Source organism: Janthinobacterium fluminis, assembly GCF_028595325.1.
In the GTDB taxonomy this organism is placed as follows: Bacteria; Pseudomonadota; Gammaproteobacteria; order Burkholderiales; family Burkholderiaceae_D; genus Janthinobacterium; species Janthinobacterium fluminis.
The window spans coordinates 111,466-168,846 of sequence record NZ_JAQQXR010000001.1 but is presented as its reverse complement, the minus strand read 5'-3'; the positions used below and the strand labels follow the sequence as shown (position 1 = coordinate 168,846).

Genomic DNA, 57,381 nt, shown 5'->3' with positions numbered 1-57,381 from the left:
GTGATGTCGCGGTCGAAGTACCAGTCCTTGGTGATCGACTCATAGGTCGAGTCGAAGTTCAGGCCGATCAATTCGCCGCGCCGGTTCATCACCGCCGAGCCGGAGTTGCCGCCCGTGGTGTCGGCGCTGGTCAGGAAGTTGACCGGCACGGTGCCCAGCGCCGGGTCGCGGAACTGGCCGTAGCGCTTGGCCTTGACGGCCGCCGTCAACGCTTCCGGCACGACGAAGGGCTCCTTGCTCGTGTGCTTCTCGACGATCCCTTCGACGGTCGTGAACGGACCTTTGCTCAGGCCGTCGCGCGGCGAGTACGGCGCCACCGTGCCGTAGGTCACGCGCAGCGTCGAGTTGGCGTCCGGGTAGACCGGCTTGCCCTGCGACTGCTTCCAGGCGATCACGGCCTGCATGTATTGCGGGATCACGCGTTCCAGGTTGCCGTCGACTTCCTTGCGGCGCTCCTCCAGCGATTTCGCCACCGTGTGCAGCTTGACGGCCAGCTTCAGGAAGGCGTCGTCAGACTTGGCGATGGCCGCCGCGTCCTGCTCCAGCAAGGCCAGGCGCTTGGCCGTGTCGCCCAGTTGCGACTGCTGGTACAGCGCGGCGACGGCGTCCGGCGCCGGCAGCAGCGCGTCCAGACCCTGCGGATGGGTCTGCGCCGGCAGCGCCGCGTAGCGTTGCAGGCCCGCGCTGAAGCGGCCCTGGTCTACACCTGCGGAGAACGACTGCTCCAGGCGCGTCAGGCGCGCCTTGATGAAGCTCAGGTCGCGCTGCTGGTAGCCGGACTCGCGCAGCGCGTCTTCCTTCTGCCGCTCCAGCGCCAGGCGGAACACGGTGCGCGCGCTTTTCAGCAGGTCGCTATTGGTGGCCACGGACCAGGCGAATTCCTCGTCGCCCAGGGCCATGTCGGCGGCGATCACCGCGTCCAGGTCGGCCATCAGCGTCGGCGACACGCTCGCCTGCGGATGCTTCACCAGCCAGGCGCGCAGCTCGGCGTCCTGCACGTCCTTGATGGCGGCGACGTCCTTGCGGGCGAAGCCGTCGAGCAGGCCCTTGGTTTTCTTCAGCACGTTGTTGATGCTTTTCACCACGCTGGCGTAGCGCACGACCAGCGCCTCGTCGCCCTTGGTGGCGGCGGCGATCGCGTCCAGGTCGGCCTGCAGCTCGGCCACGCGGGCCGGGAAGCTGACGTCGCGCGCGGCGCGGATTTCAGCCGGCAGCTTGTAGCGGCTGGTGCGGCCCGGATAGCCGGCCAGCAGGATAGGGTCGCCGTTCTTCAGCCCTTCGGCCGAGACCACCAGGAAGTCCTTCGAGCGGTACGGCACGTTGTCCGGCGACGGGTCGGCCGGGCGGCCGTCCTTGCCGACGTAGGCGCGCAGGAAGGCGTAGTCGCCGGTGTGGCGCGGCCACTCGTAGTTGTCGACGTCGCCGCCGAAGTTGCCGATCTTGTCGGACGGCGCGTACACCAGGCGCACGTCGCGTATCATCATCTGGCGGATGCGGTAGTACTCCATGCCGCGGTGGAAGCTGGGCACCGAGCAGCGGTACATCTTGTCCGTTTCGCATTCGGCGATCAGGGCCTTGATGCGGCTTTCCACTTCCTCGTGGCGGGCGCGCCCGCTCATGGCCGGGTTCAAGCCCTTGAGCACGCGCTCGCTGACGTTTTCCAGCTTGTCGGTGACGTAGACCAGGGCGTTCGGGCCGCCCGGCAGCTCGTCGGCGCGGGTCTTGGCCAGGAAGCCGTTGCTGATGTAGTTGTGCTCCGGCGTGGAGTTGCGCTGCACGGCGCCGTAGGCGCAATGGTGGTTGGTCACCACCAGGCCGGCGTCGGAGACGAAGGACGCCGAGCAGCCGCCCAGCGAGACGATGGCGCTCATCGGGTGCTTGCCCAGGTCGGCCAGTTTGTCGGCCGGGATGGCGATGCCGATGCGTTTCAGTTCGGCTTTCAATTGCGGCAGTTGGTGTGGCTGCCATTGCCCCTCGTCGGCGTGTGCGCCGGCGAAGGCGCCGATCAAGGCGACGGGTAGTACGATTGTTTTTAACAAGATATGCCCCTGATTGTAAAAAAGCAGACGCAGTATAGCCGGCTTGCCCGGCAGTGAACACGCTTTTCTGGCGCGCCCCGGCGGCGCCGCCGCGCGCCGCCTCAGTCGCGCCCGGACAGCGGGATGCGCATCGTCAGCTGGCAGCCCTGCCCGTCGCTGAATTTGCCGATGCTGAAGCGCCCGCCCAGCGCGCTGACGCGCTCGTCGATGCCGATCAGGCCGAAGCACTGGGCTTTCCTGCGCTGCGCCGGCGCGATGCCGACGCCGTCGTCGCGGATCGCCAGCGTCAGCGCGCCGGTGTCGACGCTCAGCTCGATCTCGGCGTGGCGCGCCTGGGCGTGCCGCAGCACATTGCTGAGGGCTTCCTGGACGATGCGGAACACCACGATCTCGATGTCGCCGCCCAGCGCGCCGAAGAGCGCCTCGTCGCGCACCAGCAGCCGGCAGGGAATCCCGCTGCGCTTGGTGAAGTCGCCGATCTGCCATTCCATCGCCGCCTGCAGGCCCAGGTCCAGCACCAGCGGGCGCAGCGCGTTCATGATGCCGCGCACGCTCTTGATGGTCTTGTCGACGTTGCCCAGCACGGCGCCGACGCGCCCGTGCAGGCGCGGGTGGGCGTGCTCGGTGCGCGCGCTGAGCATCGAAATGTCGATGCGCAGCGCCAGCAGGTTCTGCCCCAGCTCGTCGTGGATGTCGCGCGAGATGCGCTTGCGCTCGTCCTCCTTGGCCGTCTCCAGGTGCAGCGCCAGCTGGCGCAACTGGGCGTGCGACTGGCGCAGCGCGCCCTCCATCGCCTTGCGCTCGGTGATGTCGGTGTGCGAGACGACGACGCGCAGCGGCCCGTCCGACAGGAAGCGGCTGACCTTGGCCTGGAACCAGCGCGCCGCGCCGCCCGCGTGGAACGCGTATTCGAGCGCGAAGCCGCCCTGGGTGCCGGCGATGACGCCGCGGATGCCGGCGGCCAGCTCGGCGCCGGCGCCGCGGCCCCAGCGCGCGTCCGTTTCGCAATGCGGCAGGTAGTCGTTGCCGATGCCGCTGTGGCCGGCGAAGTCGAGGCAGGATTTGTTGGCGTGGATGATGGTGCCGCGCTGGTCGAGCACCAGCACGCGGTCCGACAGCGAGTCGATGGTGGCGTGGAAGAAGTGCTCGGCGTCGCGCAGCGCCACCTCGGCGCGCTGGCGCTCGCCTATTTCCTGGTGCAACTGCTGGTTGGCCCGCAGCAGCTCGGCGGTGCGGGCGACGACGCGCTGGTCCAGCTCCAGGTGCAGCTCGCGCAGCGCCGTCTCGGCCAGCTTGCGCTCGGTGATGTCGGAAAACACCCCGACGTAGTTGCCCACGCCGCCGTCGGGCGCCGGCATCTGCGTCAGCGACAGCGACTCGACGAAGCGGCTGCCGTCCTTCTTGCGGCTGAGGATTTCGCCCTGCCAGCTGCCGTGGCGGCTCAGGCTGTCGCGCATGTCGGCGAAAAACTCCGGCGGCTGGGTGCCGCTGGCCAGGAAGTCCGGGCGGCGGCCGATGGCCTCCTCGGCCAGGTAGCCGGTGATGGCCGTGAACGCCGGGTTCACCGAGATGATGTGGTTGCTGGCGTCGGCGATCAGCACGCCCTCCTTGATGGCGTCGAGGACGACGAAGGCGCGCCGCAGCGCCACCTCGCGCGCCACCGGGTCGCCCAGGTCGGTGACGACCATGCGGCAGACGTCGGAGGCCGGGTCGACGTTCGCCTCGATGCGCACCAGCTCGGCCTCGGTGACGCCCTGCAGCAGCGTGATTTCCAGCACCTGCCGGGCGCCGCTGGCGAAGACGGCGTCGAGGAAGCGGCGGAAGCGGCGCTGCGCCTCGGGGGCGACGAATTGCTCGAAGTTGCGCCCCAGCAGCTGCGACTTGGCGCGCCTGAGCAGGGCGGCGGCGGCCTCGTTGACGCGGGCGATGCGGCCGCCGCGCTGCAGCGAAAAATAACTGACGGGCGCCTGCTCGTACAGCTCCGAGTAGTGGTTCAAGCCCGTTTCGAACTCGTCCTTGAGCAGTTGCAGCTCGGCCAGCGCGGCGCTCTGCATCTCCAGCTCCAGCTGGCTGACATGCAGCGCGTGCAACTGCCGGCGCATTGCCTCGTTCGACTGGCCGGGCGCGCCGCCCTGCTCGGCGGGCGCGGGCGCGCCCGACGGCCGGTCGAACGGCTCGCTCATGCCGCCCTCTCCGCCGCGTTGGCGGCGCCCAGGTCCTGCATCAGCCGCAACTGCGCCTCCAGCAGTTTCGACTCCGTGATGTTGATGAAGGTGACGACGACGCCGTCGATGACGTTCTCGATGGTCCGGTAAGGCATGATGCGCACGTTGTACCAGCGCCCGTTCTTGGTCGGCACCTGGCGCTCGGAGAACACCAGGCTGCGTATCACTTCCTGGGCCTCGGCTTCCAGGTCAGGATAGTCGAGGTCGTTGACGATGTCGCTCAGCGGGCGCCGCAGGTCGGTGGCGATCAGCTTGTAGATCTGCGTGGCCGGCGCCGTGAAGCGGCGGATGCGCAGGCCGCTGTCGAGGAAGATGGTGGCGATGTCGGTGCTGTTGAGCAGATTTTTCATGTCGCTGTTGACCAGCGACAGGTCGTCGACCTTCGATTGCAGTTCCGCATTGACGGTGTATAACTCCTCATTGAGCGACTGCATCTCCTCCTTCGAGGTGGTCAACTCCTCATTGGTCGACTGCAATTCCTCATTGGTCGACTGCAACTCCTCGTTGGCCGACTTCAACTCCTCGCGCGAGGTTTGCATCTCGTCGCGCACGGCGCGGATCTCGTTGCGCGCCTGCACCAGTTGCTGCTCCAGCTCCAGCACCTTCGGGTTCGGCGAGCGGCCGCGCCGGGTTTCCGGCAGCAGCGGCGCGCTGGAGAAGGTCAGGAACACCATGCCCTGCAGCGACTCGGGCTGGGTCAGCGCCTCGGCGCTCAGGTCGACGCCCTGGGCCTGGCCCAAATTATCCTTGACCACCAGCCCCTTCAGTCGCACCACGCCGTCCGTGTCCACGGCCTGCTTGATCAGGCCGGCCAACTCGTAGCGCAAGCCCTCGCGGGCCATGGCGTGGATGTTCCAGTTGGCCTTGCCGGCGGCCGGTTCGAGGAAGGCGCCGGTGCGGCCGTTGATGTAGAGGATGTCGCCATCCTGGTTCAGCAGGGCCGCGGCCGGCGAATATTTCTGGAGCAGCAACTGCTCGACGTGGGACTGGATCTTGCCTGGCATGCTGACTTCTCTCGATTCATGGGCTACGGGTGGGGGGGTGGCCGACAGCTTGGTCGGGAAATACGTCGGCAAGCGCTGGCGCGCCAGATTGTCCAGACGCCGGTACAGCCGGGTCGACGTCGTCAGCGGCGAAAACAGGTCGGAAAAATGGCCGGGCGTGTCGGCGCTGCCCAGCAGCAGGATGCCGTCGCGGTTCAGCGCGTAATGAAATAGCGGAATCAGGCGCTGCTGCAGCTTGGCGTTCAGGTAGATCAGCAGGTTGCGGCAGCACAGGATGTCGAGCTTGGTGAACGGCGGGTCCGAAATGATGTTTTGCTGGGCGAAGATGATCATGTTGCGGATCTCTTTTTTGACGTGGTAGCCGTTCTTCTCGGCCACGAAGAAGTGCTGCAGGCGCTCGGCCGAGACGTCGCCGCCTATGTTCAAGGAAAAGCGGCCCTGGCAGGCCAGGTCGATGGCGTCGCCGGACAGGTCGGTGGCGAAGATTTGCAGCGTGTACTTGCCCGGCAGCTTGCTCTGCGCCACCACCTCGTGGAACACCATCGCCAGCGAATACGCCTCCTCGCCCGTCGAGCAGGCGGGAATCCATGCCTTGAAGGCGCGCCCCTCGGGATTGGCCGCCAGCAATTGAGGCAGCGCCACCAGTTTCAGGTATTCCCACACCTTCGGGTCGCGGAAAAAGCTGGTGACGCCGATCAGCAACTCCTTGAACAGCAGGTCGATCTCGGCCGGGTTGTCGCGCAGATAGGGAACGTAGTGCTCCATCGACGTGATTTGGTACAAGCTCATGCGCCGCTCTATGCGCCGCAGCACGGTATTGATCTTGTAGTCGGTGAAGCTGCTGCCGGTGTGCTCGTTGAGCAGGTGCACAATTTCCTGCAGCGAATTCTTGCTGCTCGGTTCCTCGCCGGGCAGGTTCAGGAAACGGCTGCGGAACAGGTAGGAGACGATTTTCTCCGGCATCTTCTCCGGCATCTCGATCAGGTCGACGACCTCGGCGCTGATGGCGCTCAGCGGCATGTTCTCGAAACGGGCCGAGTCGGGGAACTGCGCCAGCGTCAGGCCGTTGCGTTCCTTGATCGCCTGCAGGCCGCGGGTGCCGTCCGAACCCATGCCGGAAAACACCACGCCGACGGCCAGCTCGCCGCGCTCCGCCGCCAGCGAGGCGAAAAACAGATTGATCGGCAGCCGGTGGCCGCGCTGTTCGGCCGGCTCGGCCAGCAACAGGCGGCCGTCGGCGATGCTCAGGTCGGCGTTCGGCGGAATCACATACACGCGGTTCGGCCGCACCTCCATCTGGTGGGTGACTTCCGCCACGGGCAGGCTGGTGGCGCGCTGCAGCAGCTCGGGCAGCATGGCCTTGTGGCTGGGGTCGAGGTGCTGGATGACGACATAGGCGATGCCGCTTTCCGGCTGCACATGCGAAAAAAAGGCGACGATCGGGTCCAGGCCGCCGGCGGAGGCGCCCATCGCGACGATGGGAAACAAGGGGCGCGGCGGCGCCTTGGCCGCCTTCAATGCGGTCGGTTCGGCCGGTTTCGAGCGGCTTCGGGTGCGCTTGGTGGTCATTGCTGAAAGAATTGTTTGGGCAAGCATCGTGGACTCAACAAGGTGCATTTTTACATTCTAGCACCCGCTTGATTATACGAATAACTTGTTTTAATGGCAAGCATGGGAAGGGCGCCGGCGCCCGCCCCCTACTCCGGTGCGCGCCAGCCGCCCCCCAGCGCCTGGATCAGCGCCACCGCCGTGCTCTGGCGCTCGGCCTGGACCTGCACCAGCGCGCGCCGCGCCGCCAGCGCCGTCGCCTGCGCCGTCACCACCTCCGTGTAGCCGGCCTGGCCGGCGCGGTAGCGGTTCAGCATCTGCGCCTCGACCTGGTCGGCCGCCGCCGACGCCTGGCGCCGCAAGTCCTGCTGCTGCGCCAGCGCGCGCGTGGCCGCCAGCTGGTCCTCGACGCTGGCGAAAGCCTCCAGCACGGTCTGGCGGTAGCGCGCCACGGCCGCCGCGTGGCCGGCGCGGGCGGCGTCGACGTCGGCCGTCGCGGCGCCGGCGTCGAACAGCTTCTGCGCGGCCGACACGCCCAGCGACCACAGGCTGCTGGAGGCGTTGAACAAGTCGGCGACGCGGCTGGCGCCGCCGCCGTAGGAGGCGCTCAGATTCAGGCTGGGGAAATAGGCGGCGCGGGCGATGCCGATCTGCGCGTTGGCGGCGGCGACGCGGCGCTCGGCCGCGGCGATGTCGGGGCGGCGCTGCAGCAAGGTCGACGGCAGGCCGGCCGGCACCTCCGGCACCGCCACCCGCCACGGCGCCGGCGCCAGCGCGAAGTCGGCCGGGGCCTTGCCCAGCAGGACGGCAATGGCGTGTTCGAGCTGGGCGCGCTGGCGCACCAGCGCCAGTTCGTCGATGCGGGCGTTGGCCAGCTGGGTCTGCGCCTGCAGCACATCGGACTTGGCGGCGATGCCGGCGTCGAAGCGGTTTTGCGTGATGTCCAGCACGCGCCGGTAGCCGTCGATGGTGGCCGCCAGCAGCGCCAGCTGGGCGTCGCTCTGGCGCAGCGAAAAGTAGTTGACGGCCAGTTCGCCCTGGGCCGACAGGCGCGCCGCCGCCAGATCGGCGCCGCTGGCCTGGGCGCCGGCGCCGGCGCTGTCGACGCCGGCGCGCAGGCGGCCCCAGATATCCGGCTCCCAACTGGCGCCCAGCGCGGCGCGGTAACTGCCGGCGGCCGCGGCGTTGCCGCCGCCACCTGCGCGGCTGCCGCTGGCCGTCAGGTTCACGCTGGGGAACAAGCCGGCGCGCTGCTCGCGCACCAGCGCGCGCGCCTGCTCGTAGCCGGCGGCGGCCGCCGCCACGTTCTGGTTCGACACCTCGACGCCGGCCGCCAGTTCGTTCAGCAGCGGGTCGCCGAACAGCGTCCACCACGGCCCGCGCTCCAGCGTGTCGGCCGGCGCCGCCGGCAGCCAGCCGGCCGCCTCCTTGAATGGCGCCGTGTCGGCCACGGCCGGGCGTTCGTAGGCGGGGCCGACGGCGCAGCCGCCGGCCAGGCAGGCGCAGGCGGCCAGCGCCAGCAGGCGCAGGCGGGATGGCTGGGATGGATAAGTTGGGTGCATGGATTTACGCTTCCGGTTTCAAGTGATGCGGCATAGGTTCGGGCTGGACGCGGCTCAGCTGCCGCTCGGCCGCGCCGCGCCGCCGCAGTTTGTCCAGCAGCAGGTAGACCACCGGCGTCGTCAGCAGCGTCAGCAACTGGCTGGCGATCAGGCCGCCGATGATGGCCACGCCCAGCGGACGGCGCAACTCGGAGCCTTCGCCGAAGCCTATCGCCAGCGGCAAGGCGCCCAGCGCGGCCGCCAGCGTCGTCATCAGGATCGGCCGGAAGCGCAGCAGGCAGGCTTCGCGCACGGCCTCCAGCGGGCTCAGGCCGCGCGCGCGCTCCGCCTCCAGCGCGAAGTCGATGATCAGGATGGCGTTCTTCTTGACGATGCCGATCAGCAGGAACACGCCGATCAGGGCGATGATGGAAAACTCCATCTTGAACAGCAGCAGGGCCAGCACGGCGCCCACGCCGGCCGACGGCAGCGTCGACAGCACGGTCAGCGGATGCACCAGGCTTTCGTAGAGGATGCCGAGGACGATATAGATGACGACGATGGCGGCCAGGATCAACAGCGGCTGCTGCCGGTTGCTTTCGTCGGCGCTGCGCGCCGTGCCCTGGAAGCTGCCGCGCACATTGGTCGGCATGCCGATGTCGGCCTCGGCCTGGTGCACGGCCGCCTGGGCCTCGCCCAGGCTGGCGCCGTCGGCCAGGTTGAACGACACCGTGGTGGCCAGTTCGCCGTCCTGGTGGTTGACCGAGCTCGGCGTGGAACTGTCGGCGAACCTGCCGAGGGCCGACAGCGGCACCATCGTCGCCGCCGCCGTGCTCAGCGCGGCGCCGCTGGACGGATCGCGCACGGCCGTGGCGTTGCCCACGACCGCTGCGGCCGCCGCCTTCGCCGGCACGTGGACGTCGCGCAGCGCCTCCGGGCTTTGGGCGAAGCGCGGCGCCACCTCCATGATGACGTGGTACTGGTTCAACTCGTCGTAGATGGTGACGACCTGGCGCTGGCCGAAGCTGTTGTACAGGGCGTTGTCGATGTCGCGCACGGCCACGCCCAGCCGCGCCGCGCTGTCCTTGTCGATCGTGACGAAGGTTTCCACGCCATTCTCGGCCTGGTCGGTGTCGACGTCGGTCAGCGCGCCCTGCCCCTTCATCGCGTCGGCCAGCTTGCCGGCCCACAGCTTCAGGTCGGCGCGGTTGTCGCTCTTCAAGGTGTACTGGTAGGTCGAGCTGCTCTGCCGCCCGCCCATGCGCAAGTCCTGCACCGGGTTCAGGAACAGCGACACGCCGGTGACCTTCGCCAGCTGCGGGCGCAGCCGCGCGATGACGGCCTGGCCGGCCTCGCTGCGCTCGGACGCCGGCTTCAGGTTGATGAACAGGAAGCCGCCGCCGGCCCGTCCGCCGCCGGTGAAGCCGACCACGGTGGCCACGGCCGGGTCGCGCCGGATGATGTCGACCAGCTGGCGCAGCTTCTGCTGCATCGCCTTGAACGAGATGCTCTGGTCGGCGCGCAGGCCGCCGTTGATCTGGCCCGTGTCCTGCTGCGGAAAAAAGCCCTTCGGCGCGGCGCTGAACAGGTAGACGTTCAGGCCGACGACGAAGACCAGCACCAGCATCACCAGCGCCTTGCTGGCCAGCGCCCAGTCGAGGCAGTGCTCGTACATCGTCAGCAGCCAGTCGAAGCCGCGCTCGAAGGCGCGCGCCACCCGCCCCGGCGGGCGGGCCGCGTGGCCCGGCTTGAGCAGCCAGGCGCACATCATCGGCGTCGTCGTCAGCGAAATCAGCAGGGAAATCAGCACGGCCGCCGACAGCGTGACGGCGAACTCGCGGAACAGCCGCCCCACCTGCCCGCCCATGAACAGCAGCGGGATGAAGACGGCCACCAGCGACAGGCTGATCGACAGCACCGTGAAGCCGACCTCGCGCGCGCCCAGCAGCGCCGCCTTGAAGCGGTCCATGCCGGCCTCGATGTGGCGGGCGGTGTTTTCCAGCACGACGATGGCGTCGTCGACGACGAAGCCGGTGGCCACCGTCAGCGCCATCAGGCTCAGGTTGTTCAGGCTGAAGCCGAGCAGATACATGACGCCGAAGGTGCCCAGCAGCGAGACGACGGTGGCCACGGCCGGCACGATGGTGGCGCGCACGCTGCGCAGGAAGGCCGACACCACCAGCACCACCAGCAGGATGGAAATGAGCAGCGTCACCTCGATTTCGTGCAGCGAGGAGCGGATCGAATTGGTGCTGTCGGAGGCGACCCGCAGGCGCACGTCCTGCGGCAGCTGGGCCTGCAGCTGCGGCAGCAGCGCGCGCACGCCGTCGACCGTCTCGATGACGTTGGCGCCGGGCTGGCGGGTGATCAGCACGACCACCGCCGGCTCGCCGTTGAACAGGCCCAGCGTGTTGCTGTTCTCGACGCCGTCGACCACCTCGGCGACGTCGTCGAGGCGGATGGCGGCGCCGTCGCGCCAGGCCACCACCAGGCTGCGGTAGTCGGCCGCGCTGCGCCCGCCGGTCGCCGTGCCGCCGGCGGAATAGATTTGCAGGCGCCGCCCGTCGCCCTCGATCGCCCCTTTCGGGCGGTTCGCGTTGCTGGCCTGGAGCGCCGCGCGCACGTCCTCCATCGACACGCCGTAGCGGTTCAGCGCGAACGGCAGCAGCTCAACGCGCACGGCCGGCAGCGAGCCGCCGCCCAGCTCGACGTCGCCGACGCCCTTGACCTGGGCCAGCTTCTGCTGCACCAGGTTGGCCACCGACTCGTACACCTGTCCCGGCGTGCGGCTGGCCGAGGTCAGCGCCAGGATGATCACCGGCGCGTCGGAGGGATTGGCCTTGCGGTAGGTCGGATTGCTGCGCAAGGTGGCCGGCAGGTCGGCGCGGCTGGCGTTGATGGCGGCCTGCACCTCGCGCGCCGCCGCGTCGATCTTGCGGTTCAGGTCGAACTGCAGGCTGATGCGGGTCGAGCCGCTGCCCGACGACGAGGTCATCTCGTTGACGCCGGCGATGACGCCGAGGCGCCGCTCCAGCGGCGTGGCGACGCTGCTCGACATCGTCTCCGGGCTGGCGCCGGGCAGACTGGCGCTGACCGAGATGGTCGGATAGTCGACCTGCGGCAGCGGCGACACCGGCAGCGCGAAGAAGGCGCCGGCGCCGGCCAGCGCCATGCCTATCGTCAGCAGCACGGTGCCGATGGGGCGGCGCACGAAGGGGGCCGACAGGTTCACGCCGCGCCCCCGCCCTGGGCGGACAGCGCCGCGCGGCCGCGCACGCGCCGCGCCAGGCGCTCGAAGCCGAGGTAGATCACCGGCGTCGTGAACAGCGTCAGCAGCTGGCTGACGATCAGGCCGCCGAAGATGGCCAGGCCGAGCGGCCGGCGCAGTTCGGCGCCCTCGCCCCAGCCCAGCATCAGCGGCACGGCCGCGAACAGGGCCGCCAGCGTCGTCATCAGGATGGGCCGGAAGCGCAGCAGCGCGGCCTGGTGGATCGCCTCGCGCGGGCTCTTGCCCTGCTCGCGCTCGGCCTCGATGGCGAAGTCGATCATCATGATGGCGTTCTTCTTGACGATGCCGATCAGCAGGATGATGCCGATGATGCCGATCACGCCCAGGTCCTGGCCGCTGAGCATCAGCGCCAGCAGCGCGCCGACGCCGGCCGACGGCAGCGTCGACAAGATCGTCAGCGGGTGGATATAGCTTTCGTACAGCACGCCGAGGACGATGTAGACGCACACCACGGCCGCCAGGATCAGCCAGAGCTGGTTCGACAGCGAGTGTTCGTAGGCGCCGGCGGCGCCGAGGAAGCTCATGCTGACGGTGGCCGGCATGCCGATGTCGCGCGCGCCCTGGCGTATCGCGTCGACGGCCTTGCCCAGCGCGACGCCGGGCGCCGTGTCGAAGCCCAGCGTGGTGGCCGGATATTGCGCGACGTGGGTGATTTGCAGCGGCGCCTGGCGTTCCGTGACGGTGGCGATGGCCGCCAGCGGCGTCGCCTTGCCCGAGCCGGTGCGCAGTTGCAGCTGGCCCAGCGACTCCGGCGTCGTCAGCGTGCCGGGCTGCGCCTCCAGGATCACCCGGTACTGGTTGGTTTCGGTGAAGATGGTCGAGACGATGCGCTGGCCGAAGGCGCTGTAGAGCGCGTCGTCGATGGCGGCGGCCGTCACCGACAGCCGCGCGGCGCTGTCGCGGTCGATGTCGATGTGGGCCGCCGCGCCGGTGGCGCCGGCGTCCGAGACGACATTGCGCAGCTGCGCCTGGCCGCGCAGCTGCTGCGCCAGCCGGTTCGCCCACAGCGTCACGGTGGCCGTGTCGGCCGCCTCCAGCGACACGCGGTACTGGGTCGGCCCCGTCTCGGCGTCGATGGTCAGGTCCTGGGTCGGCTGCAGGTACAGCGTCACGCCCGCCACCTCGGCGACGCGGCGGCGCAGCCGCTCCATCGTCTCGGGCTGGCCGCCGCTGCGTTCGCGCTTCAGGTTGATCAGCATGCGCCCCGTGTGCAGCATGGTGTTGTTGGCGGCGTCGACGCCGACCAGGGAGCTGAGCGTGGCGACGTCCGGGTCGGCCAGGATGGCCCGCGCGGCGGCTTGCTGCAGCTCGGCCATGCGCGCGAACGACACCGCCCGCGACGCTTCGACGCGGGCCTGCAACTGGCCCGTGTCCTGAGTCGGGAACAAGCCCTTCGGGATCAGCAGGTACAGCAGCACCGTCAGGCCCAGCGTGGCCAGCGCCACCAGCAGGGTCAGGCCCTGGCGCGCCAGCACCCAGCCCAGCGCGCGGTCGTAGGCGCCGATCACGCGGTCGAAAAACGCCTGCGTGCGGCGCGCCAGCGCGCCCGGCCTTTCCTCGTCATGGCTTTTCAGCCAGCGCGCCGACATCATCGGCACCAGCGTCAGCGACACCAGCGCCGAGATCAGGATCGTGATCGCCAGCGTGACGGCGAATTCGCGGAACAGGCGGCCGACGACGTCGCCCATGAACAGCAGCGGAATCAGCACGGCGATCAGCGACACCGTCAGCGAAATGATGGTGAAGCCGATCTGCGCGGCGCCCTTGATGGCGGCGGCCATCGGCTTTTCGCCCTCCTCGATGTAGCGGGCGATGTTCTCGATCATGACGATGGCGTCGTCGACGACGAAGCCGGTGGCGATGGTCAGCGCCATCAGGCTCAGGTTGTTCAGGCTGTAGCCGAGCAGGTACATGACGCCGCAGGTGCCGATCAGCGAAATCGGCACCGACAGGCTGGCGATGACCGTGGCGCGCAGGCTGTGCAGGAAAGCGAAAATGACCAGCACCACCAGCACCACGGCCAGCAGCAACTCCATCTCGACATGCTCGACCGAGGCGCGGATGCCGGCGGTGCGGTCGCTCAGCACGTCCACGCGCAGCGCGCCCGGCAAGCCGGCCTGCAGCTCGGGCAGGCGCGCCTTGATGGCGTCGACGGTGGCGATGACGTTGGCGCCCGGCTGGCGCTGCACGTTCAGGATGATGGCCGGTTTCAGGCCGGACCAGGCGCCCAGCTTGATGTTTTCGGCGCTGTCGACGACCTTCGCCACCTCGCCCAGGCGCACCGGGGCGCCGTTCTTGTAGGCGACGATCAGCTTCTGGTAGTCGGCGGCGGCCAGCAACTGGTCGTTGGCGTTGATCGTGAACGAGCGCGTCGGGCCGTCGAAACTGCCCTTGGCGCTGTTGGCGTTGGCCGCCGCGATCGCCGTGCGCAGCGTGTCCAGGCCCAGGCCGCGGGCGGCCAGCGCCTGCGTGTCGCCCTGGATGCGCACGGCCGGACGCTGGCCGCCGCTCAGCGACACCAGGCCGACGCCGTTGACCTGGCTGATCTTCAGCGCCAGGCGCGTGTTGACGATGTTCTGCACCTCCGTCAGCGGCAGCGTGTCGGACGTGATCGCCAGCGTCAGCACGGGCGCGTCGGCCGGGTTCACCTTGGCATACACGGGCGGCGCCGGCAAATCCGTCGGCAGCAGCGAAGCGCCGGCGTTGATCGCCGCCTGCACCTCCTGCTCGGCGACGTCGAGCGTCTGGCCCAGGCTGAACTGCAGCGTGACGATGGACACGCCCGAGGCGCTGGTCGAACTCATCCGCTGCAAGCCGGCCATCTGGCCGAACTGGCGCTCCAGCGGCGCGGTGACGGTCTGGCCCATCACCTCGGGGCTGGCGCCCGGATACAGCGTCTGCACCTGGATGGTGGGGAAATCGACCTGCGGCAGCGCCGACAGCGGCAGGAACTTGAAGCCGACGATGCCGGCCAGGACGATCGCCAGCATCAGCAGCGCCGTCGCCACCGGGCGCCGGATGAAGGGGCTCGACGGGCTCATCGCGGCGCGCCGGCCGCGCCGCGGCGCTTGCCGCCGCCGGCAGGTTTGTCGCCCGGCAGCACCACCTTGGCGCCATCCTTCAGGCGGTCCGCGCCCTCGGTGATGACCTGCTCGCCGGCCTGCACGCCGCTCTTGATCTCGACCTTGTCGACGCTGGCCTGGCCGCGCGCGACGGGCCGCAGCGCCACGGTCTTGTCGGCGTTGAGCACGTAGACGAAGTCGCCGGCGCTGCCGTGGCGCAGCGCCGTCACCGGCACCATCACGGCGTCCTTGATGGTGCGCAGTTCCAGCCTGACGTTGACGAACTGGCTGGGGAACAGCGCCCCCTTGGCGTTGGCGAAGCTGGCCTTGGCGCGCACCGTGCCGGTCTGCACGTCGACCTGGTTGTCGAGCGCGGCGAAACGGCCGCTGTCGAGCGTGGCGCTGCGGTTGCGGTCCAGCGCGATGGCCGGCAGCGCCGCGCCCTCGCCGGCGCGGCGCTGCACGTCCGGCGCCTGGTCCTGCGGCACGGCGAACACGACGTCGATGGGCGCCAGTTGCGTGACGACGGCAACGCCGGCGGCGTCGCCGGCGTTGACCAGGTTGCCGACATCGACGACGCGCAGGCCGACCCGGCCGCCGATCGGCGCGACGATCTTGCAATAGCCGAGGTTCAGGCGCGCCGTGCCCTCGGCGGCGCGGTCCGTCATCAGCGTGCCTTCCAGTTGCTTGACCAGCGCGGCCTGGGTGTCGACTTCCTGGCGGGCGATCGAATCCTGCGCCAGCAAGGTGCGGTAGCGCGCCAGCGTCAGGCGGGCGTTCTCCAACTGCGCCTCGTCGCGCTGGCGCTGGCCGGACGCCTGCAGCAGCGCCATCTCGAACTGGCGCGGGTCGATCACGGCCAGCACCTGGCCGGCCTTGACCATCTGCCCTTCCTTGAACAGGATCTGCTGCAGCACGCCGGACACCTGCGGGCGCACGGTCACCGTGGCCGCCGCGGTGACCGTGCCGAGCGCGTCGATGACGACGGGGATGTCGGCCTTGACGGCCGTGGCCACGCCGACCGTCGTGGCCGGGCCGCCGCGGCCGCCGCCGGGCCGCCCGCCGGGACCGGGCGCGCCGCCCGCCCCCGCCGCAGCCGCGTCCGGATGCGTCAGGTGCCAGGCCAGGCCGCCCAGCACGGCCATCAGCGCGACCGCGACCGCGCCGCCGATGAGGGTGGAACGGCGGCTGCGCCGGGCTTGGGTCTGTGCTGCGGGCTGCGAATCCATCGCTTATCCTTGTGTATGCCGCCGCGTGCGGCGTGGTGATACCGGCTGGTTGGGCCGGGAGGTCGGGCATCGACATGCTGCGACGACTCTAGCATAGTCATGTAACTGGCAAGACTGCCTTTGTAACAATCCGGGGGAAGGAAGGATGCGCGGCTACGGGCGCGACGGCGGGGCGTCCCGCGCGCGGCGCGCGGCAAGGCCCGGAACATCGGGGCTGGCGGGCCGGCCGCCGATTGGGGGAGGAAAACGGCGCCGTCTTCCGGGGCGGAAAACGGCGATACAAACTCGCTACAAATCTCTTGCGGGCCGGCGGTTAAAGGGCAGGAAACCGGCCGCGCGGCATCATGAAAGTTCCAGGCTGAGAATCACGTCGTGGTAATCGGTGGCGCCGACGCGGAAGGTGCGCGTGCCGACCTGGACGAAACCGGAGCGCCGATAAAAGGCCAGCGCGTCGTGGTTTTCGGCGTACACGCCGAGCAGCACGCGCGACGCGCCGGCCTGCCGCGCCTGCTGCAGCGCCGCGTCCATCAGGCGCCGGCCCACGCGCAGCCCCTGGAAACGGTGCAGCAGGTAGATGCGCTTGATTTCCAGGTCGCCGGCGCGCGGCGCCTCCACCGGCAGGTTGGCCGGGCTGAGCACCAGATAGCCGACCGGCGCGCCGCCCGGCATGGCCTCGGCCAGCCAGATGCCCATCGCCGGCTCGGCCAGCCAGGTGCGGTAGACGGCGGCGTCATGCTGGCGCGCGCAGTGCGCGAGGATGTCGGCGCCGTCGAGGATGCCGGCAAAGGTTTCCAGGAAGCTGGCCTGTCCCAGCAACGCCAGCGCGGCGGCGTCGCCCTCCACGCAACTGCGGATACGGATATCGTTCACATTCGTCCTTTCCATATAAAACAAGCCGGACCCGTCCGGCTTGTGAAACATACCAAAAAACTACTTTATTGTTACGGCGAGCCGCACTGGCAATGCGTCAGCGCCTTGAACGGTTTGCCGCCGGCGCTGACATCCGCAAGCCAGCCCAGCTCGTGGGCGATATCCAGCGCTACGCCGGGCGGCAGGCCGGTGCCGGCCGTCAGGCCCAGCTTGACGTGCTCGCCCAGGCCCAGCGTGCGCACGGCGGAGATGCCGACCAGGTCGATCAAGCGGTCGAACTTCGAGCCTTCCCGCTCGATGTAGGCGACCCGGTACTCGCCCGTCAGCTTGCCGCGCTTGGCGGCCGACGCCAGCGCGTCGCGGTAGCCGCCGACGGTGTCGATCAGGCCGCGCTCCTTGGCCTGCGCGCCGGTCCAGACGCGGCCCTGCGCGACGGCGTCGATTTTCTCCGGCGTCGTCTTGCGCGCTTTCGCGGCCTTGCCGGTGAAGTCGGCGTAGATGTAGTTGATGCTGCTCTGGATGACGTTGGCGTAGCGCGGGTCGAGCGGACGCAGCGGATTGCCGGCGTCGCTCATCCACGTGGTCGGGGTGCCGGCCGTGTGGATGCCCAGCTTGTCGATGACCTTGTCGGCCGTCGGCACGATGGCGAACACGCCGATCGAGCCGGTCACGGTGCTGGCGTCGGCGATAACCTCGTCGGCCGCCATCGACACCCAGTAGCCGCCGGACGCGGCCACACTGCCCATCGACACCACCACCGGCTTGCCGGCGGCGCGCGTCAATTCCAGCTCGCGCCGGATCAGCTCGGAGCCGAAGGCGCTGCCGCCGGGCGAGTCGACGCGCAGCACGACGGCCTTGATCTGCTTGTCCTCGCGCGCCTGGCGGATCAGCTTGGCCGTGGACAGGCCGCCGATGGCGCCCGGCGCCGCGACGCCGTCGCTGATTTCGCCGGAGGCGACGATCACGCCGACGGCGTCGCCGTCGCTTTTCGGATGCTGGCGCGCCAGGTAGTCGTCAAACGACACTTGGCGGAAGGTCTTGCCCTCGGCATCCTTGGCGCCGCGCGCGATCATCAGCTCGCGCAACTCGTCGCGCGTCTTCAGGCCGTCGACCAGCTTGGCCGTCAGCGCCACCTTGGCCATGTCGCCGCCCGCGCCGGCCATCAGCGCCGGCAAATCGTTGATGCCCTTCATCAGATCGCCCTGCGGCAGCTTGCGCGCCTTCTCCACCTCGCCCGTGTAGGCACTCCACAGCGCATTGTTGAGGAAGCTTTCCGCTTCGCTGGCGGCGGCCGACGGGCCGTTCGCGATGTAGGGCTCGGCGAAGCTCTTGTAGGTGCCCACGCGCAGCAGGTTGACCGTGATGCCGACCTTGTCGAGCGCGTCGCGGTAGTAGTTGCGATAGCGGCCGAAACCTTCCAGCATCACGCCGCCCATCGGGTGCATCAGCACCTCGCTGGCGTGCGCCGCCACCAGATACTGGCGCTGGTCGAAGCTGGAACCCCAGGCCGTCACTTTCTTGCCGGTGGCGCGGAAGCGGTCCAGCGCCGCCGCCACTTCGCGCAGCGAGGCCAGGCCGCCGCCCTGCAGGTCGTCCAGCAGCAGCACGGCCGCGCCGATGGCCGGGTCCTTGCCGGCGGCGTCGAGCACCGTCAGCACATCGCGCAATTGCACGGTTTTCTTGTCCTCGCCGCGGGCATTCGACAACAGCACTTCGCGCACGCCGCCGCTATGCTGCTCCACCAGCTTGCCCTGCAAGTCCAGCACCAGCGTGGTTTTCGGCGCCAGCGGCGCCGTGCCGCCGAAGATGATCGCACAGACGATACCGACGAGAATGGCCAAAAACAGCAGGTTCAGCAAGAAACGGCGCATCGCATCGAGCGTGCGCCAGGCAAAACCTGCGCCGCGGCGCAGGTAAGGAAACGGATTCAAGGACATCGACACTCCAGCAGGTCAGGTGAATTAAAGTTGCTAATTATCCACTGTAGTCTAAAAATTCAATGTTGTGTGAATTTAAGGCTGCAGCAGCGCCGGCGCGGGCTGCGTCTGCGGCAGCGAGATCAGGAACAGGCCCGCCAGCACCAGCAGCCCGTTAATGATAAGTAATTCTAATCCCAGACGATAAGTGGCGAAGATTTGCTCTTGATACCGCTCAAGGCCGGCGCACAGCAACGGCCCGGCCAGCGCCGCCAGCGGCACCCAGCGCTCGCGCACGCGGCGCCCGCTCAACAGGCCGAAGGCGAACAGTCCCAGCAGGGGGCCATAGGTATAGCCGGCCAGCTTCAGGATCACGCCTATCATGCTGGCGCTGTCGATCCACTTGAACACCATGATCAGCAGCAGGAACAGCGCGGCGAAGCCCAGGTGGACGCGGTGGCGCCAGCGCCGCCGGCGCGCCTCGGACAGGTCGCCGCGGCGCTGCAGGCCCAGCAGATCGATGCAAAACGTCGAGGTCAGCGCCGTGATCGCCCCGTCCGCGCTGGGGAACAGGGCCGAGATCAGGGCGACGAAAAAGACCAGTTGCACGGCCGCCGGCATATGTCCCAGCACCACGGCGGGGAACAGCTTGTCGCCGCTGGCGCCGACGCCGGCCAGCGGCGCGTACAGCGCCAGCAGGCCGCCGAGGAACAGGAACAGCGACAGCACGCCGACCAGGATCAGCATCAGGCTGAGCAAATTCTTTTGCGCGTCGGCCAGCGTCTTCACGGAAATGGTCTTTTGCATCATCTCCTGGTCCAGGCCCGTCATCGCAATCGTAATGAACATGCCGGCCAACACCTGCTTCCAGAAATACGCGGGACTGTCGACATTGTCGGTGACGATGCGCGTCAAGCCCTGCGCCTGCATGCGCCGCAGGCTGTCGACGACCGACAGGTCCAGGGCCTTGAGCAGGAAGACGACACAGATGAGCAGGCCCAGCAACATGCCCGCCGTCTGCAGCGTGTCGGTCCAGACGATGGTCTTGACGCCGCCCTCGTAGGTGTAGAGCAAGATCATCAGCAGCACGGCCGCGCTGGTCAGCCAGAACGGCACGCCCAGGCTGTCGAGGATGGTGGCCTGCAGGATATTGACGACGAGATAGAGCCGCGCCGTCGCCCCCAGCGTGCGCGACAGGATGAAGAAGGCGGCGCCGCTCTGGCAAGCGCGCCGCCCCAGGCGGGCGTCCAGATAGTGGTAGATCGAGGTCAGGCGCAGCCGGTAGTACAGCGGCAGCAGCACGGCGGCGACGGCGAGGTAGCCGAGGACATAACCCAGCACCAATTGCAGATAGCCGAAGCCGTCGCGCCCGACGGCGCCCGGCACGCTAACGAAAGTAATGCCGCTGAGCGTGGTGCCGACCATGCCGAAGGCGACCAGCATCCAGTTGCTGCTCTTGTTACCGATGAAAAAGCTCTGATTGGTGGCATTGCGCGAGGTCAGCCAGGCCACGCCCAGCAGCAGCGCGAAATAGGCTAGCACGAAAATAAACAGCAAAATAGGCGGCATAAGGGCTGGGAAATGTGGAAACTAGTGTGGCCGGCAATATACACCGACCGCGCCGCAGGGCGACGCCACAGCCGGGGACAGACCACGATTTTCAAGAAATTATTTCTTGAAAATCGTGGTCTGTCCCCAGCGCCTGATAGAATTTATTGTAACTGCCCGGCACGCCGCGCCGGCGCCCCGCCCCCCCTGCCACATTATCGGAACCCAGATGCGCCCTCTCCACCTTTCCCTTTTGCTTGCCGGCGCCCTCGCGCTCAGCGGTTGCGCCAGTCTGAGCAAGGATCAATGCCTGAGCGGCGACTGGCAGCAAATCGGCTTCAACGACGGCACCCAGGGATTGCCCAGCGAACAATTGCAGCAACACGCCCAAGCCTGCGCCGAATACGGCGTGCAAGTGAATTTCGACAGTTACCACCTGGGCCGCAGCAGGGGCATGTTGACCTACTGCCAGGCCGAAAACGGCTTCCACCAGGGCCGCGCCGGCAAGCGCCAGAACGCCGCCGCCTGCCCGCCCAATCTGCAGGCCGACTTCATGGCGGAATACCACCGCGGCTATGAAATTTACGGCATGGAGAGCGAAATCGCCAACCTGCGCGCGCGCCTGTCGTCGAACGACAGCGCCATCCGCTCGAACAACCGGCGCATCAACGACATCCGCAACGCCCTCGACAGGTCCGACCTCGGCGCCGACATCCGCAAGAACCTGCTGAACGAATTCAATCGCCTCGTCAACGACAACAATAGCTTGTCGCGCGACAACGACTACCTGCGCCGCGACGCCGACCGCCGCGACGAACTGCTGCACCTGCGGCTGCGCGACTTCGGCCGCTGAGGCGGGCGCGGCATTTTTCCCACACGACGGGCCGCGCCGCCCCCTTGGGAAATGTTGTTTATACACTTTCTTTCCACTCCGCCCTACCTGAGGTACACTCGTTTCGCATACGCCGTTTTCGCCGGACAAAGGAGTGACCCCCGATGCACCTCAGACTGCGCTCATCCATTGTGCTCATGGTCGTGGTCGGCGTCATGATACCCGTGTCGATCAGCAGCGTGCTGACGCTGGGGCAGCGCCAGCAGGCGTTGACCCAGCGCACGCAGTCGGACCACGCCCGCATGGCCGAGATCCTGTCGCTGGGCATGCAGGAGCCGCTGTGGAACATCAATCCCGAGGGCGGCCTGCCGCTGCTTGAGTCGCTGCTGGGCGACCAGCGCATCGTCACCATCACCGTGCGCGACGGCAAGCAGCGCGCCTTCCTGTCGAAAACCTATGCGGACAGGCGCAAGGGGCGCCAATTCCAGCGCGACCAGCCGGTCATCCACGAAGGCAAGCAGATCGGCGACGTCAAGCTGGTCATGGACAGCGGCCAGCTCGACAGCGAACTGGCCAGCGACCGCTGGGGCGTCGCCTGGACCGTCATCGGCCAGCTCTTCCTCAGCGTCATGCTGATCGTCACGCTGCTGCAGCGGCGCATGCTGCTGCCGATCAAGCGCCTGATGCAGGAATCGGGCCGCCTGGCCCAGCGCGACCTGCTGACCCCCTTCGTCTGGGAACAAAAGGACGAGCTGGGCAGCCTGGGCATGAGCCTGGAGCACACGCGCCAGGCGCTGCAGGCGCTGTTCGACGAAATCGAAACGAAGAACCGCATGCTGCAGGCCGACATCGAGCACCGCGCGCTGACGGAGAAGGAATTGCAGCGCCACCGCGAACACCTGGAGGAACTGGTGCGCGAGCGCACGGCCGAATTGCAAACGGCCAAGGAAAGGGCCGACGTGGCGAACCAGGCCAAGAGCACCTTCCTGGCCAGCATGACGCACGAATTGCGCACGCCGCTCAACGCCGTGCTCGGCTACGCGCAAATCCTCAAGCGCGACAAGGGCTTGAGCGAGCGCCAGGAGGTCGGCCTGAACACCATCCAGCAAAGCGGCGAGCACCTGCTGATGCTGATCACCGACCTGCTCGACCTGGCCAAGATCGAGGCCGGCAAGTTCGAGCTGGCGCCCGAACCGGCGAATCTGCTCGACTTCCTGGCCGGCATCGTCAACATCATCCGCGTCAAGGCCGAGCAGAAAAACCTGCACTTCCGCTTCCACGCCGGCGCCGGCCTGCCGCACACGGTGCTGATTGACGCGCAGCGGCTGCGGCAGATCCTGCTGAACCTGCTGGGCAATGCCGTCAAATTCACCGACGCCGGCCACGTGCACCTGCGGGTGGCCGGCAGCGCCGAGCCGGACGGCCAGGTGCGCCTGCACTTCGACGTCGAGGACAGCGGCGTCGGCATGACGCCGGCCCAGCTCGGCCACATCTTCCAGCCTTTCGAGCAAGTGGGCGACATGCAGCGCAAATGCGGCGGCACCGGCCTGGGCCTGTCGATCAGCCGCCAACTGGTGCAACTGATGGACAGCGACATCGACGTCGTCAGCGAATACGGCACAGGCAGCACCTTCTCCTTCGCCATCCGCGTCGGGCAAAGCGAGCGCAAAGTACCGGCGGCGGCCAGCCAGCGCCTGGTCACCGGCTACCAGGGCGCGCGCAAAAACGTGCTGATCGTCGACGACATCGCCGCCAACCGCGACATGCTCAAGGAATTGCTGGGTGCGCTGGGCTTCAGCGTCACGCTGGCCGAAAACGGCCTGGAAGGCTTGCAGCTAGCCAGCACCGGCCACCCCGACGTGGTGCTGATGGACATCGTCATGCCGGTGATGGACGGCCTCGAAGCGACCCGCCGCATCCGCGCCACGCCCGGCCTGGAAACGCTGTGCATCATCGCCATTTCGGCCAGCGTCAGCAAGGAAGAGCAGGACGAAACCCTGGTGGCCGGCGCCAACGCATTCATGACCAAGCCCGTCGAACAAAACCTGCTGCTGGAAAAAATCGCCGAGGAGCTGGGCCTGACGCTGCTCTACGACACCGACGCCGCGCCTGCCGCGTCCGCCGCCCCGGCCGCCAGCGCCGTGGCGGCGCCGCCCGACGCGGAAATCGACATCCTGTACCGCCTGGCCAAGGAAGGAAACATGCGCGACATCCGCCGACAAGCCGACCACATCGAAGCGCTCGATCCGCGCTACCGGGCCTTCGCCGACAAATTGCGGCAACTGGCGAAAACCTACCAGTCCAAGGCCATCCTCGACATGGTCCATGCGCACGCCAATGGAAGGAGCCCGACATGAAGCCAGCAACCGTGCTGATCGTCGACGACACGCCGGCCAACGTCGCCGTGCTGGCCGACTACCTGGAAGACCAGGGCTTGCGCGTCGTCGTCGCGCAGGATGGCGAGGAGGGATTGGCGCGCGCCCATTTCGTCAAGCCGGACCTGATCCTGCTCGACGTGATGATGCCGGGCATGGACGGCTTCGAAACCTGCCGGCGCCTGAAAGCGCATGAGGCCGTCAAGGACATCCCGGTGATCTTCATGACGGCACTGACCGACACCGGCAACGTCGTCCAGGGCTTCAGCGTCGGCGGCGTCGACTACGTCACCAAGCCGATCCAGATCGAGGAGGTGCTGGCGCGCATCAACACCCACTTGTCGCTGCGCGCCATGCACCGGCAAGTCAGCGAGCACAACCAGACGCTGCGCCAGGAAGTGGCAATGCGCCTGCAGACGGAGGCCGAGCTGCAGGCCATCGGCAACGAACAGCGTTCGCTGATCGCCAAATTGCAGCAAGCGCACGAGCAATTGCTGCAGTCGGAAAAAATGGCCTCGATCGGCCAGTTGGCCGCCGGCATCGCCCATGAAATCAACAACCCGATCGGCTTCGTCAACTCCAACATGGGCGCGCTGCAAGGCTATTTCGACACCCTGTTCGGCGCCCTCGACGACTGCGACGAGGCCATCAAGCAGGGCGCGGACCAGCCGCACATCGCCGCCCGCTACGCCCAGATCAGGAAAGGCGCCGACATCGACTTCCTCAAGGAAGACTTCGGCGACCTGATGCGGGAATCGCTGGAAGGCTTGAAACGGGTCAAGGACATCGTCCAGGCGCTCAAGGATTTTTCCCACGTGGGCGAATCGAACTGGCTGGCGGCCGACCTGCACCGCGGCCTCGACAGCACGCTGAACATCGTCAACAATGAAATCAAGTATAAGGCCGAAATCGTCAAACAATACGGCGAACTGCCGCTGGTGAAATGCCTGGCCTCGCAACTGAACCAGGTATTCATGAACCTGCTGGTGAACGCCGCCCACGCCATCAAGGAATTCGGCGTCATCACGATACGCACCGGCTGCACCGGCCCGGACTGGGTGTGGGTGGAAATCGGCGACAACGGCCAGGGCATGGCGCCCGACGTCATGAAACGCATCTTCGAACCGTTTTTCACCACCAAGGCGGTGGGCAGCGGCACCGGGCTGGGCCTGTCGCTTTCCTACGGCATCGTCAACAAGCACGGCGGCCGCATCGAGGTCAGCAGCGAACCGGGCCAGGGCTGCCGCTTCACCGTGCATCTGCCCGTCAACCCGGCGCAGGCGGAGCCGGCCTGAGCAAAAGCTGGCCAAAATAATTTTTTTGTAAACAGGCGGGACCGCAATACCCCCCTCCGGCCCATGGAATGGCGATGCGTGCCGCAAATAGGCGGCATAAGGGCTGGGGCAAAACGACGCCACAGCCGGGGACAGACCACGATTTTCAAGAAATAATTTCTTGAAAATCGTGGTCTGTCCCCGGTATCACATTGTATTTAATACACACTGGCAAATGGGCGATGGCACTGTGCCCGGCACAGGGATGGGATGGTTGCGGTCGAGCCGGCCGCTCAGCGCCGTCAGGCCGAAGGCGCCCAGCACCACCAGCGCGCCTATCCAGCCGGTATGCACCAGCCCCAGATGCGCAACGATCAGGCCGCCGCCCCAGGCGCCGCCGGCGATGCCGAGGTTGAAGGCGGCGATGTTCAGGCCGGAGGCGACGTCGACGGCGCGCGGCGTGAAATGCTCGGCCTGACGCACCACGTACACTTGCAAGCCAGCCACGTTGCCGAAGGCCACGGCGCCCCACAGCAGCACCGTCGCCAGCACCAGCCAGGGATGCGGCGCCGTGAAGGTCAGCGCCAGCAGCACGGCCGCCAGCATCAGGAAGATGATTTTCAGCGCGCCGACCGGGCCGCGGCGGTCAGCCAGTTTGCCGCCCCAGATATTGCCCACCGCGACAGAGACACCGTACACCAGCATCACCAGGCTGACGACGCCGGCGCTGAAGCCCGACACCTGCTGCAGGATCGGCGCCAGATAGGTGAAGGCGATGAAGGAGCCGCCGTAGCCGACGGCCGTCATCGCATACACCAGCAGCAGGCGGGGCTGGCCCAGCACCCGCACTTGCTCCAGCAGCGCGGCCGGCTTGCTGTGCCGGATCGTCGCGGGAATGTACGCCAGGCTGCCGAGGAAGGCCAGCACGCCCAGCACCGACACGCCCAGGAAGCTTGCGCGCCAGCCAAAATGCTGGCCGATGAAGGTACCCAGCGGCACACCGGTGACCAGGGCCACCGTCAGTCCCGTGAACATGATGGCGATCGCGCTGGCGGCTTTTTCCTTCGCCACCAGCGAGGTGGCGATGGTCGAGCCGATCGAGAAGAAGACGCCGTGCGCCAGGCCGGTCAGGATGCGCGCGGCGACCAGGCTGGCGTAGCCCGGCGATTGCCAGGCCAGCAGGTTGCCGACGGTGAACAGTACCATCAGCGACAACAGCAGGGTCTTGCGCGGCAGTTTGCCGCTCAGGGCCGTCAGCACCGGCGCACCGACGGCGACGCCGAGCGCGTACAGGCTGACCAGCAGGCCGGCCGACGGCAGGTCGACGCCGAGGTCGGCGGCGATGTTCGGCAACAGGCCGACGATGACAAATTCGCTGGTTCCGATGGCAAATGCGCTGATGGTGAGCGCGAGCAAGGCAATGGGCATGGCATAACTCCGTTAAAGTGGATGCCACGCATTATCTGGCGAATCTTTGCGTCGAAAAATAGGTTTCCGGGCAGAAGATATTTGCGCCGAAATCAATAATCAACGCGGCCCGGCGCCGCCCGCCGCCGTTCTGCTATATTGAGCGCACACGCTCAACGCCGATCTTCGCCATGAATCCAGAGTCCTTAAACCTGTTGCTGACCCTTGAAATGCCTTACGGGAAATACAAAGGCCGCGTCATCGCCGACCTGCCCGGCCATTACCTGGGCTGGTTCGCGCGCGAAGGCTTTCCGTCCGGCGAGCTGGGCAAGCTGATCGCCTTGATGTACGAGCTCGATCACAATGATTTGCGGCATTTGCTCGATCCGCTGCGGCAGCGGCCGCCGGCGCGCCGGCGGCCCGCCTGACGGCAAGAACAAGCGGACTTACCCCGGATCGGCGCATTGGGCCGCCGGCCCGTGTTCGGCCTTTTCAAACAGTTGCGTCAGCGCGCAGCGCAGCTCGCGCAGCTTGGGCGGTTTGCTCAGCACGCAGTCCACTTGCACCAGGTTGTCGCTCTCGGGCACCAGCCGCTGCCCCCAGCCCGTCAGCATGATCAGCGGCGTCTGCGGCGCGATCTGCTTGACCGCCGCCGCCACCTTGCGCCCGTCGATGTACGGCATGCCCAGGTCGGTGATGACCAGCGCGAACGCCTCGCCCTGCTGCTGCGCGGCGCGGAAGGTGTCGATGCCGGCCTGGCCGCCGTCCGCCGCGACCACCCGGTGGCCGTCGATTTCCAGGATGTCGCGCAGCGCCTTCAACACCATCGGGTCGTCGTCGACCAGCAGGATGCGCAGGCTGGTCGAGATGGCGTAGGCGCCGGCCGGCTGCGCCAGCTCGGCCGCTTCGCTCGGCAGCAGGAAGCGCAGGCTCACCGTCGTGCCCTGCTGCGGCGCCGTGCGGATGTCGATGTGGGCGCCGTGGCGCTCCATCATGCCGTACACCATCGCCAGCCCCAGGCCGGTGCCGCGCTCGCCCTTGGTCGTGAAAAACGGCTCCAGGCAGCGCCGCCGCGTGCTGTCGTCCATGCCGACGCCGCTGTCGCCCACTTCGATGATCACCAGCCGCGGCGCCGCGACGGCGCCGTCCGGCGCCGGCTCCGGCTCCGGTCCCAGCACCGTGCGCAGCGTCAGCGTGCCGCCCTCGGGCATGGCGTCGACGGCGTTGAAGACCAGGTTGGTCAGCGCCTCGCGGATTTCGCCCTCGACGCCCATGATGGCCGGCAGCCCCGCCGCCAGCTCGGTGCGCAGCTCGATGACGATGCCGCGCTGCTGCGGCATGTCGCTCCAGCGCGCCCGCGTCAGGTCGACCACTTGCTGCACCAGCAGGCTGGCGTCGACCGGCGCCAGCGTCAGTTGCGGCTCGCGCTGGCGGTAGAATTCGCGCATCCGCGCCACCGTCGCGGCGACGTCGTCGATGGCCCGCTCGATCACTTCCAGGCAGTGGCGTCCGTGCGGGCTCAGGTTCAGCTCCGTCTCCAGCAGCGATTCCGTGTACAGCGCCACCGGCGAGATGGCGTTGTTGATGTCGTGGGCGATGCCGCTGGCCATCTGGCCCAGCGCGCCCAGGCGCTCCTGCTGCATCACCGACTGCTGGGTCTGGCGCAAATCGTCGTAGGCCCGCTGCAGCGCCCCGTACAACTGCGCCTGGTTGGCGGCCAGCGCCACGTGCTCGCTCAACTGGCGCAGGAACTCGCATTCGCCGCTGGAAAAGCTGTAGGCGGCGCGGCGCGCCACCACCAGCACGCCGAACACCGTGCTCTCGGCCAGCAGCGGCGCCATCACCAGCGCGCGCAGCTCGCCGCGCGCCAGCCGCTGCGGAAACGGGAAGCCCACGTCGGCGATGTCGGCCTCGTAGACCAGTTCGCCGCGCACGCAGCGCGACAGACCGTTTTCGTCGATCGGGATGCGGGCGTGCTCGTTCATCGAGAACACCCGCGCCAGCGGTTCGCTGAGCAGGCCGACGCTGGTCACGACCAGCATCTGCTTGGCCGCGTCGTACAGGCAGATGCAGCCGAAGTCCAGCGGCAACTGGTCTTCCAGGCTGCGGATGACGACCTGGAAGATGCTGCGCAAATCCTGCCGCTCGCCGATCGAACGGGTGATCTGGTGCAGCAGGTTGAGGCGCCCGAGCTGGGCCTGGACTTTCTGCTCGGCTTGCTGGCGCACGATGATTTCGCCGTGCAGCACCGCGTTGGCGCGCACCAGCTCGTCGCGCGAGACGGTGGTGAGCTTGAGCTTTTCCGTCATGGCGTCGAAGGCCCGCGCCAGGTCGCCGATTTCGTCGGTGGTGTTGACGCCCAGCGAGAAGTCGAGGTTGCCGGCGCCGACGATGCGGGTGCCCTCGCTGAGCTTGTCGAGCGGCCGCGTGACGCTGCGCAGCGTGATGACGATGACGCCGGCGACGACCAGGATGACCAGGCCGCCGAAGGTGGCGACGGCGGCGTTGGCGCGCTGCTGGGCCGCCAGCACGGCGGCGCGGCTGCGCTCGGACAGCACCAGCGCCGCCGAGATCATCGCCTGGGTCTTGTTGGTGATCTGCCCCGACAGCCGCGTCTCCAGCTCTTCCAGCACCTCGATGCGCGGCTGCGCCTGGGCCAGGCTGCGGCGGTTCGCCACCAGCAGGCCGAACAGGACGTCGACGCGCTCCAGGTTGTGGCGCATTTCGGCGATGATCTCGCCGTCCTCCTCGCCGTCGAAGTCCTGGCTGACGGCGAGCGCGCGGGCCAGCGACGCGTTCCTGCCCTGCCACTGGATGCGCGTGCGGTGTTCGTGGTGCAAGGCGTACTCCAGCGACAGGTAGCGCAGCGCCGTGACGGCCTGCAGCACCTCGCTGGCGCTTTGGTTCTTGACCAGCTCGCGCTTCATCTGCTGGCTCGTCAGCAGCAGCATTGTGACGACGATGGCCACGACGATCACGCAGAACAGTTCGGCAAGCTTGAGTCGGGTCGAGATTTTCACTGTGCCGTCCTCAATGGATGATCGTCACGGCCGCCGGCGTCACCGCTTCCAGGCCGTCGAGGTAGACATAGTCCAGGTAGTTCGGAATCTCGCTGCGCCCCGTCATCTTGTTCTTGATGGCCCACCTGGCCTCGTCCTCCAGCGCCAGGATCAGGCCCTGGTCGAGCACCACGCTGAAGCGGTAGGAGGGCCAGGACGCCCGCCACTTGGCCAGGTCGCCCTTGCTGGCGCTGGCCTGCAAGGCCAGCGCCGCGTCCGGCTGCTCGTCGCAGAAACGGGCGCCGCTCTGCAAGGCCCGCAGCACCTTCTTGATGGTGTCGGCGCGGCTGAGGACATAATTGCGCATGCCGGCCACGTTGTAGATGCTTTCATAGACTTCCTGCCCGTAGAACACGACGGCGTTGCTGCCCTGCTGGTTCAGGGCCTGCGTCAGGAAGGGCTCCCAGGTGGCGATGGCGTCGACCTCGCCCTGCTCCAGCGCGGCCGGCAGTTCCTCCGGCTTGTAATTGCGCGTCGTCACCTCGCCCGACTGCAGCAATTGGCGGTTCAGCAAGGCGTCCAGCGTGAAATGGCCCGAGGTGTTCAGCGTGACGCCGATGCGCTTGCCCTTCATGCTGGCGGGCGTGCTGACGCCGCTGTCGCGCCGCCCGACGACGCCGTGGTCCTGCTCCGTCTTGAAAATGCTGGCGATGACGGCGATGTGCTTGTCCTCCAGGCCGGCGAACATGATGGGGATGTCGGCCACCGTGCCCAGGTTAGCCTTGCCCTGCAGCACAGCCTCCATCGCCGCCTTGCCGCTCGAATGCGCCTGCACGACGACCTGGATGCCCTCGCCGGCAAAATACCCCTTGCCCTGCGCGGCGATGACGGAGCAACTGCCGACGTAGTCCGTGTTGGTGGCGATCACCACCTTTTCAGGCGGCCCGCCCGGCGGCGGCGGCGCCGTCCGGCCGAACCAGACATACGCCGCCGCCAGCGCCGTGACGGCCAGCAGCAGCACCCAGCCCCACGCCGCGGCGGCGGGGTCGCGCCGCTTCACGCGCCCGTCCGGGTATTGCGTCATCGTCCCTCCCTTGCTTCGGCGCCCAAGCCCAGCTCGCTGAGCAGGGCCAGACAGGCCAGCGCCGTCTTGTTGTCGGCGTCGGCCTCCTCGTGCCAGGCGGAGACGGAGACGGCGATGATGTTGTGGCCGCGCAGGGAACGGAACAAGCGGTGCATGTCTTCCCAGCTTGGGCCGTGCTTGACATGGTATTTCAGCGCCGGCATGTCGGCCTCGGCGTTGACGACGTCGGTGTCCCAGTGCAGGTACAGGCTGTCGCGCGGCGCCAGGTGGCTGACGATGTCCTCGATGGCGCAGGTGACGATGGCCGACGCCGCGATCGCCTCGGCCTCGCCGGGATCCAGGTCGCGCGCGTCCGACAGCAGGATGCGCTGCTCCGGATACGGCCGCACGCCGATCTGCGCGACCAGGGCGCCGATGGCGTCGCGCCCGGCCTGGCGGCGGTCGCCGCGCCCCACCAGCACGGCCAGCGGCATGCCGCCCAGGTACTGGGTCTGGGTCGTGCCCCAGGTGTGGAAGTCGCCGTGCGCGTCCAGCCACAGCATGCGCTCGGGCGTCCGGCCGGCCTTCTGCAGGCCGGCCAGCACGCCCAGCGTCGACATGCAGTCGCCGGCCAGGCTGATGGGCACGCCGCCGGCGCGCACGCGCAGCCGCACGGCCTCCGACAGCAGCGCGTAGATTTTGCCCATCCTGCGCATTTTCTCGTTGCTGCCGGCGACGCTGGCCGCCGTCAAGTCCGGGTCGGCGACGACGTCCCAGCCGTGCCGGGCCAGCTCGGCGACTCGGCACAGGCCGTTGCGCCGCTGCCCCATCAGGTAAGGCACGATCAGGTGGTTGTTCATCGCCAGCCCGCCGGCTGCATCGCATAGCCGAGCGAGGCCATCATGGCCCGCACCTCGGGCCGCTCGCCCAGCGCCAGCATCAGCGCCTCGCGCTTTTTCCAGCGCATCGGCCGCGGCGTGTCCGTCGCCATCAACACCGGCAAGGCCGCCGGCGGCGCCATCGGCGCGATGCCGAGGTGGGCCGTGATGCTGTCGAGGAAGGCGCCGGGGGCCGCCAGGAAATCCTCGAAGGACAGCCGCAGCGCCGCCACGCCGCTGGCCAGCACGGCCCGGTGCGCCGACAACCACTGGTTCAGGCAGACCTCGTGCAGGGCCGCGGCGGTGAAGTCGCGCCAGTTCGGCGGTAAATCGAATTTCCACCAGTGTTTGCCGAACGGCACCACATCGGAATAGCCGCCTATCGCCAGCTGCTGGCCGCGCCGCCCCATATCGTGCGAAAAAAAACCCACCGGCGAGAGCCAGCCGTCCATCAAGCCGTTCACCGACTGGGCGTAGCCGCGGCTCAAGTGCAGGTAATGGATGCGCGCGTGCGGAAAAATCTGCTCGTACATGCCGATGCGGTAGACGTCGGAGGGCGCCTTGAACAGCAGCATCTTGTCCTGCGCGTCGCGCGCGCCGAACGGCCGCCGGTACAGGCGCGGCAGCACGAACGGCGGTTCCTCGATCTTCAGCGATTCGTCGAAACCGGCGCCGCCGCCGGCCCGCCTGCCGTCGTAATACTCCAGCCGCCACGGCTGCTCGCGGTAGACGCGCGCCAGCACGCCGGCCTGCACCCGCCCCTCGTCGCGGACGGCGCCGGCCTCGGCGTCGTCGAGGGCTTGCTCGATCGCCCGCAACATGCTGCCGTGCCCCGCCGCCGCCGAGAACAGCGCGGGAAATTGCAGCAGCAAGCGGTTCTCCCAGCGTTTTTTTTGCGCCTCCAGCGACGGGCAGCCGGCCGCGGGCAGGCTCAGCTCGTCGAAAACATTGTCGGCCACGGCGCCCGGATTGGCCAGCGCGCCGATGGCGTCGCTGTCGGCGTTGTAGCCGAAGCCGTTGCCCGTCAGCGCCAGCAGCGGATCGATCTCGCCGTCCAGCGAGGCGAGGTCCGGGTGGGCCGCCAGCACGCTCTTGAGCAGGCTGGAGCCGGAGCGCGAGTTGCCGAGGATGACGACGACATGGCGGACCTGCGTCCCCAGGCTGGAGTGGCGCACGTTGCGGATGCGGTTGACCGCTGCGATCAGCTCGTTCATGCGGCCGGCGCTCCCGCCGCGCGCCACATGACGAAGGCGTAAAAGGTCTTGGTGGCGGCCTTGTCGGCCGACGCCGCCGCCAGCGCCCGCACGGAAAAGCCGGCCGCCTTGGCCAGCTTGCGCACGGCGGCGACGGCGCCGAAATTGGCGTGCGCGAAATAGATGCGCCCGCCCGGCTTCAGGTAGCGCCCGACGTCGGCGAAAAAGCGCGTGTTGGTCTGGAAATCCGTGTCCCATTGCGACTGGGCGACGACGTCGTGGGCCGGCTTGTCGCGAAACGGCAGGTTCGCCGTGACGACGTCGAACTGCTCCGCGCCGACGGCCTCGAACAGGTCGGAGCGGCGCACCTCCATGGTGGCGCCGAAGCCGTGCCGGGCGGCGTTGTGGCTGGCGCTTTTCAGCGCCGCCGGGTTGATGTCGACGGCCAGCACGCGGCCGGCGCCCCGGTAACAGGCGAACACGGCGATGACGCCCGAGCCGGTGCCGACGTCGAGCACGCTTTCGCCGCGGCGCACGCGAAAATGCCGCACCAGGGGCTGGCTGTCCGTGAAGGGCCAGAAGGTGTTCGGGTAGACCAGGAAATCCTTGTCCAGGTAGCGTATCGTCTTGCCCGTCTCCGGCACGCCCTTGAACAGCTTCTGCCGGCCTTTTTGCCAACGGTCGATTTGCGCAACATTGCTGCCTGCCGTGTTCTGCATGTCCTTGACCTTTCAGAAAATAATTCAGAAGGAAAAATCGTTGCGGCCGGGCGCGGCCGGGGCGCTAGGCGATCTGCTTGCCGTCGCCGAAGGCCAGGGCGCTGTCTATCGTCTCGGCGAAGCGGCTGATGTCGATCGGTTTGGTCAGGTAGTCGAAGAAGCCGGCCGCCATGCCGCGCCGCACCTCGTTGCGCAGCGCGTTCGCCGTCACGGCGATGACGGGGATGTGCGCCGTCTGCGGATCGCTGCGCAGCATGCGCAGCGTCTCGAAGCCGTCGATGCCGGGCAGGTCGATGTCCATCAGGATCACCTGCGGCGCGTGCAGGCGCGCCAGCTCGACGCCGCTGTGGCCGTCGCGCGCCGACAGCAGGTCGATGTCGGCGCGCAGGCGCACCAATTCCTCGACCAGTTGCAGGCTCATCGGATTGTCCTCGACATACAGGACCGTGTTGCGCAGGCGCGGGCTGTGCACCACCACCAGTTGCGGCTGCGCCTTGCCGGCCTCGGCGTCGCCGCCCGCCAGCGCGCCGCCGCGCAGCGCGAACTCGACCCAGAAGGTGCTGCCGACGCCGACCGTGCTGGCCACGCCGATCTCCGCGTGCATGGCCTCGACCAGGCGCTTCGAGAGCGCCAGTCCGAGGCCGGTGCCCTCCTCGTTCGAGCCTTCGCGGCCGAGCCGGTTGAAGGACTGGAAGATAGCGTCGAGCTGCTCCTGGCTCAGGCCGGCGCCGGTGTCGCTGACGCAGATGCGCACCCGCCCCGGGCTGGCGGCGCGGCAGGCCAGCGTCACCGTGCCGTGCTCGCGGTTGTACTTGATGCCGTTCGAGAGCAGGTTGACCAGCACCTGCTTCAGGCGCGTGCGGTCGGCCAGCACGCGCAGCGGCACCTGCTCGGGGAAGACCAGCGCGATGCCGCGCTGCTGGGCCAGCGGCTCGATCATGGCGCGGCACTCGTGGAACACCTCGGCCAGCCCCACCGTCTCGAGCGACAGCGACAGGGCGCCCGCCTCGACCTTGGCCAGGTCCAGCACCTCGTTAATCAGGGTGAGCAAATGCTTGCCGGCGTTGACGATGTGCCAGGCGAACTTCTTCTTTTCCAGCGGCGTCGTCGGCAGGATCTCCGACGTCAGCACCTGGGCGAAACCGAGGATGGCGTTGAGCGGCGTGCGCAATTCATGGCTCATGTTCGACAGAAAGGTCGACTTCGCCAGATTGGCCCGCTCGGCCTCCTGCTTGGCCAGCTGCAATTCCTGGTTCATCGCGTCGAGTTCGGCCGCGTGCTCGCGCAACTGCCGCTCCAGCCTGGCGTTCTGCATGCGCAACTGGCGCGCCTCCTGGGCCCGCGCCAGCAGCGGCAGGATGGCCGACACCTTGAACGGCTTGACGATGTAGTCGAGGGCGCCGATCTTCATCGCCTGCACGGCCGAGGCGATGCTGCCCTCGCCCGTCATGATGATGCAGGTCAGGTCGGCGTCGAGCTTGCGCGCCTCCTGCACCAGGGCGATGCCGTCTATGCCGGGCAACATCAAATCGCTGAGCAGGATGTCGAAGGACTCCGAGCGCAGCAGCGTCAGCGCCGCCTCGGCCGTGACCAGGCCCGTCGTTTCATAATGGTAGGCGCCGAGCGTGTCGCACAGCGCCCGCATATGCGCCGCCTCGTCGTCAACGATGAGGATGCGGGGGTGCGATGCGGGTACGCTCATACAACCTCCATGCTGCAGCGGATAGTTTGACGCGCAGCCCGGAAGGGCCAGAAAATCACAGCACGTTGTTTCAGAATAGCATTTGCATAGCCGCCAAAATACGCACTTTGTCACGCTTCCATTGCGCCAGATCAATGGCCTACGGGCGCCGCCCCGCTTATGCGGCGAAACCTACGCGGCGAAGCTCAGGCGCCGGCCCTCGCGCAGCATCTGCGCGAAGTCGGCCGCCGGCACCGCCGGGCTGAACAAATAGCCCTGCAACTGGTCGCAGCCCAGCCCCCGCAGGAAGCGCATCTGCTCGACCGTCTCGACGCCCTCGGCGACGATTTCCTGGCGCAGTTGCTGGGCCATCGTCACGATCGCCCGCGCGATGGCGCAGTCGTTCTCCTCCTGCGGCAAGCCGACGACGAAGGAGCGGTCGATCTTCAATGTGCTGATGGGAAACTTCTTCAGGTAGGCCAGGCTCGAATAGCCGGTGCCGAAGTCGTCCAGCGCCAGCGCCAGGCCCATCGCCACCAGCTCGTTCATGATGGCGATGACTTGCTCGGCGCCGCGCACCAGCAGGCTTTCGGTGATTTCCAGCATGATCTGCTGGGGCAGCACGCCGTGGCGGTCCAGGGCGGCGGCGATGCGCGCCGGCAGCTGGCCGTCGAACTGCCGCGCCGACAGGTTGACGGCGATGGTCGGCATCGCCACGCCGGCGTCGCGCCAGGCGCCGATCTGCCGGCAGGCCTCGTCGAGCACCCAGCCGCCCAGCTCCAGCACCAGGCCGCTCTCCTCGGCGACGGGAATGAACACCCCCGGCGACACCATGCCGCGCAGCGGGTGCTGCCAGCGCAGCAGCGCCTCGGCGCCGACGATGCGGCCGCTGCGCAGGCTGACCTTGGGCTGGTAGTGCAGCTGCAACTGGCGCGCCGCCAGCGCCTGGCGCAACTCGCTTTCCAGGCGCAGGTGCTCCTTGGCGCGCTGGTTCATCTCCTCGCGGTAGAACAGGTAGCCCGGCTCCGTCTGCTGCTGCGCCTTGGCCGCCGCCACGTCGGCGTAGCGGAACAGCGAGGCGACGTCGAGGCCGTCCTCGGGGTAGACGCTGATGCCGATGCGGGCGCCCACCTGCAGGCTGTGGGCGTCGACCAGGATGGGCGCGGCGAGCGCGGCGAGCAGCTTGTGCGCGACGATGGCGGCGTGCTCGCGCTTGTCGATGCCGAGCAGCGCGGCGACGAATTTGTGGCCCTCGACGCGGGCCAGGATGTCGGCGTCGCGCAGCGCCGCGCGCAGCAGCCGCCCTATCGCCACCAGCAACTGGTCGGCCGTTTCCGCCCCCAGCGTGTCGCCGATGGCGCCGATGCGGCCGATGTCGAGCACCAGCAGCGCGCCGTGCCCGGCGCTGCGGCGGGCGCCGGCCAGCGCCTGCGTCATCAACTGGTTCAGCTGGAAGCGGTTGGGCAGGCCGGTCAGGCTGTCGTAGTTGGCCATGCGCTGCATGCGCGCCTCGGCGTCCTTGTGCACGCTGATGTCGGACAGCAGCGAAAAGGTGTGGCTGAGGCGGCCCGCCTCGTCGCGCACGGCGCTGATCGTCAGCGACTGCGGAAACAGCTCGCCGTTCTTGCGCCGCCCGACGATCTCGCCGCGCCAGGGCTCGCGCGCCGTCATCGCCGCGCGCACGCGGGCGCGCAGGTCGGCGTCGTGCCGGCCCGTGCGCAGCAAGTCCGGGGTCTGGCCGATCGCCTCGGCCGGCGCGTAGCCGGTGATGCGCGTGAACGCGCCGTTGACGGAGACGATGCGCTCGTCGGCGTCGGTGATCAGCACGCCCTGGTCGCTGTCCTCGACGATGCGGGCGTGCAGGCGCACCTTGTCCTGCTCGGACAGGGGCTCGCGCGGCACCGACAGGCGCACCGCCATGCCGGCGCAGTCGCCGGCGGCGTCGACGATGGGCGTGCGCGTCAGGCGCAGCCAGAACACGGCGCCCGACTTCTTGCGCCGGCGCACCTCGCCGGCGCCGCCGGCGTCGGCGAACAGTTCGGCGATCTTGCCGTCGTCGTCATCGTCGGCGTAGAGGAACAGGATGTGCTGGCCCAGCGCCTCCTCGCGCGTGTAGCCGAACAGGCGCTCGGCGGCGCCGTTCCAGCCGCACAGGTAGCCGGCCAGGTCCAGCTCGATGACGGCCTCGTCCGGCGCGGCCGGCGCGGCCGGGCCGGCCAGGCCGCGCAGCGCCGCGTCGAGCCGGTCCAGCGTGCGCGCCAGCGCGGCGCCCCGCTGCGTCCGCGCCTGCCGGCTCAGGGCCAGGCAGGCGTGCAGCAGCGCGTCGGGCTGGGACGCCTCAGGCGCCATTGTCGAGCACACCGAGCATCCACAGATAGGCGTCGAGCACGATGCCGTTGAATTCCGCCGGCGCCAGCCCCTGCCCCTGCAACTGCCGCGCCAGCGCCGCGAAGTCGCCCCGCTCGGCCGCCAGCAACAGCGCCAGCAAGGCGCCCAGCTCGCCGCGCTGGGCCAGCAGCGCGCCCTGCACCGCCTCGTCCACCTGCAAGGGTTGCAAGAGCTCGGCCAGCGGCAGGCCGAACAGCACGCCCAGCAGGGAAAACATGCCGCACATGAAGGCCTGCTCCTGCGCCAGCCGGTCCATGCCGGCGGCCCTGGCCAGCAGCGCCAGCGCGTGCGCGCGCACCGCCACGCGCGCCAGCAGCATGGCCGCGCGCACGTCGTCGGGGCGGGCCGCGTACAGCATCAGGTTGAGCCAGCGGCGCAGTTGCTGCCGCCCCAGGATCAGGATCGCCTGCGAAAAACTGCTGACGCGGCGGCCGTTGCCGATGCCCTGGGAATTGACCAGGCGCAGCAGGTGGTAGGACAGGCTGGGGTCGTGCCGCAGCAAAGCCTCGATTTCATGGGTGTCGGCGTCGCGCGCCAGCAGTTGCACCAGTTGCAGCGCCAGCGTGCGCGAGGCGGCGCGCTGGTCCGCCGCCTTCGCCGGCGGCGCCAGATACCAGTCGCCGGCGCGCCACGCGACGCCGGCCGGCAGCGGCCCGAACGGGGCCGCGCCGCGCAGCACGCCGGCCTCGTCCAGCGGCCGCCAGCCCTGCGCCTGCAACAGCGGCGCCGGCCCCAGGCGCTCGGGATAGAAGCAGGCCAGTTGCGCGCCGAGGGTGCGCATGGCCTCGCCGTCCAGGCCGGCCGCCCCGGCGCAGGCGGCGCCCGCCGTTTCGTCCTGGGCAAGCAGCAGCGCGGCGGGGGCGCCTTGGCGGTTCGCCAGCAAATGGAAAAAGACCAGTGAGCTCATCGGGAGTCCCGTCGCCGGGCCTGCTGTACAGGGGGGATGAGATGCATGGTAACCCGAAATTATTGGCGGAAACCAAGATGCCACAGGCCCCGGAGGCCCCAGTGCGGGCCTCAGTTGAGGTGCATCAACATTCCTGTCGGCCCGGCGCATGCGCCAGCAAACGCGCGAACAGGCCGGGCTCGCGCAGGCGCGCCAACCACCAGCTCAGCGCCGCGCCGTCCTCGCCGGCGCGCCACGCCAGGTAGAAGGTTTCGTCCGGCTTCGGCTCCTCCACGGCCTTCTCGACCAGTTGGCCGCGGCCGATGGCGGCGCGGGCGCACGGTTCGGGCAGGAAGCCGAAGCCGAGGCCGGCCAGCTGGTAGTCGAACTTGGCCTGCATGGTCGGCACCGTCAGCGCGTCCTGCCCGAGCGGCAGGCCGACCGTGCGCGGCGCCAGGCGCCGCGCCGAATCGGCCACGACGATGGCGCGGTGGTGCTGCAACTGGTTGCGCCCCAGCGGCTCGCTCGCGTCCGCCAGCGGGTGGCCGGGGGCGACGGCGAAGACGAAGGGCAGCGTGCCGATTGCCTGCGACACATAGCCGCCGCCGGCCGGGCCGTCGCCGGCCGCGCCGACCAGCAAATCGACGCGGCCCTCCAGCAGCGCCTCCCAGGTGCCCGACAACGCCTCCTGCACCAGGCGCAGGCGGGTCTGCTGCGCCACCGCGTAAAAGGCGCGCGCGTCGGCCTCGAAGGCGCGCGCCGAAAACAGCGCGTCGTAGCCTATGCCCAGCTCCGTCTCCCAGCCGGACGCGACGCGGCGCACGCGCTGCTCCAGGTCGTGCGCCGCCTTCAGCAGGTAGCGCCCCTCCTTCAGCAATTCCTGGCCGGCGCGGGTGAGCACGACGCGCGGGCCGTTGCGCTCGAACACCTGCACGCCCAGTTCGCTCTCCAGCTTGCCGACGGTGTAGGAAATCGTCGACGGCACGCGGTGCAACTCCTTGCCGGCGGCGGAGAAGGAACCGCGGCGGTCGATGGCGTCGACGATTTGCAAGGCTTCCAGGCTGAGTCTGAGCATTCGATTTTTTCGATAATAGATAGGCAAATTTTCCGTTTTTCGATGCGACAAGCGTGGCTTATACTGCATCTTATCGGTGCATGACAGCCGGCCGAAACGGTCTGTCGAAATTATCGCACATTAACTTTCAAAAGAATGGAGCACACCATGATGCAAATTCGTCGTAGCGCAGAACGCGGCGTGGCCCGGCACGGCTGGCTGGACTCGCAGCACAGTTTTTCCTTCGGCCACTACCACGATCCCCTGCACAACGGTTTCGGGCCGCTGCTGGTCATCAACGAAGACCGCGTCGCGCCGGCCCAGGGCTTCGGCAGCCACGGCCACCGCGACATGGAAATCATTTCCTACGTGCTTGACGGCGCCCTCGAACACAAGGACAGCATGGGCACCGGCTCCGTGCTGCACTACGGCGACGTGCAGCGCATGAGCGCCGGCAGCGGCGTGCGCCACAGCGAGTTCAACCACTCGCCGGCCGAGGGCTTGCACTTCCTGCAGATCTGGATTGCGCCCAATATCACCGGGATCGCCCCCAGCTACGAGGAAAAGCACTTCGCGCCGGCCAGCAAGCAGGGCCAGCTGCGCCTGCTGGCCTCCGGCGACGGCCGCGACGGCTCCCTGCTGATCCACCAGGACGCGGCGCTGTACGCCAGCATCCCGCAGCCGGGCCAGCGCCTGGAACACCGGCTGGCCGCGGGCCGCCTCGCCTACGTCCACCTGATCCGCGGCGCGCTGCTGGTCAACGACACGCAGCTGGCGGCCGGCGACGCGCTGAAGATCAGCGATGCCAGCCTGGTCGTGCTGGAGCAGGCCGAGCAGGCCGAAGTGCTGCTGTTCGACCTGCCCGCCGCCTAAGCATGGGGGCGCCGCCTGCCGCCTTACCCCTGGCAAAACAAGGCTATTGAAAACCATCCCGCCCAGTTTTGGTATGATTGCAAGGCGCGCCGGGTCTGATGCAGTCGGACCGGCGCGCCTTTTTTCTTTTATCTTTACTTTTTAAGAGCACAGCATGCAGCGCGCAGACACCCCGGTTAAAGAAGAATTGGACTACATGAGTTCCTGTGCGTTGCCGACGCCGTGGGCGCAGTTCACGCTGCACGCCTTCGTCGAACACGCCACCGGCAAGGAACACCTGGCCATGACCCTGGGCGACATCGGCGATGGCGCGCCCGTGCTGGCGCGCGTGCATTCCGAATGCCTGACCGGCGACGTGCTGTTCTCGCAGCGCTGCGACTGCGGCGCCCAGCTGGAGGGGGCGCTGAAAAAGATCGCCGCCGAAGGCCGTGGCATCCTGCTGTACCTGCGCCAGGAAGGCCGCGGCATCGGCCTGATCAACAAAATCCGCGCCTACCGGCTGCAGGAAGCGGGCGCCGACACGGTGCAGGCCAACGAACAACTGGGCTTCAAGGCCGACGCCCGCAATTACGCGCTGTGCCAGCCGATGTTCGGCCAGTTCGGCATCACCAGCCTGCGCCTGATGACGAACAATCCGCGTAAGATCGAGGCGATGGAAAAGCTCGGCATCACGGTGGCCGAACGGGTGCCGCTGCTGGTCAACCGCAACGCCTTCAACCAGCACTACCTGAACACCAAGGCCAGCAAGCTGGGCCACATGATGCAGGCGGCCACCCCGCCGGCGCCCGAGGACGGCGCGCTCTAAGCGGCGCCCGGCGGCGCCCGCACGACTTCCCGGGAGAGGCATGAAATTACTCAAGCTCGCGTTGTGGCTGGGCTGCCTGGGCGGCAGCGCCATCGCGGCGCCGCCGCCGGCGCCGGCGTCCGCCGCGGCCGAGACGGCGGCCGCGCTGCCGGCGCCGTCGACGGCCGCGCAAAAACTCTATTCCTCCGCCAAGAACGATATATTGCAGGTGCGCGTGCTGCTCAAGAGCGGCCGCACCCAATCCTCGGTCGGCTCCGGCTTCCTGATCGGCACCGGCAACCTGGTCGTCACCAACTACCACGTCGTCTCCCAGTTCGCGCTCGACCCCGACACCTACGTCGGCGAGTGGGTCGACACGGGCGGCCAGCGCGGCAACGTCGAGCTGCTGGCCGTCGACGTGCTGCACGACCTGGCCGTGGTGCGCGTGAACCGCAACGGCACCGGCTTCTTCAAGATGCCCGAGCAACTGGCCGCACTGAGCCAGGGCCAGTACCTGTACTCGCTGGGCAATCCGCTGGACCTGGGCTTCGCCATTTCCGAGGGCGCCTACAACGGCATCATCCTGCGCAGCTTCTACGAGCAACTGATGTTCACGGGACCGATCAACTCCGGCATGAGCGGCGGCCCCAGCGTGACCGTCGACGGCGCCGTGGCCGGCGTGAACGTGTCAAAACGCCTGGATGGCGAACTGGTCAGCTTCCTCGTGCCGGCCCGCTACGCCCAGGAACTGCTGCGCAAGGTGGCGCAGCAGCCGCGGCCGCCGAAGGACTTCAAGCCCGTCGTCACCGAACAATTGCTGGCGCACCAGAACATGCTGGTCGAGCGCCTGCTCGGCAAGCCGCTGACGCTGAAGACCATGGGGCCGTACCGGGTGCCGGTGCGCGAATCGGAGCAGATGCGCTGCTGGGGCCGCTCGAACGTCAAGACCGACACGCCCTTCATGATCGACAACACCAGTTGCGCGATGGAGTCGGCCATCTTCATCTCGGGCCGGCTGCAGACGGGACAGATCTCGATGCGCCACGAATACCTGCGCAGCAACACGCTGGGGCCGGCGCGCTTCGCCGAACTGGCCAGCGCCGCGTTCAAGAACGAAGACTTCGGCAGCCACAAGGACGCCAACCTGACCGGCCCCAGTTGCACCGAGCAATTCGTCCACAACAAGGCGCTGCCGCTGCGCGCCGTGCTGTGCGCGCGCGCCTACCGCAAATTCGCCGGCCTGTACGACATCGCGCTGCTGACGGCCAGCACCGACAGCGGCCTGATGAGCCTGCAAAGCCGCTTCGACGCCCGCGGCGTATCCTACGAGAACGGCCTGCGCGGCGCCCGCATCTTCCTCGACGCCCTGGCCCGGAGCGGCAAGCCATGAAACCGCCCTACTTCATCGAAACGCTGGCGCGCAACGGCGAAGTGCTGCACCGCCAGCGCGTGGCGGCGCTGCCGCTGCGCCTGGGGCGCGGCTACGACAACGACGTCATCCTCGACGACGCCCACACGGCGGCGCGCCACGCCATCATCGAGGCGGACGGCGAGGGCATGCCGGTGCTGCGCGACCTGGGCAGCCAGAACGGCTGCATCCACCGCGGCAAACGCCTGGGCAGCATCGCCCTCGACGGCGACACCGTCGTGCGCCTGGGCCACAGCAACCTGCGCCTGCGCGGCGCCGACCACCCGGTGCCGGCGGAGCTGACCGACACCACCATGCACGGCTGGGAGGGCGGCACGCCGGCCCTGCTGGGCCTGGGCCTGATCGGCGCCACCGCCCTGCTGACCAACTGGCTCAACGACACCCAGCCCTTCCAGGCCGTCGCCTACCTGCTGGTGCTGTCCTACGCGCTGGCCGGCGGCCTCGTCTGGAGCGGCGTCTGGGCCTTCGGCAACCGCCTGTTCGGCCGCCACGCCCGGCTGGGGCGCCACCTGTTCATCCTCGGCTGCGGCCTGGCCGCGCTGGAGGCGTGGAAACTCTCCAGCAGCGTGCTCGCCTACTCGTACTCGATGGAAGCGCTGACGCGCTACGGCCGGCACGCCATCATCGCCATCGTCTGCTGCATGGTGTTCTTCCACCTGCGCACGATCAAGCCGCACCACCCGCGCCGGCTGGCGGCAGCCTGCATGGTGCTGCTGCTGATCGGCTCCAGCCTGGGATTGATGAGCAACCTGCAACTAAGCGGCCGCGTCGCCGACGAGCCGTACATGGCGGTGCTGCTGCCGCCGGCCTTCCGGCTCAGCCCCGACCACACGCCCGAGGAATTTTTCGGCCGCGCCGCCAAGCTCAAAAGCGGCGTCGACGCCGAGCGCGCCAGGGCGGCGGCCGGCGAGACGGACGACGACACGGAGTAAAGCGCCATGGGCGGCGGGGCCGGCCGGCGGCATCGCCCACGTTTGCGCTTCCGGCACGGCGCAGCTCAAGGCATGCAACTACCTTGACGACCAGGCCGGCCCCTTCAACTCGACCGTGTTGCCTTCCGGGTCACGCAGGTAGATCGACGGCCCCTCGCCCTCGGCGCCGTAGCGCGACGCGGCCGGCTCGCTGGCGACGCCGGCGGCGGCCAGCTCGGCGCGGATGGCCGCCGCGTCGAACGGCTCGACGCGGAAGCAGAAATGGTCGAGATTGCGCCCCTCGGCGCCCGGCGCGGCGCCGCCCAGCCGGCCCAGCTGGCCATCCACCGGCACCAGGTCGAGCAGGCTGGCGCCGGCGCGCAACTGCAGCAGGCCGATGGTGTCCTGGCGCCGCTCGACGCGGCAGCCCAGCACCGCGCAATAGAACGTGGCCATCGCCTCCAGATCGCGCACGCGCAACACAATATGGTCAATTTCCCGAATGTGTATCATTGTTAACACTTTCTTTTCGCGCCAGCCCGCACCGTAGACGGGAGTCGCATGGCAAAATACCAGTATGCTGAAATCCTGCCGATGCGGCAACGAGGGAGACGAGGAACATGGTTGATTTGAACGAGCTGCGCTACCTGGCGCTGTCTTTTCCCGACACGAGCGAGGAAGAGCACCATGACCGCCCGTCGTTCCGGGTCGGCGGGAAGATTTTCGCCACCCTGCCCGACGACGAGCACGTCAACGTAATGCTGGACCCGGAGGCGGCCCGCATCGCCGCCATCATCACCACCGACGGCTGCCGGGAACTGTGGTGGGGCGAGCGCCTGGCCGGCATCACCGTGACGCTGGCGCAGGCGGAACTGGACATGCTGGCCGCCGTGCTGACGGCCGCGTGGCGCCGCAAGGCCCCCGGCGAACTAGCCAAGTCGATCGACCCGGCCGCGCCGTGACGGCGCGCCCGCCTCAGTACGGCCAGCCGCGCAGCAGCATGGTCGCCATTTCGTGCAACTGGGTGCGCGGCACGCCCGCCGCCGCCTGCACCGCCATGCCCTGCGACACCGTCATCACATAGCGGGCCAGCTTTTCCGGACTGGCCTCGGGCGGCAAATCCCCCTCCTCCTGCGCGCGCTCCAAGCGCAGGCGCAACTTCATTTCACCGCGCAGGCGCCGCGCCGCCAGCTCGTCGCGGATCGGCAGCGCGTCGTCGCTGCAGGCCAGCGCCGCGTTGACGCCCAGGCAGCCGTGCGGCACGTCCGGCTCCGTCTGCACGTCGACGTAGTCCGACAGCAGGCGCTCGACCGCCGCGCGCGCCGTCGGCAAGGCCAGCGCCGCGTCGAAAAACTGCATCCGCGTGTCGTTGTAGCGCTCCAGCGCCTTGTGGAACAGCGCCTCCTTGTTGCCGAACACCGCGTACAGGCTGGGCCGGTTCATGCCCATCGCCTTCGTCAGCTCCGGTAGCGAACTACCCTCATAACCTTTTTCCCAGAACACTTTCATCGCGCAGTCGAGCGCCTCGTCGGCGTCAAAGGTGCGCGGCCGTCCCACTTTCAGCGGAGGTTTGCTTGATTTCATACCGATCGGTAATAAATTAATTGACAAGGTCTGTGTATTCGCCGATTATATACTGACCGGTAAAAAATACAAGGAGCCAGCGCCCCCGACAGGGCAGCGGGCCGGGAGACGACACGCCCCTTACCTCAACCCCGTCTGGAGATCTTTATGCATACACCCCAACACCAGGCCGCCGCGCCGCCGTCCGAGCAGGCGGCCGAAGCGGGCCTGTCGCCATGGCTGGCCGTGGCCTCCGTCGGCATCGGCGCCTTCGCGCTGGTGACCTCGGAATTCCTGCCGGTCGGCCTGCTGCCGGCCATCGCCGCCGAACTCGCCATCACCAAGGGCCAGACCGGCCTGATGATCACCACGCCCGGCATCGTCGCCGCCTTCGCCGCCGTCTTCGTGACGGTCGGCTCGGGCCGGCTTGACCGCCGCATCGTGCTGATGGCGCTGACGGTGCTGCTGGTGCTGTCGAACCTGATCGTCGCGCTGGCGCCGTCGTTCGGCTGGATACTGCTGGGCCGCGCCCTGCTGGGCATCGGCGTCGGCGGTTTCTGGGCCATCGGCACCGCCATCGGGCCGCGCCTGGTGTCGCCGGAGCATGCGGCGAAAGCCATGTCCGTCATTTTCGCCGGCGTCTCGCTGGGCACCGTGGCCGGCGTGCCGGCCGGCGCCCTCGTCGGCGAACTGATCGGCTGGCGCGTCGCCTTCGGCTCGGCCAGCGCCATCGCCCTGCTGGTGCTGCTGGGCCAGGCCCTGCTGCTGCCGGCGCTGCCGCCGACCCAGGCGATCACGCTGCGCCAGTTGCCGGCCATCCTGGGCATCCGCAAGGCGCGCCTCGGCCTGATCGCCACCGTGCTGCTGTTCGTCGGCCAGTTCGCCGGCTACACCTATATTGCGCCCTTCCTGAAACTGGTGTCCGGCATGTCGGCGACGCTGATCACCACCCTGCTGCTCGCCTATGGTTTGACCGGCTTCGTCGGCAACATCCTCGGCGGCTGGGCCGTCGGCAAGAGCGAGCGCGGCACGCTGATCGCCACCTCGCTGGTGCTGGGCCTGGCCGCGCTGGCCATGCCGCTGTTCGGCGCCGACCAGATCGCCGCCACGGTGCTGGTCGGCATCTGGGGCCTGGCCTTCGGCGCGATGCCGATCGCCATCCAGACGTGGATGTATAAGGCCGCGCCGGATTTGATGGAAGGCAGCAGCGCCTTGTTCGTCGCCACCGCCCAGATCGGGCTGGCGTCCGGCGCCCTGCTCGGCGGGCTCGGCGTCGACCACCTCGGCGTCGGCAGCGCGATGGTGATCGGCGGCGCGTTCGCCGTGAGCTGCGCGGCCGTCATCTGGAAGTTCGGCCACGACCGCGTGGCGACGCTGAAGATCGTCGGCGGCACGGACAGGGTCTAAGCGAGCGCGGCGTCAGCGGACGGGGGCGGAGCGGCCGGGTTCGCCCCCGCCGTTGCACCCCGCTCCGATCACGGCGCCTTGTCCAGCGTCAGGCAGTACTCGCCGCCATGCTCGCCGGCCTTGGCCTTGATGACGCCGCTGCCGCCGAGGCCGGCAAACACGCCGGTGCCGCTGCCCGCCACGATATTGAGTGCGCCGCTGACCCCGAACAGCGGCGAAAAACAGCCCTCGTGCTTCATCGTGAAGCTGCCCTCGCGCCCGGCTGCCGCCGAAACGATGCGTTCGTAACCGACAAAAGCCACGTCAGCGCCGGGAACGGCCGGATAGGCCAGCAGATACTCCAGCGTGCCCTCGCCCTCGATGCCGCCCGAGAGCGTGTTGACGATGGTCGCGCGGCTCAGCTTGCCCGCGTCTGCCATCTCATGAAACGGCGTCTCCGCCCACGACGCTGCGACGAAGTTGGTGCTGAGAGTGAGGGGGAAATCGAAAGGCATGTCTGTATCCTGTAGAAAGTGAATGTATCGCTACGCAATGGCATTTACTTTAGCACAATACTGTGTTTTTATACAGAATACGATGTAGGCCGGTCCCCCTCAGAAAACGACTGCGCGGCGCCAATTGGAGGTACCTTGGAAGGCTTTGATTTGTCGGGCCGTTTTCACTCCGTTGCGGACCTTCGCTACTCCGTAGAATCGGAGCTATGTCTAAGCCTGGTCGATGCACTTTTATTTGGCCAAGTCAAAATGCTCGTGGCGACACAAAGTGAAGCTATACCAAACATAAGTACAGCTTGGGCCAGTTGGCTTTGGAAGATGAAGTATTGTGACGCATCCAGTTTCAGTGTCGAGTGCTTTGTCCATGAAATATATCGCTCCGTCCACTCGCCCCTCCAATATTCAAGAACAAAGCCGCTTGGCGGCGACTTTCCGGCCTCGGCAACTATGCCGGCATCAAATGGTGGTGCTGAAAGCATCAGAGGACTGCCCTCTTCGACTGATATCAAAGTGCGAAACTCTTCTGGAGTAGGGAGCCGGGAATTCGCAACATAAAATTTATCAGTGTTCATTGCTGCAGCAATGAACACGCCTTCAATCTCCCGGCTCCTGGCGACACTCCGGTCGATCAGCGAAGTGCTAAAAGTCGCAAGCAGCATCACTGACAACACCAGGGATATCACTGCAAGTACCGCGCTGATTATTCTATTTTGAAGGCAAATCATCGAGTACCATTATTTTTAGTTTCGGCTTCCGATTGAGAAATGAACGGTTGCACTTGACCGCTAGCTGTAGCGGCTCGCGTTTGAAACCGGCCATGCTCGCATTCGACGCCGGTTTCGGCTCGAATTAACTGCAAATGACGGGACGTCCGTGCTCACGCTATCTGCAAACGTGCTTGCAATCGACCGCGCCAGCTCGCATTCGACGGCCGCATGCTCGCGCTAACTGCAAATGAAACGTACGCCTTGACAGGCTGCATCTGTCAGCATCGACCCAAAGCGGTCACTCGTGTGTATAAGTTCTCTTGCCGGCCGCGCCCTTAGTCGGGCGCTACCGATACGAGAAGGTCGGCGACTACGTCACCGTGTAATGGGCCATCTACCAGTTCAGCTAATTCACGCATCTGGTTTCGCAGATCTACCATGCGTGCATTAGGCTCCGGTTGTGTAGCCCGGAAGACTTCGGACGGCCATTGCGCATACGCAAAATAGTGGCCGTCGGCGCACCGATGCAAGCGCGACCCTAGCCCGCCCCGCTCGTCGCGTATGAGCTGGGTGAGCTCAAGCCAGGCGCGCTCGAACTCTCGCTCACGGCCGGAGGTTACTTTCCATCTAAAGTAAATCGCGTGCATAACATCCTGTCGAGTAGAAGAAGTTTGCAGAAGGATAACCATTACAGCAACTGCTCTGCTACGGCCATAAAACTCAGCAGATTTATTAGGATATCTCTGTCCCGGCCAAGGGAAATCGATCGGCAAAGGGCCGCTCTTGGCCGAAAAAACCAGAAGTTGCCTATAGAAGATTGTACCGTACAGGTACACCCATGCGTGGCACTGCTATCGAGACATTTTCCGCGTCTCGCATGGGTTGATGCGGTACATTTGAGACATCGTCGCCGATTGTCTAGACCTCAACGAGACGATATTCATGCCTTCCGGCATTTGCAGTTAATTCGAGCCGAAACCGGCGTCAAATGCGAGCATGGCCGGTTTCAAACGCGAGCCGCTACACCTAAGGATATTCCACGCTACGATGGGACCGCCACCGAATTGGCATCAAGCTACGCCTATGCCAACCGATTGGCAAGAAAATCGTTCACAGCCTCCGTGAATAAAATAGGAGAATCTTTGTATGCCTCGTGCCCCGCATAAGGAATGTTGAGGAAGGCAGCATTCTTGATTTTATTCCGCAATTCAACGACGCACTCCAGCGAACAGAGATGATCCTCGTCACCACGCACCAGCAAGGTAGGCGCCGTGATCCGTTCGATTGCCTCGCCAGGATAAGCACTGTGTTCGATATCTGTCCAGAGCGATACAACTGCTTTAAGCAGCGCCTCAAAGTCTGGTTCTGGATTGTTTTCTTTGTAATAGGCGACTGAGTCGGGGAACATTGTTTTCCAGAAATCAGCTGTCACGCCGCTCAACATGGAAAATACCGGATCGTCCACGTCCAGATGACTTTGAGCCGCCACCGCCACCAGCGCCTTGATCCGTGACGGCGTTTCGACCGCCAGTCGCAAGGCAGTGTTCCCACCATCACTGAAGCCCAGTATAGAAAAGGAATCGATATCCAAGTGCGCGAGCACAGCTTCGACATCAGCTTGATATTGTTGATAGGTCAAGCGAGACGTCCCAAGCGTAGACTTGCCATGCCCGCGAAAATCAATGCCGATTAATTTGAACTGGCTCGCAAATTTATCGACAATGCCATTGAAGTCCGTGATATTGCCCATGCCGCCATGTAGTAGCAGAAGCGGCTTTCCTGCTGGATTTCCTGTGACTTCAAAGTATATTTCGGCATCATCAACTAGCAAGTGCTGGCCCGACGAATGAGTAAAAACAGCCATGATGAATTTCTCCTTGGAAACTTGAATTTTTGATGCATTAACAATACAAGAGATCACTGTCAATTTCTGTCAGCATCCGATCCATCTCTGCTTATTCTTGTTCTCATCACCTGAACTGACATGATTTCACTAGGCACTGCGGAATTTTTACGCGTCACCACGGATCTGCCACTCCAAGAGCAAGAGCTCAGCAACGTCCGATTTTGGCCATTGTGCGCAGTGCTAGGAGGCTACCTGATATGCGGCATTGGCGTTTGCCAACAAGTAAAAGACTTCGCTTCCAGCGACCCGTTCTCGGGTCCAGCCTTGTGAGGCATAGAATCGGTCTGCCCTTGTTCCTGCCGCTGTGCTCAATCGGACAATCCCTTGGCCTTGCTCGAAAAGCCATCTTACGGCCATATTGAGTAATTCCTTGGCGAACCCTCGCCTTTCATACTCTTGCGATATGAAGAGCGCCCAAATTGATGAATTTATACTATTTGCGTAGCAGAATCCCACAACAACCCCATCAACCTCTGCGACCCAGCCGCGCCCCAGCGACTCCAGATAATCTTCATACATTTGTTCGGTAACTCTACTCGGGTCGGAAAGAGCATTCTCGCCAACGGCCAGCCGAATCTTTGACATCGCAGGAATATCATGAGAATTCGCTCGGCGAAAATTGGCTAATTGGATTTGGGCCATGTTCGGTCTTTAGGATATCTACTGGGGCCGTTGAACGGCAGTTCCTGGCCGGCTTCAGTCGCTGAAAGCTATACATGCAGCATTGCGGCAAACCGCTCAGGGCTCCATTTCTTTCGGTCGGAAACCTGCCCATCGCCTAACTCAATCAGTCGCAACTCACCAGTTGTCGCTAGCACGGTATCAACCGAATAGAATGGGCTCCTGATGCGCTTGGCGATCTCCTGTACGAGAGCGGGCACGTCCCCATCCCGAGCGCAGGCCCTTCCGTTCATCACGAAATATCGCTCTTCAGTTTCTGGAACTAGGTCCTCAAACTTTCGGATACACACGCCGCCTTCCACCGCACCACGATACTTCTCGATAAGCGAAACCACATCAGCAATGCCGTCAGGCGACTGCGCTACCGAACCACGTGACGTAGTCAATGACTTGACATAGTCCTTCACAAAAAATGCGGGCCAATGCTTTCCCTCCATAAGACTAACAAAATCCGCATTGCTATCCGCAACGATGGTTTCGGGGGTAAAGTCCGTGCAGAGCGAATACCATTCCGGCAAATAATGGCACCGGCGATATTCGACGACGCCTGTCTTCAGTTGTGCTCTTTCGCTTTTGACGGCATTGAATAGACGTTCATATGCCTCCGGCGTCATCATCCAGCCTCGATACAAAATATCTGCGCCAACTGGCAGTGCCTGCTTAGGATTAAACTTATCCGATTCAAAATCTTCAAAAGAAAAAAGCGAGTGAGACAGCCCAAGTGCAGCCACCGCTGCGAGCTCTTCAACATACGCTTCGTCTACCTGAGACTTCTCATAGGGGTCGGACGGGTATAACAAATGCATTCAGCAACTCCGCAAAAATGTGATGATGGATGGACGTCCGCTCTTGGCCGTAGCAGTACTGCGAGGTTTAGAATTCAACGACTCCGCCATCCTGCATCGATACGCTCAATGACATCGCCTGATGCAAAGAAGTCGCCGTCCCAAAGCTCGAACTTTACACCAGGTCGTACAACGTCAGCGAAGAGTTCCGGTGCAATCACAACACAGCGGACCGTTACTGAATCTCCCGCTTGCAATACTCCCGCAGCATCGACCCACATTCCAATGGTGTTGAGGCCATCAACCCCTTCCATTTTCATCGGAACACGCCGATGCAGGCTCTCGTCAAAAACGAAGCAGCGACGCCGATCTGAACCGTGCTCGCGAAAATGAAAGTGCAATTCGGCAGTGAACTGAGGAATAGGTCCCATACATCGTAATTTCAAATCCGTCACAAAAGGCAGCTCGTGGCCGTTACCGCCTGGGGCTTGCGTTAGCCTAACAGCGCCGCGCGGCGGACTAGATCCTTAGCGAGCGTCAGCAATTCGGCATCATCAGCCTGACCAACGAAAGGATCATAAAAATATTAAACCGTCTGCTTCTGGCCGGTTACTGCCGCCGGCTCCTGGCGGTCCTAGCGGATGCTTAACGCCTTGCCGTGTCAGTCCAAGGTCCATACGTATTGCATCTGCAACCAAGCCTCGGCCGGCTCGCCGCCAATCTTTCCGGGCGTAAAGGCGCACTTGGCTATACCGGTGCGCGCCGCATCGTCCAGCTCCGGATGTCCACTCGATTTGGCAACCTTAGATTGCTTAACCTTGCCATCTTTGCCAATGAGTAAGGCCAGCGTGACGACACCGGTCTTTTTAGCGGCGAGCGCCTCCTCCGGCCATGCCGGTTTCGAGCAGCTATTGACATCGAAAGTACCGCCGATTTTTTCAGTGGCCTTGTCGGCCGCCAAGGCTTGGCCGTCAACCGACAGGCAGCCTAGGACAACTGCCAGCGTCGCGATAGCTATTTTCCTGTTCGTTGCCTGCTGAGAAGGATCACGCAGATGCTTCATACGTTTCATTAAATTTTTTCTCCGTTGGTCGCATGCTACAAAAAACCTCAAGTGCGGTACTTTGGCCTGCTTTTGACCGATAACGGCCATCGAACCTTCTGAATCAGCCTGGGAGGACCGGGACCGGACGCCGCTACCTGTAGCTCGCTCCTCGCCATCGCCATCTAGCGGTAGCTAACCTGTCGGGATTTGAGCAATGAAATCGCGCGGACTCTTTACAAACTTGGCGGCCTTAGACGATGCCATTGCCTGCAAGAGGAGTTCCCGTCGTGGCTCAATGAACTGTCGTCCCTGTACATCAAAGTAGCTGCAATTCAGTTGAAGTGCCAGCGTACAAATCGTGTCGAGAAATGCGTCATTGTCTACGCTGACATCCAGACGCACCAGAACCTCCACAGAGTCGGCCTCATCAAAGAGCAAGTCGACTCGGGTCCCAGTTTCAATGCCAAAAACTATCCAGTCATCCATCATAAGCCAAGGTTTCCCAAGGGAGCCCGCTATCATTTCTTGGACATAAAGTGCTAATTTGACCGGTATTCCTGGAATGTCCAAACCATCGTCTGAAGCCGTAGGCATCGGTTCACCACGATACATCAGGTGCAAATCAAACTGCCATGTAGCCATGTCTCTATTTCTCTATCCAGTCTAAGCAATATCATCATACAAATATTTTTTATCAATGAAATCAATGGCTTGCAATCACACTACCTGCCATGTTAACCCCTGGATGACATCCAAAGGGTTCGTGAAATTACAATATAGCAGAAACTCCGGTCGAATTTTCTCTTTTGCCAACATTGCCTTAAACTACTGCAGCGGGGTTCTGACATTTCGCGCAGCCGTCTTTTTGACGCAGGCGGCAGCGCTTGAATGACGGTGGCGGACGTCAGATGCGGCCGCGCTTAAACTCGGCCAGGAAGGCCCGCGTCTGTTTCTCGCTCAGCACGACGTCAGGGTCGCCATGATAGGCGTACAGGAAGGGGGTGCCGCCCAGGCGGTCGGTCAGCTTGGCGGACAGCAGGAACTTACTGCCCAGCGGGTATAGGCGGGTGTCGCTCAGGCGGCGCGAACACTGCACCGACAATTCCGGCGAAAACGCCTGGCCAGGCACAGGGCGGATTTGCACGACCCCGCCCACGATGCGCGACTCCACGGCAACTTGCCGGTATGCATACGTATCACGAACCATCACACCCTCACTTTGCAGACCATGGCGACATCGTCAATCGACTACGGCGCGGCGCCGTCACGCGTCGCGCAGGATCAGCGCGACGGCCTCGGCGGCGATGCCCTCTTCCCGCCCCAGGTAGCCGAGCTTTTCATTGGTCTTGGCCTTGATGTTGACCTGGCCGACGCCGACGCCGAGGTCGGCGGCGACGTTGGCGACCATCGCGGCGATGTGCGGCGCCATCTTCGGCCGCTGCGCGATGATGGTGGCGTCGATGTTGCCGATGCGGTAGCCGGTGGCGGCCACGCGCCGGCCCGCCTCGCGCAGCAGCGTGCGCGAATCGGCGCCCTTGAACTGCGCGTCGGTGTCGGGGAAGTGCTTGCCGATGTCGCCCAGCGCGGCGGCGCCGAACAGCGCGTCGATGATGGCGTGCAGCAGCACGTCGGCGTCGGAGTGGCCGAGCAGGCCGACGTGGTGCGGTATGGTGACGCCGCCGATGATCAGGTCGCGGCCGGCCACCAGCGCGTGGCAGTCGTAGCCCTGGCCGATGCGGAATGGAAGTGCGGGTGCTTGGGTCATAGTGTCAGGCTTTATCAAGGTTATTGGCCGTGGGCCAGGTACATTTCGGCGATGCGGACGTCGGCCGGCAACGTCACTTTCAGGTTGCGCGGATGGCCTTCGACCAGCTTCGGCGCCAGGCCCAGGGCCTCGACGGCGCTGGCGTCGTCGGTGATGGCGTTGGCGTCCGGTGCCGCGCCCAGCGCCTCGCTGAGCAGGCCGTAGCGGAACATCTGCGGCGTCTGCGCCAGCCACAGGCCGTCGCGCGCCACCGTCGCCACGCCGCCGGGCGCGACGCGCTTGACGGTGTCGACCACCGGCAACGCCAACAGGCCGCCGACCGGGTCGGCGCCAACGCCGGCGATGAGCTTTTCGATCAGCGCCGGCGTCAGCCCGGGACGGGCGGCGTCGTGCACCAGTATCCAGTCGCCCTCGCGCATGGCGCCGGCCAGCGCCCGCAGCGCGTTCAGCACGGAGTCCATGCGCGTGGCGCCGCCGCAGCGCAGCACCGTCACGCCGTGCGCCGGCACGACGGCGTCGATCTGGCCGTCCTCCGGGCTGACCACGACATAGGTGTGCGCCACCAACGCGCTGCCGAGGAAGGCGTCCAGCGCGTGCCGCAGCATCGGCTTGCCGCCCAGCGGCAGGTATTGTTTCGGGCCGCCGGCGGCCATCCGCGCGCCCACGCCGGCGGCGGGGATCAGGGCGAAGTAGCGCGCCGCGCCATTGCTGTTCAAACTGGTCATGATGTGTTCTCGTGTGATGGCGGCGCGCGCGCCGCCGGCGTTATCTGGCCTTCTGCTTGCCCTGGAGTATGCCCTGGATGGCGCCGTCACAGGCTTTGCCCAGGCGGGCGTATTCCTGCGGCGAGTCGATGGCCGCCTGCAGCACCTCGACCTTGGCCATTTCCGCCTTGATGTAGGGCATCCAGCCGCTGTCTATCTCGCGCGCCAGCGCGTCCTTCGCGGTGCCGCGCGGCGCGTACAGGGGCTTGGCCTCGAAGCGCGCGGCCAGCGCCGCGCGCACCACGACCTCGACCTTCGGCAGGTGGTCCAGATAGGTTTTCATGTGGTGCAGTTCGTGCGCCAGTATCTCATTGTAGGCGCAACTGCCGGCCTCGAACTCGCGGCCGATGTAGATGACGATGGGCGCGTAGTAGAGCTTGACGGTGATGTGCGGCGCCACGCATTCGTAGCCGCTGGCGGGGTCTTGCAGCATCGGCCCGTCCAGCCCGATGGCGACGCGCGATTCGGTCTTGGTCAGGCCCAGCACATAGGTGTTGGCGCGCGCCCCGCCCTTCATCGCCGTCAGCGAGCGGTAGGATAGGTGGGTGTCGATGCTGTAGCCGTTCTGCTGCGCCGTCAGCACCGAGACGGTCTTGCTGATGTCGTCCTCGCAGCGGATCTGGAATGGCGTGCGCTGCGCCAGCGCGGCACCGGCGCCGAGCAGGCCGCAGGCCAGCGTCAGGTAATGCGCCGTCTTCATCGCGCGCCTACGCCGGCTTCCAGCTTCCGGAGGTGAGCTTGTCGAGCCAGAACGCGCCGATGACGGTCTTGACGTCGCTGATGGCGCCCGTCCTGACCCATTCCAGTATCTGCGGCACGCTGGCGGTGAAGGTGTCGAGGAATTCGCCGTCGTCGAGCTGGCGCTCGCCGGCCACCAGGCCGCGGGCGACGAACAGGTCGAGGTGCTCGTCCGAGTAAGCGATGGCGTTGTGGATGGTGCAGACGAATTGCCAGTCGCTGGCCGTGTAGCCGGTTTCTTCCAGCAGCTCGCGCTTGGCGCAGTCCAGGGGCGCTTCGCCGGGGTCGATCTTACCGGCGGGGAATTCGATGAAGACGCGCTCCAACGGATAGCGGAACTGCCGCTCCAGCAGCACGGAGCCGTCGTCGAGCAGCGGCAGGATGACCACCGCGCCCGGGTGCTTGATGTATTCGCGGACGGTGACTTTGCCGTCCGGCAGCGCGACGCGGTCGCGCTGCACCTTCAGGAAACCGCCCTCGTAGGCGAGTTCGCCGTCGATTTTGCTTTCTCTCAGGTGCAGATCCATGCGCGCTCCGGGGCGGTCAGACATTGAACAGCGGATCAGTGGGGCTTGCGCAGATAGCGCACGACGAATCCGGGAAAGGCCAGTACGACGAAGAGCGTGCCGGTAATGGCGTAGAACTCCCAGGTCTGCGGGAAGCTGTTGCCGATCCGCGCTTCCAGGGCGAAGGCCAGCGCGCCGACGATGAAGTACAGGATCACCAGCTCCAGCAGGCGCAGCGCCAGCGGCTTGCGCCAGCGCTCCCCGCTCGCCGCCTTGCGCGGTATCAGCGCCAGCACTTTGTCGTTGAAGAACGGCAGGTTGGCGGCCGCCAGGGCGAGCACGATCACCAACCAGGTCGAGGAAGAGACATCCATCGCTTAGGAACCGAGGGTCTTGGTCATCGCCGTCAGGCAGGCGCTCAGCAGCGCGCCGGGGAACACGCCCAGGCCGACGATCATCAAGCCGTTCAGGCTCAGCACCACGCGCATGTCGGTGTTGACCAGCAGCGCGGCCTGGTCGGTCGGCTCGTCGAACCACATCATCTTGACCACGCGCAGGTAGTAGAAGGCGCCGATCAGCGAAAACATCACCGCCACGATGGTCAGCCAGATCTGGCCCGTGCCCAGCACCGCTTGCAGCACCGAGAACTTGGCGGCGAAGCCCAGCATCGGCGGCACGCCGGCCAGCGAGAACATCATGATCGACATGATGCTGGCGAACCAGGGGCTGCGTTTTGCCAGGCCCTTGAAGTCGGCCAGCTCCTCCGCCTCGAAACCGGCGCGCGCCAGCAGCATGATGACGCCGAAGCTGCCCAGCGTCGTCATGACGTAGGTGATGATGTAGAACATCGCCGAGCTGTAGGCGTCCGGCGCGCCGCTGCGGTCCAGGCCGACGGTGCCGGACATCAGGCCCAGCAGCACGAAGCCCATTTGCGCGATGGTCGAGTACGCCAGCATGCGCTTCAGATTGCTTTGCGCGATGGCCGTCAGGTTGCCGATGGCCAGCGACATCACGGCCAGCACCATCAGCATCTGTTGCCAGTCATGCGCCAGCGGCATCAGCCCTTCCACCAGCAGGCGGATGCAGATCGCGAAGGCGGCCAGTTTCGGCGCGCCGCCCAGCAGCAGCGTGACGGCCGTCGGCGCGCCCTGGTAGACGTCCGGCACCCACATGTGGAAAGGCACGACGCCCAGTTTGAAGGCCAGGCCGGCAACCATGAAGACGATGCCGAACACCAGGATGGTCGGCTTCACGGAGCCTTCGTGGATCTTGTTGGCCACCGTGGTCAGGTCCAGCGAGCCGGTGGCGCCGTACAGCATCGAGATGCCATACAGGAGGAAGCCGGAGGCCAGCGCGCCGAGGATGAAGTACTTCATCGCCGCTTCGGTGGCTTTGGCGTTGTCGCGGCGCAGGGCCACCAGGGCGTACAGCGACAGCGACATCAGTTCCAGGCCCAGGTAGATCGTCAGGAAGTTATTCCCGGAGATCATCACCATCTGGCCCAGCAGGGCGAACAGGGCCAGCACGTAGAACTCGCCGCCGAGGTTGCCGGACAACATGCCGCGGTCTGTCGCATAGGTGCGCGAGTAGACCAGCGTCAGCGCCACGGCGCCGTAGGAGAACAGCTTGAGCAGGTTCGACATCGGGTCCGAGATGAACATGTTCGAGAACGTGTACACGGTGGTGCCGGCGTTGAAGTCGACCAGGGTCAAGGCGGCGCAGCCGGCCAGCGTCAGCAGCGACAACATGTAGGTGATCGAACGCTTGCCCTCGGACAGGAACATATCGATCAGCAGGATCGCCGAGGTGGCGATCAGCAGAAAGATTTCTGCGTAGAGCGGGATCAGGTTGGTGGTATTCATGTAGGTGTGTTCCGTCGTGTGTTCTTAAGGCAGCTTGGGCAGGGCGACGTGCTTGAGCAGGTCGGCGACCGAAGTCTGCATTGTGTCGGTGAACGGCGCCGGATACAGACCCATGACCAGCACGGCGATGGCCAGCACGGC

General features: G+C 66.3%; 49 protein-coding genes (2 of these 49 cut by a window edge). 10 read left to right on the top strand and 39 right to left on the bottom strand.

All coding sequences use genetic code 11. The features are described 5' to 3' along the window. From OIK44_RS00820 to OIK44_RS00775, 10 genes are all read right to left on the bottom strand, one after another. A protein-coding gene (locus OIK44_RS00820; protein WP_273668752.1) for a S46 family peptidase crosses the window boundary here: on the bottom strand, window positions 1-2,039 show its 5' portion. 106 nt of this gene lie to the left of the window's left edge; the window shows 2,039 of its 2,145 coding nt (coding positions 1-2,039); the start codon lies at window positions 2,037-2,039; the stop codon falls past the left edge of the window. 101 nt (window positions 2,040-2,140) lie between these two features. After that, complete coding sequence (locus OIK44_RS00815) at window positions 2,141-4,222, bottom strand: sensor histidine kinase (RefSeq protein ID WP_273668751.1); 2,082 nt, start codon at window positions 4,220-4,222, stop codon at window positions 2,141-2,143. Then, window positions 4,219-6,837: a chemotaxis protein CheB gene (locus OIK44_RS00810; RefSeq protein WP_273668750.1), complete on the bottom strand. Its 2,619-nt coding sequence runs from the start codon at window positions 6,835-6,837 to the stop codon at window positions 4,219-4,221. Before OIK44_RS00810 ends, OIK44_RS00815 begins: the two co-directional genes overlap by 4 nt. A gap of 128 nt (window positions 6,838-6,965) precedes the next feature. Then, on the bottom strand, window positions 6,966-8,378 hold the full coding sequence (locus OIK44_RS00805; protein WP_273668749.1) for an efflux transporter outer membrane subunit: 1,413 nt from the start codon (window positions 8,376-8,378) through the stop codon (window positions 6,966-6,968). Window positions 8,379-8,382: 4 nt separating this feature from the next. Continuing rightward, window positions 8,383-11,589, bottom strand: a complete 3,207-nt coding sequence (locus OIK44_RS00800) for an efflux RND transporter permease subunit (RefSeq protein ID WP_273668748.1) — start codon at window positions 11,587-11,589, stop codon at window positions 8,383-8,385. Then, window positions 11,586-14,687: an efflux RND transporter permease subunit gene (locus OIK44_RS00795; RefSeq protein WP_273668747.1), complete on the bottom strand. Its 3,102-nt coding sequence runs from the start codon at window positions 14,685-14,687 to the stop codon at window positions 11,586-11,588. The genes OIK44_RS00800 and OIK44_RS00795 overlap by 4 nt, the downstream gene beginning before the upstream one ends. Continuing rightward, on the bottom strand, window positions 14,684-15,937 hold the full coding sequence (locus tag OIK44_RS00790) for an efflux RND transporter periplasmic adaptor subunit (RefSeq protein WP_273668746.1): 1,254 nt from the start codon (window positions 15,935-15,937) through the stop codon (window positions 14,684-14,686). The genes OIK44_RS00795 and OIK44_RS00790 overlap by 4 nt, the downstream gene beginning before the upstream one ends. Window positions 15,938-16,279: 342 nt before the next feature. Beyond that, window positions 16,280-16,807, bottom strand: coding sequence for a GNAT family N-acetyltransferase (locus OIK44_RS00785; RefSeq protein ID WP_273668745.1), 528 nt, complete (start codon window positions 16,805-16,807; stop codon window positions 16,280-16,282). 71 nt (window positions 16,808-16,878) lie between these two features. Next, window positions 16,879-18,744, bottom strand: coding sequence for a signal peptide peptidase SppA (gene sppA / locus OIK44_RS00780; protein ID WP_273668744.1), 1,866 nt, complete (start codon window positions 18,742-18,744; stop codon window positions 16,879-16,881). A gap of 75 nt (window positions 18,745-18,819) precedes the next feature. After that, a complete protein-coding gene (locus tag OIK44_RS00775) occupies window positions 18,820-20,292 on the bottom strand; it encodes a sodium:solute symporter (protein ID WP_273668743.1) in 1,473 nt (490 codons plus the stop codon). A gap of 208 nt (window positions 20,293-20,500) precedes the next feature. Here OIK44_RS00775 and OIK44_RS00770 point away from each other — a divergent pair, with 208 nt between their 5' ends. The 3 genes from OIK44_RS00770 to OIK44_RS00760 all read left to right on the top strand — a co-directional run bounded on the left by OIK44_RS00770 (window position 20,501) and on the right by OIK44_RS00760 (window position 24,773). Continuing rightward, window positions 20,501-21,124 carry a DUF2799 domain-containing protein gene (locus tag OIK44_RS00770; RefSeq protein WP_273668742.1) on the top strand — a complete coding sequence of 208 codons (624 nt, stop codon included), beginning with the start codon at window positions 20,501-20,503 and terminating at the stop codon, window positions 21,122-21,124. Between the two features lie 143 nt (window positions 21,125-21,267). Then, a complete protein-coding gene (locus OIK44_RS00765) occupies window positions 21,268-23,460 on the top strand; it encodes an ATP-binding protein (protein WP_273668741.1) in 2,193 nt (730 codons plus the stop codon). Then, window positions 23,457-24,773 carry a response regulator gene (locus OIK44_RS00760; RefSeq protein WP_273668740.1) on the top strand — a complete coding sequence of 439 codons (1,317 nt, stop codon included), beginning with the start codon at window positions 23,457-23,459 and terminating at the stop codon, window positions 24,771-24,773. Before OIK44_RS00765 ends, OIK44_RS00760 begins: the two co-directional genes overlap by 4 nt. 186 nt (window positions 24,774-24,959) lie before the next feature. On the opposite strand, the gene OIK44_RS00755 is transcribed toward OIK44_RS00760, so the two are convergent. Beyond that, entirely contained in the window at window positions 24,960-26,180 is a 1,221-nt protein-coding gene (locus OIK44_RS00755) for an MFS transporter (protein ID WP_273668739.1), read from the bottom strand. 170 nt (window positions 26,181-26,350) lie between these two features. Between OIK44_RS00755 and OIK44_RS00750 the strand changes: the two genes are divergently transcribed. Continuing rightward, window positions 26,351-26,587 carry a DUF3820 family protein gene (locus OIK44_RS00750; protein ID WP_273668738.1) on the top strand — a complete coding sequence of 79 codons (237 nt, stop codon included), beginning with the start codon at window positions 26,351-26,353 and terminating at the stop codon, window positions 26,585-26,587. A gap of 18 nt (window positions 26,588-26,605) precedes the next feature. On the opposite strand, the gene OIK44_RS00745 is transcribed toward OIK44_RS00750, so the two are convergent. The 9 genes from OIK44_RS00745 to OIK44_RS00705 form a co-directional block, all read right to left on the bottom strand. Next, window positions 26,606-29,179: an ATP-binding protein gene (locus tag OIK44_RS00745; RefSeq protein ID WP_273668737.1), complete on the bottom strand. Its 2,574-nt coding sequence runs from the start codon at window positions 29,177-29,179 to the stop codon at window positions 26,606-26,608. 10 nt (window positions 29,180-29,189) lie between these two features. After that, a complete protein-coding gene (locus OIK44_RS00740) occupies window positions 29,190-30,242 on the bottom strand; it encodes an ABC transporter substrate-binding protein (RefSeq protein ID WP_273668736.1) in 1,053 nt (350 codons plus the stop codon). Further along, window positions 30,239-31,081 (bottom strand): arginase family protein, encoded by an 843-nt coding sequence (locus OIK44_RS00735; RefSeq protein ID WP_273668735.1) that lies wholly within the window; start codon window positions 31,079-31,081, stop codon window positions 30,239-30,241. The genes OIK44_RS00740 and OIK44_RS00735 overlap by 4 nt, the downstream gene beginning before the upstream one ends. Further along, window positions 31,078-32,313 carry a hypothetical protein gene (locus tag OIK44_RS00730; RefSeq protein WP_273668734.1) on the bottom strand — a complete coding sequence of 412 codons (1,236 nt, stop codon included), beginning with the start codon at window positions 32,311-32,313 and terminating at the stop codon, window positions 31,078-31,080. The genes OIK44_RS00735 and OIK44_RS00730 overlap by 4 nt, the downstream gene beginning before the upstream one ends. Then, entirely contained in the window at window positions 32,310-33,011 is a 702-nt protein-coding gene (locus OIK44_RS00725; protein WP_273668733.1) for a methyltransferase, read from the bottom strand. The genes OIK44_RS00730 and OIK44_RS00725 overlap by 4 nt, the downstream gene beginning before the upstream one ends. Window positions 33,012-33,075: 64 nt before the next feature. Next, window positions 33,076-34,713 carry a response regulator gene (locus OIK44_RS00720; RefSeq protein ID WP_273668732.1) on the bottom strand — a complete coding sequence of 546 codons (1,638 nt, stop codon included), beginning with the start codon at window positions 34,711-34,713 and terminating at the stop codon, window positions 33,076-33,078. A 171-nt stretch (window positions 34,714-34,884) separates the two neighbouring features. Continuing rightward, window positions 34,885-37,053 (bottom strand): putative bifunctional diguanylate cyclase/phosphodiesterase, encoded by a 2,169-nt coding sequence (locus OIK44_RS00715; RefSeq protein WP_273668731.1) that lies wholly within the window; start codon window positions 37,051-37,053, stop codon window positions 34,885-34,887. Further along, a complete protein-coding gene (locus OIK44_RS00710; protein WP_273668730.1) occupies window positions 37,031-37,987 on the bottom strand; it encodes an HDOD domain-containing protein in 957 nt (318 codons plus the stop codon). Before OIK44_RS00710 ends, OIK44_RS00715 begins: the two co-directional genes overlap by 23 nt. A gap of 124 nt (window positions 37,988-38,111) precedes the next feature. Beyond that, window positions 38,112-39,041, bottom strand: a complete 930-nt coding sequence (locus OIK44_RS00705; protein WP_273668729.1) for a LysR family transcriptional regulator — start codon at window positions 39,039-39,041, stop codon at window positions 38,112-38,114. Window positions 39,042-39,188: 147 nt separating this feature from the next. Between OIK44_RS00705 and OIK44_RS00700 the strand changes: the two genes are divergently transcribed. From OIK44_RS00700 to OIK44_RS00685, 4 genes are all read left to right on the top strand, one after another. Then, window positions 39,189-39,893 carry a pirin family protein gene (locus OIK44_RS00700; protein ID WP_273668728.1) on the top strand — a complete coding sequence of 235 codons (705 nt, stop codon included), beginning with the start codon at window positions 39,189-39,191 and terminating at the stop codon, window positions 39,891-39,893. 196 nt (window positions 39,894-40,089) lie between these two features. Then, window positions 40,090-40,698, top strand: coding sequence for a GTP cyclohydrolase II (gene ribA, locus OIK44_RS00695; protein WP_337587187.1), 609 nt, complete (start codon window positions 40,090-40,092; stop codon window positions 40,696-40,698). Window positions 40,699-40,738: 40 nt separating this feature from the next. Further along, complete coding sequence (locus tag OIK44_RS00690) at window positions 40,739-42,067, top strand: S1 family peptidase (protein WP_273668726.1); 1,329 nt, start codon at window positions 40,739-40,741, stop codon at window positions 42,065-42,067. Continuing rightward, window positions 42,064-43,038, top strand: a complete 975-nt coding sequence (locus OIK44_RS00685; RefSeq protein ID WP_273668725.1) for an FHA domain-containing protein — start codon at window positions 42,064-42,066, stop codon at window positions 43,036-43,038. Before OIK44_RS00690 ends, OIK44_RS00685 begins: the two co-directional genes overlap by 4 nt. A gap of 78 nt (window positions 43,039-43,116) precedes the next feature. Here OIK44_RS00685 and OIK44_RS00680 read toward each other — a convergent pair whose 3' ends face one another. Next, window positions 43,117-43,530 (bottom strand): VOC family protein, encoded by a 414-nt coding sequence (locus tag OIK44_RS00680; RefSeq protein ID WP_273668724.1) that lies wholly within the window; start codon window positions 43,528-43,530, stop codon window positions 43,117-43,119. 107 nt (window positions 43,531-43,637) lie between these two features. On the opposite strand from OIK44_RS00680, the gene OIK44_RS00675 reads away from it, so the two are divergent. Continuing rightward, entirely contained in the window at window positions 43,638-43,979 is a 342-nt protein-coding gene (locus OIK44_RS00675) for an MmcQ/YjbR family DNA-binding protein (RefSeq protein WP_273668723.1), read from the top strand. A 13-nt stretch (window positions 43,980-43,992) separates the two neighbouring features. On the opposite strand, the gene OIK44_RS00670 is transcribed toward OIK44_RS00675, so the two are convergent. Further along, window positions 43,993-44,601 carry a TetR/AcrR family transcriptional regulator gene (locus OIK44_RS00670; protein WP_273668722.1) on the bottom strand — a complete coding sequence of 203 codons (609 nt, stop codon included), beginning with the start codon at window positions 44,599-44,601 and terminating at the stop codon, window positions 43,993-43,995. A 147-nt stretch (window positions 44,602-44,748) separates the two neighbouring features. Between OIK44_RS00670 and OIK44_RS00665 the strand changes: the two genes are divergently transcribed. Further along, window positions 44,749-45,987: an MFS transporter gene (locus OIK44_RS00665; protein ID WP_273668721.1), complete on the top strand. Its 1,239-nt coding sequence runs from the start codon at window positions 44,749-44,751 to the stop codon at window positions 45,985-45,987. Window positions 45,988-46,055: 68 nt separating this feature from the next. On the opposite strand, the gene OIK44_RS00660 is transcribed toward OIK44_RS00665, so the two are convergent. From OIK44_RS00660 to OIK44_RS00585, 17 genes are all read right to left on the bottom strand, one after another. Then, window positions 46,056-46,481 carry a DUF3224 domain-containing protein gene (locus OIK44_RS00660; RefSeq protein ID WP_273668720.1) on the bottom strand — a complete coding sequence of 142 codons (426 nt, stop codon included), beginning with the start codon at window positions 46,479-46,481 and terminating at the stop codon, window positions 46,056-46,058. A 185-nt stretch (window positions 46,482-46,666) separates the two neighbouring features. Next, window positions 46,667-47,164 (bottom strand): hypothetical protein, encoded by a 498-nt coding sequence (locus OIK44_RS00655; protein WP_273668719.1) that lies wholly within the window; start codon window positions 47,162-47,164, stop codon window positions 46,667-46,669. A gap of 359 nt (window positions 47,165-47,523) precedes the next feature. Continuing rightward, window positions 47,524-47,835, bottom strand: a complete 312-nt coding sequence (locus tag OIK44_RS25665) for an antibiotic biosynthesis monooxygenase family protein (protein WP_420213798.1) — start codon at window positions 47,833-47,835, stop codon at window positions 47,524-47,526. 434 nt (window positions 47,836-48,269) lie between these two features. Then, window positions 48,270-49,052 carry an alpha/beta fold hydrolase gene (locus tag OIK44_RS00650; protein WP_273668718.1) on the bottom strand — a complete coding sequence of 261 codons (783 nt, stop codon included), beginning with the start codon at window positions 49,050-49,052 and terminating at the stop codon, window positions 48,270-48,272. A gap of 222 nt (window positions 49,053-49,274) precedes the next feature. Beyond that, the gene (locus OIK44_RS00645) at window positions 49,275-49,736 is read right to left on the bottom strand and encodes a GNAT family N-acetyltransferase (RefSeq protein WP_273668717.1); all 462 of its coding nucleotides are present in this window, start codon (window positions 49,734-49,736) and stop codon (window positions 49,275-49,277) included. A gap of 68 nt (window positions 49,737-49,804) precedes the next feature. Then, a complete protein-coding gene (locus tag OIK44_RS00640) occupies window positions 49,805-50,581 on the bottom strand; it encodes an ATP-grasp domain-containing protein (protein WP_273668716.1) in 777 nt (258 codons plus the stop codon). A 74-nt stretch (window positions 50,582-50,655) separates the two neighbouring features. Then, complete coding sequence (locus OIK44_RS00635; protein WP_273668715.1) at window positions 50,656-51,015, bottom strand: hypothetical protein; 360 nt, start codon at window positions 51,013-51,015, stop codon at window positions 50,656-50,658. Between the two features lie 206 nt (window positions 51,016-51,221). Continuing rightward, window positions 51,222-51,632, bottom strand: a complete 411-nt coding sequence (locus OIK44_RS00630; protein WP_273668714.1) for an energy transducer TonB — start codon at window positions 51,630-51,632, stop codon at window positions 51,222-51,224. Window positions 51,633-51,797: 165 nt separating this feature from the next. Next, complete coding sequence (locus tag OIK44_RS00625; protein WP_273668713.1) at window positions 51,798-52,247, bottom strand: hypothetical protein; 450 nt, start codon at window positions 52,245-52,247, stop codon at window positions 51,798-51,800. 262 nt (window positions 52,248-52,509) lie between these two features. Then, window positions 52,510-52,749 carry a hypothetical protein gene (locus tag OIK44_RS00620; RefSeq protein ID WP_273668712.1) on the bottom strand — a complete coding sequence of 80 codons (240 nt, stop codon included), beginning with the start codon at window positions 52,747-52,749 and terminating at the stop codon, window positions 52,510-52,512. Window positions 52,750-52,869: 120 nt separating this feature from the next. After that, window positions 52,870-53,370, bottom strand: coding sequence for a 2-C-methyl-D-erythritol 2,4-cyclodiphosphate synthase (gene ispF / locus OIK44_RS00615; protein ID WP_273668711.1), 501 nt, complete (start codon window positions 53,368-53,370; stop codon window positions 52,870-52,872). Between the two features lie 20 nt (window positions 53,371-53,390). Further along, on the bottom strand, window positions 53,391-54,095 hold the full coding sequence (gene ispD / locus OIK44_RS00610; RefSeq protein ID WP_273668710.1) for a 2-C-methyl-D-erythritol 4-phosphate cytidylyltransferase: 705 nt from the start codon (window positions 54,093-54,095) through the stop codon (window positions 53,391-53,393). Between the two features lie 40 nt (window positions 54,096-54,135). Further along, window positions 54,136-54,834 (bottom strand): hypothetical protein, encoded by a 699-nt coding sequence (locus OIK44_RS00605; protein ID WP_273668709.1) that lies wholly within the window; start codon window positions 54,832-54,834, stop codon window positions 54,136-54,138. 7 nt (window positions 54,835-54,841) lie between these two features. Next, the gene (locus OIK44_RS00600; RefSeq protein ID WP_273668708.1) at window positions 54,842-55,399 is read right to left on the bottom strand and encodes an NUDIX domain-containing protein; all 558 of its coding nucleotides are present in this window, start codon (window positions 55,397-55,399) and stop codon (window positions 54,842-54,844) included. Window positions 55,400-55,434: 35 nt separating this feature from the next. Beyond that, a complete protein-coding gene (locus OIK44_RS00595) occupies window positions 55,435-55,752 on the bottom strand; it encodes a DUF2818 family protein (protein ID WP_273668707.1) in 318 nt (105 codons plus the stop codon). A gap of 3 nt (window positions 55,753-55,755) precedes the next feature. Then, window positions 55,756-57,240, bottom strand: a complete 1,485-nt coding sequence (gene nuoN, locus OIK44_RS00590) for an NADH-quinone oxidoreductase subunit NuoN (protein WP_273668706.1) — start codon at window positions 57,238-57,240, stop codon at window positions 55,756-55,758. A gap of 24 nt (window positions 57,241-57,264) precedes the next feature. Continuing rightward, window positions 57,265-57,381, bottom strand: the 3' end of a protein-coding gene (locus tag OIK44_RS00585) for an NADH-quinone oxidoreductase subunit M (RefSeq protein ID WP_273668705.1). Its footprint extends 1,386 nt past the window's final position; only the last 117 of its 1,503 coding nucleotides appear in the window; its start codon lies off the right edge, out of view — the gene reads right to left on this strand; it ends in the stop codon at window positions 57,265-57,267.

What these genes read in the sequence shown, in the direction of transcription:
- OIK44_RS00735 (WP_273668735.1), bottom strand. Translation starts at nt 31,081, where the DNA reads ATGAACAACCACCTGATCGTGCCTTACCTGATGGGGCAGCGGCGCAAC.
- OIK44_RS00750 (WP_273668738.1), top strand. Translation starts at nt 26,351, where the DNA reads ATGAATCCAGAGTCCTTAAACCTGTTGCTGACCCTTGAAATGCCTTAC.
- OIK44_RS00725 (WP_273668733.1), bottom strand. Translation starts at nt 33,011, where the DNA reads ATGCAGAACACGGCAGGCAGCAATGTTGCGCAAATCGACCGTTGGCAA.
- OIK44_RS00690 (WP_273668726.1), top strand. Translation starts at nt 40,739, where the DNA reads ATGAAATTACTCAAGCTCGCGTTGTGGCTGGGCTGCCTGGGCGGCAGC.
- OIK44_RS00770 (WP_273668742.1), top strand. Translation starts at nt 20,501, where the DNA reads ATGCGCCCTCTCCACCTTTCCCTTTTGCTTGCCGGCGCCCTCGCGCTC.
- OIK44_RS00630 (WP_273668714.1), bottom strand. Translation starts at nt 51,632, where the DNA reads ATGAAACGTATGAAGCATCTGCGTGATCCTTCTCAGCAGGCAACGAAC.
- OIK44_RS00605 (WP_273668709.1), bottom strand. Translation starts at nt 54,834, where the DNA reads ATGAAGACGGCGCATTACCTGACGCTGGCCTGCGGCCTGCTCGGCGCC.
- OIK44_RS00670 (WP_273668722.1), bottom strand. Translation starts at nt 44,601, where the DNA reads ATGAAATCAAGCAAACCTCCGCTGAAAGTGGGACGGCCGCGCACCTTT.
- nuoN (WP_273668706.1), bottom strand. Translation starts at nt 57,240, where the DNA reads ATGAATACCACCAACCTGATCCCGCTCTACGCAGAAATCTTTCTGCTG.
- OIK44_RS25665 (WP_420213798.1), bottom strand. Translation starts at nt 47,835, where the DNA reads ATGCACGCGATTTACTTTAGATGGAAAGTAACCTCCGGCCGTGAGCGA.
- OIK44_RS00720 (WP_273668732.1), bottom strand. Translation starts at nt 34,713, where the DNA reads ATGAGCGTACCCGCATCGCACCCCCGCATCCTCATCGTTGACGACGAG.
- OIK44_RS00685 (WP_273668725.1), top strand. Translation starts at nt 42,064, where the DNA reads ATGAAACCGCCCTACTTCATCGAAACGCTGGCGCGCAACGGCGAAGTG.
- OIK44_RS00815 (WP_273668751.1), bottom strand. Translation starts at nt 4,222, where the DNA reads ATGAGCGAGCCGTTCGACCGGCCGTCGGGCGCGCCCGCGCCCGCCGAG.
- OIK44_RS00645 (WP_273668717.1), bottom strand. Translation starts at nt 49,736, where the DNA reads ATGGCCCAAATCCAATTAGCCAATTTTCGCCGAGCGAATTCTCATGAT.
- OIK44_RS00705 (WP_273668729.1), bottom strand. Translation starts at nt 39,041, where the DNA reads ATGCTCAGACTCAGCCTGGAAGCCTTGCAAATCGTCGACGCCATCGAC.
- OIK44_RS00710 (WP_273668730.1), bottom strand. Translation starts at nt 37,987, where the DNA reads ATGAGCTCACTGGTCTTTTTCCATTTGCTGGCGAACCGCCAAGGCGCC.
- ispF (WP_273668711.1), bottom strand. Translation starts at nt 53,370, where the DNA reads ATGACCCAAGCACCCGCACTTCCATTCCGCATCGGCCAGGGCTACGAC.
- OIK44_RS00775 (WP_273668743.1), bottom strand. Translation starts at nt 20,292, where the DNA reads ATGCCGCCTATTTTGCTGTTTATTTTCGTGCTAGCCTATTTCGCGCTG.
- OIK44_RS00665 (WP_273668721.1), top strand. Translation starts at nt 44,749, where the DNA reads ATGCATACACCCCAACACCAGGCCGCCGCGCCGCCGTCCGAGCAGGCG.
- OIK44_RS00805 (WP_273668749.1), bottom strand. Translation starts at nt 8,378, where the DNA reads ATGCACCCAACTTATCCATCCCAGCCATCCCGCCTGCGCCTGCTGGCG.
- OIK44_RS00810 (WP_273668750.1), bottom strand. Translation starts at nt 6,837, where the DNA reads ATGACCACCAAGCGCACCCGAAGCCGCTCGAAACCGGCCGAACCGACC.
- OIK44_RS00765 (WP_273668741.1), top strand. Translation starts at nt 21,268, where the DNA reads ATGCACCTCAGACTGCGCTCATCCATTGTGCTCATGGTCGTGGTCGGC.
- ribA (WP_337587187.1), top strand. Translation starts at nt 40,090, where the DNA reads ATGAGTTCCTGTGCGTTGCCGACGCCGTGGGCGCAGTTCACGCTGCAC.
- OIK44_RS00675 (WP_273668723.1), top strand. Translation starts at nt 43,638, where the DNA reads ATGGTTGATTTGAACGAGCTGCGCTACCTGGCGCTGTCTTTTCCCGAC.
- OIK44_RS00760 (WP_273668740.1), top strand. Translation starts at nt 23,457, where the DNA reads ATGAAGCCAGCAACCGTGCTGATCGTCGACGACACGCCGGCCAACGTC.
- OIK44_RS00700 (WP_273668728.1), top strand. Translation starts at nt 39,189, where the DNA reads ATGATGCAAATTCGTCGTAGCGCAGAACGCGGCGTGGCCCGGCACGGC.
- OIK44_RS00660 (WP_273668720.1), bottom strand. Translation starts at nt 46,481, where the DNA reads ATGCCTTTCGATTTCCCCCTCACTCTCAGCACCAACTTCGTCGCAGCG.
- OIK44_RS00730 (WP_273668734.1), bottom strand. Translation starts at nt 32,313, where the DNA reads ATGAACGAGCTGATCGCAGCGGTCAACCGCATCCGCAACGTGCGCCAC.
- sppA (WP_273668744.1), bottom strand. Translation starts at nt 18,744, where the DNA reads ATGTCCTTGAATCCGTTTCCTTACCTGCGCCGCGGCGCAGGTTTTGCC.
- OIK44_RS00625 (WP_273668713.1), bottom strand. Translation starts at nt 52,247, where the DNA reads ATGGCTACATGGCAGTTTGATTTGCACCTGATGTATCGTGGTGAACCG.
- OIK44_RS00650 (WP_273668718.1), bottom strand. Translation starts at nt 49,052, where the DNA reads ATGGCTGTTTTTACTCATTCGTCGGGCCAGCACTTGCTAGTTGATGAT.
- OIK44_RS00680 (WP_273668724.1), bottom strand. Translation starts at nt 43,530, where the DNA reads ATGATACACATTCGGGAAATTGACCATATTGTGTTGCGCGTGCGCGAT.
- OIK44_RS00600 (WP_273668708.1), bottom strand. Translation starts at nt 55,399, where the DNA reads ATGGATCTGCACCTGAGAGAAAGCAAAATCGACGGCGAACTCGCCTAC.
- OIK44_RS00755 (WP_273668739.1), bottom strand. Translation starts at nt 26,180, where the DNA reads ATGCCCATTGCCTTGCTCGCGCTCACCATCAGCGCATTTGCCATCGGA.
- ispD (WP_273668710.1), bottom strand. Translation starts at nt 54,095, where the DNA reads ATGACCAGTTTGAACAGCAATGGCGCGGCGCGCTACTTCGCCCTGATC.
- OIK44_RS00795 (WP_273668747.1), bottom strand. Translation starts at nt 14,687, where the DNA reads ATGAGCCCGTCGAGCCCCTTCATCCGGCGCCCGGTGGCGACGGCGCTG.
- OIK44_RS00790 (WP_273668746.1), bottom strand. Translation starts at nt 15,937, where the DNA reads ATGGATTCGCAGCCCGCAGCACAGACCCAAGCCCGGCGCAGCCGCCGT.
- OIK44_RS00740 (WP_273668736.1), bottom strand. Translation starts at nt 30,242, where the DNA reads ATGACGCAATACCCGGACGGGCGCGTGAAGCGGCGCGACCCCGCCGCC.
- OIK44_RS00595 (WP_273668707.1), bottom strand. Translation starts at nt 55,752, where the DNA reads ATGGATGTCTCTTCCTCGACCTGGTTGGTGATCGTGCTCGCCCTGGCG.
- OIK44_RS00640 (WP_273668716.1), bottom strand. Translation starts at nt 50,581, where the DNA reads ATGCATTTGTTATACCCGTCCGACCCCTATGAGAAGTCTCAGGTAGAC.